The organism is Azospirillum sp. BE72 (assembly GCF_031455875.1).
Lineage (GTDB): Bacteria > Pseudomonadota > Alphaproteobacteria > Azospirillales > Azospirillaceae > Azospirillum.
On sequence record NZ_JAVDTO010000004.1, the window covers coordinates 282,205 to 338,124 of the forward strand.

Genomic DNA, 55,920 nt, shown 5'->3' on the forward strand with positions numbered 1-55,920 from the left:
CCTGCCGGTGCGCTTCCCGCTGCTGGTGGTCGATGAGGCCAAGGCGGAGGCCGCACCCCCGGCCCCGCCGCCGGTGCAGGACACCGTGCGCGCCGCCGACGCCCCACTTCTGGAAGTGCGCGACCTCACGACCCGCTTCGACGTGCGCAAGGGCATCTTCGGATCGCTGAAGGCCCGCGTCCATGCGGTGGAGAAGGTCAGCTTCGCCGTCCGTCCGGGCGAGACGCTGGCGCTGGTCGGCGAATCCGGCTGCGGCAAGTCGACCACCGGCCGCACCATCATGGGGCTGCAGTCCGCCACCTCCGGCAGCATCCGCTTCGACGGCCTCGACACCGCGACCTTGGATTCCAATGGTCAGGCGAAGCTGAAGGAGAAGATCCAGTACATCTTCCAGGATCCCTTCGCCTCGCTGAATCCGCGCATGACCGTCGGCTTCAGCGTCGCCGAGCCGATGCTGGTCCATGATTATGTGCCCACAGCCAAGCCGGGCGTGTCACGCCGCCGCGCCATCGAGGAGCGGGTGGCGGAGCTGCTGACCCAGGTGGGATTGAGGCCCGAGCACGCGCGCCGCTACCCGCATGAATTCTCCGGCGGCCAGCGCCAGCGCATCTGCATCGCCCGCGCCATCGCCTGCGATCCCAAGCTGATCATCGCCGACGAGGCGGTGGCGGCGCTCGACGTGTCGATCCAGGCGCAGATCGTCAATCTGCTGATGGAGCTGCAGGCCAAGCGCGGCCTGTCCTACCTGTTCATCAGCCACGACATGGCGGTGGTGGAGCGGGTCAGCCACCGTGTCGCCGTCATGTATCTCGGCCAGATCGTCGAGCTCGGCCCCCGCCGCGCGGTGTTCGAGAACCCGCAGCACCCCTACACCCGCCGCCTGATGGCGGCCGTGCCGATCGCCGATCCCAGCCGGCGCACCCGCGACCTGCGGCTTCTGACCGGCGAGATCCCCAGCCCGATCCGCAACATCGGCGACGAGCCGGTGGTGCAGCCGCTGGTACCGGTCGGCGACGACCATTTCGTCGCACGCCACGCCGTCGGCGGCGATTTCTGAATCAAGAAAAGGGAGACATCACGTGACGCGTTTCGCTCTTCCCCTGCTAGCCGGCCTGCTCGCCGGCACCGCGCTGGCCGGTCCGGCGTTCGCCGCCAAGAATCTGGTGGTCGGCATCCCCGACAACATCACCACGCTGGACCCGGCCGACATCAACGACACCCTGTCGCAGTCGGCCAGCCGCACGATGATGCAGGGCCTGTTCGGCTTCGACAAGGAGATGAAGCTGGTCCCGCTGCTGGCGGAAAGCTTCACGGTCAACGACACGGCCACCGAATACACCTATCGCCTGCGCAAGGGCGTCACCTTCCATGACGGCTCGCCCTTCAACGCCCAGGCGGTGAAGACCAACTTCGACCGCTTGTCCAACCCGGCCAACCGGCTGAAGCGCCAGAGCCTGCTGGCGATGCTGGGCGAGACGGTGGTGGTCGACGACTACACCATCACGCTGAAGCTGTCGCAGCCCTTCGGCGCGCTGAACAACAACCTCGCCCACCCCGGCGCCATGATCCACAGCCCGAAGGCGCTGGAGACCTTCGGCAAGGAGATCGGCCGCCACCCCGTCGGCACCGGCCCCTACAAGTTCGTCAGCTGGGAAGCGGACACCCTCAAGGTCGAGAAGAACGCCAACTACTGGAAGCCCGGCCTGCCGAAGGTCGACAGCGTGACGCTGAAGAGCGTGCCGGAGAACGGCAGCCGCATCGCCATGCTGCAGACCAACGAGGCGCAGTTCATCTATCCGCTGCCGCCTGAAATGGTGAAGATGGTGGAAGCCAACCAGGCGCTGGAGATCATCGACGCCCCGTCGATCATCGCCCGCTATGTGGCGATGAACACCATGAAGAAGCCGTTCAACGACCCGCGCGTCCGTCAGGCGCTGAACTACGCCGTCGACAAGAACGCCTACGCGAAGGTGGTCTATCGCGGCCATGCCGGCCCGCTGGATTCGCCGATCCCGTCCAAGCTGGGCTTCCACGTTTCGCAGCCGAACCAGTACACCTACGACCTCGCCAAGGCGAAGGCGCTGCTGGCCGAGGCCGGCTATCCGAACGGCTTCGAGGCCGAGATGATCGGCCGCAACAGCACCAACTTCATCCGCGGCATGCAGTTCGTGCAGCAGCAGCTGGCCCAGGTCGGCGTCAAGCTGACCGTCACCCCGCTCGAAGCCGGTGTCGAGGCCTCCCGCGTCTGGAGCGTCGAGAAGCCGGAGGATGCCACGGTGCAGATGCAGTACAGCGGCTGGTCGGCTTCGACCGGCGACGCTGACTGGGGCCTGCGTCCGCTGCTGTGGGGCAAGGGCTTCCCGCCGAAGTTCTTCAACGTGGCGTATTATAAGAACGACACGGTCGACGCTGCCATCGAAACCGGCATCGGCACCGCCGACACCGCCAAGCGCGCCGAAGCCTACCGCGTCGCCCAGGAACAGATCTGGAAGGACGCACCCTGGATCTTCCTCGGTGTCGAGAACCTGCTGGCCGGCAAGTCGAAGAAGCTGACCGGCTTCTACTATGTCGCAGACGGCGGCCTGCAGATGGAAGAGGCCGATCTGCAGTGATGTGAAGTGTGGGGGTGCGTTATTGCCCCCACCCTGACCCTCCCCCGCTGGGCGGGGGAGGGGACTAAGTGCTTATGCGGGAGAGTGGCGGCAGTCCCTCCCCCGCCCAGCGGGGGAGGTTAGGTGGGGGTATAAACTCCCCAAGCATCCCCCGCGTCTCCAGGCCCTCCACCAGGACCTCCGTCCCATGCTGAAATATCTCGTCGGCCGTGTCGCCGGCATCCTGCCGGTTCTGCTGGTGATTTCCGTCTTCGTCTTCGGCTTCGTCCATCTGCTGCCGGGCGATCCGGCGCGTCTGGTCGCCGGTCCGGATGCGACCCAGCGCGACGTCGAGTTGGTGCGCCAGGATCTCGGCCTCGACCAGCCGCTGTGGGTGCAGTATGGCCGCTTCCTCGGCAATGCGGTGCAGGGCGAGTTCGGGCGGTCGATGAAGTCCAAGCGGCCGGTGTCGCAGGAGATCGGCGAACGATTCATGCCCACGCTCTACCTCACCGTCGTGGCCATGGCGTGGGCGACGCTGGCAGGATTGCTGATCGGCGTGGCGTCGGCCACCAAGCGCGGGCGCTGGCAGGACCATGCCGGCATGATCGTCGCGGTGTCGGGCATCGCCTTCCCGTCCTTCTGGCTCGGCCTGCTGATGATCGACCTGTTCTCGGTCAAGCTCGGCTGGCTGCCGACCAGCGGCTATGGGACGTGGCAGCATTTCGTCATGCCGTCGCTGACGCTCGGCCTCGGCGTCGCCGCGGTGATGGCGCGCTTCACCCGCTCCGCCTTCATCGAGATCGCGCGCGAGGATTACGTCCGCACCGCGCGGGCCAAGGGTGTGCCGGCGCGGCTGGTGGTGTGGAAGCACACGCTGCGCAACGCGCTGATCCCGATCATCACCATGGTCGGCCTGCAGTTCGGCTTCCTGCTGGGCGGGTCCATCGTGGTGGAGACGGTGTTCTCCTGGCCGGGGCTGGGCCGGCTGCTGGTGGATAGCGTCAATTACCGCGACTACACCGTCATCCAGGCGGAGATCCTGCTGTTCTCGCTGGAGTTCATCATCATCAACCTTCTGGTCGATGTGCTGTACGCCTTCGCCAACCCCGAGATTCGCTACTCATGACCACGACAGACGCAACCGGCGTGGCCGCATCCGCCGCCCACGAAGCCGTCCGCTCGCCGCTGCGCGAGTTCTGGCGCAAGTTCCGGCGCAACCGCACCGCCATGGCCGCCGGCATCTGTCTGCTGGCGCTGGCCTTGGCCGCTGCCGCTGCTCCCTGGATCGCGCCCTTCGACCCGGCGGCCTTCGATTACGACCGCATCCTGGAAGGCCCGTCGGCCGACCATTGGGCCGGCACCGACGCCTATGGCCGCGACATCTTCAGCCGCATCCTGTGGGGTGCCCGCATCTCGCTGTCGGTCGGGCTGCTGTCGGTGTTGCTGGGCGGGGTGGCCGGCGTGGCGCTGGGGCTGATCGCCGGCTTCCGCGGCGGCTGGATCGACAGCCTGATCATGCGCATCTGCGACGTGCTGCTGGCCTTCCCCGGCATCCTGCTGGCCATCGGCATCGTCGCCATCCTGGGGCCGGGCATCGAAAACGTCATCTATGCGGTGGCGATCTTCAGCGTGCCGGTCTTCGCCCGTCTGGTGCGTGGCAGCACGCTGTCGCTGAAGCGCGCGGTCTATGTCGACGCCGCCCGCGCCATCGGTGTGCGCGACCGTCTGCTGATGGTCCGCCATATCCTGCCGGGCACGCTGCCCAGCGTGATCGTCTATGTCTCCATGCGCATCGGCACCTCGATCCTGACGGCGGCCAGCCTCAGCTTCATCGGCCTCGGCGCCCAGCCGCCCAGCCCGGAATGGGGCGCCATGCTCGCCGACGGCCGCAGCTACATCGGCGTCGCCAGCCACGTCACCTTCTATCCCGGCCTCGCCATCTTCCTGACGGTGCTGGCCTTTAACCTGCTCGGCGACGGACTGCGCGATGCCCTCGACCCGAAACTCCGTTGAGCACGGCAAGCGTGCGCGGGCCTTCGGGCTCGCCTGCGGCCGGCTGACGCCGGGGCCGCGCAACGCCATCACCGATGTGCCGGGCGTGCGCGTCGGCCATGTCACGCTGGATGACGGCGCCATCCAGACCGGCGTCACCGCGATCCTGCCCCATGCCGGCAACCTCTACCGCGACAAGCCCGTCGCCGCGGCGGAGGTGCTGAACGGCTTCGGCAAGAGCGTCGGCCTGATGCAGGTGGAGGAGCTGGGCGCGCTGGAAACCCCGATCCTGCTGACCAACACCCTGTCGGTCGGCACCGCATCCACCGCGCTGGTCCGCCACGCCATCGCCGCCAACCCCGACATCGGCCGCACCACCGCCACCGTCAATCCGGTGGTGATGGAGTGCAACGACGGCCCGCTGAACGACATCCAGGCGCTTGCGGTGACTGAGGCGCACGCCGCCGCAGCCCTGGCTGCCGCGTTGTCCGAACCGGATGGGGCAGAGGTCGCGGTCGGCTCCGTCGGCGCCGGGCGCGGCATGTCCTGCTTCGGCTTCAAGGGCGGCATCGGCACCGCCTCGCGTCGCCTCAAGCTGGACGGCAAGCGCCATTACCTGGGCGTGCTGGTGCTGGCGAATTTCGGCCGGCCGGGGGAGCTGCGCCTGCCAGACGGCCGCCGCGTCGCCCCGCCGGCGCAGGACGATGCACCGGAAAAGGGCTCCGTCATCGTCATCGCCGCCACCGACGTGCCGCTCGATCATCGCCAGCTGCGCCGGGTGATCCGCCGCGCCGGGGTCGGGCTGGCGCGGGTGGGATCCTTCTGGGGCCACGGCAGCGGCGACATCGCGCTGGGCTTCACCACCGCCAACCGCATCGACCATGACGAGCGGGCCGACCTCATCCCCCTGCGCATGCTGAACGAACGCCGCATCGACAGCCTGTTCGAGGCGATGGCCGACGCGACGCAGGAAGCCGTGCTCGACGCGCTGGTTGCCGCCACGCCGGTGGTCGGCCGCGACGGCGCCACCCGGCCATGCCTATCCGATACGCTCACCTCCGGGAGCACAGAGTGAAGATCTACATCTCCGCCGATATCGAAGGGGTGGCCGGCGTCGTCTCCCAGCAGCAGGTGACGCCGGGCAACGCTGAATACGAGCGCGCCCGCCGCTTGATGACCGCCGAGGTCAACGCCGCCATCGAAGGCGCGCTGGAAGGTGGTGCGAGCGAAATCCTGGTCAACGACAGCCACGGCCCGATGGTCAACCTGCTGCCGGACGAACTGCATCCGGCCGCCGAGCTGATCCTCGGCCGTCCAAAGCCGATCGGCATGTTCGCCGGGCTGGAGCCGGACGCGGCGGGCGTCATGTGCGTCGGCTTCCACACCTCGGCCCGGCAATACGGCATCCTCGCCCACACCACCAACAGCTTCGCCTTCGGCCGCGTCCGGGTGAACGGGCAGGAGCTGGGGGAGGCTGGCAATTACGGCGCCTATGCCGGAGAGATCGGCGTGCCGGTGATCCTGCTGAGCGGCGACGACCGCTTCGCCGCCGAGATGGAACCGCTGTTCCCGGAGTCCGAGCGCGTGGTGGTCAAGCAGGCGCTCGGCCAGCGCGCCGCCCGGTCCGTGGCGCCCACGGTCGCCCGCGACCGCATCCGCGATGCGGCAAGCCGCGCCGTCCGCCGGGCATCGAGCATCCCGCCCTTCCGCGTCCCGCCGCAAGCCGACGGCGCGCCCTACCGGCTGGAGATCGAGATGAACAGCCCGGCGCTGGCCGATCTGGCGTCGTTGATCCCGGTTTCCGAACGCCTCGACCCCGTCACCGTCCGCCTGCCGGCCGCCAGCATGGCCGCCGCGCTCGGCTGGATCAACACCCTGTCGGCCATGTCGGCCTCCCTGCGCTGAGACCCGCACCCATGACCTTCACCCAACCGCAGCCCTTCGCCCTGGCAATCCATGGCGGCGCCGGCACCATCAAGCGCAGCGCCCTGACGCCCGTGCTGACCGAGGGCTACCATGCCGGCCTGCGCCGGGCGCTCGCCGCCGGGCACGAGGTGCTGGCCGATGGCGGCACCGCGCTCGACGCCGTCACCGCCGCCGTCATGGCTCTGGAGGACGAGCCGCTGTTCAACGCCGGCCGCGGCGCCGTTTTCACCGCCGAGGGCGTGCAGGAGATGGACGCCGCCATCATGGACGGCCGCGACCGCTCCGCCGGTGCGGTCGCCGGTCTGTTCGGCCCGCGCAACCCCATCCTCGCCGCCCGCGCGGTGATGGAGCACAGCGAGCATGTCCTGCTGATCGGCGAAGGCGCGCTCGACCTCTGCCGCCGCCAGGGTCTGCCGATGGAGGAAGCCCCCTATTTCTTCACCCAGCCGCGCTGGGACGCCCTGCAGGCCGAGCTTGAGCGCCGCCGCTCCGGCACCCCCGACGACGGGGATGAGCAGCGCCGCCACGGCACCGTCGGCGCCGTCGCCCGCGACCGCGACGCCAACCTCGCCGCCGCCACCTCGACCGGCGGCATGACCGCCAAGGCCAAGGGCCGGGTCGGCGACAGCCCGGTGATCGGCGCCGGTACCTTCGCCGACAACATCACCTGCGCCGTCTCCGCCACCGGCCATGGCGAGCATTTCATCCGCCGCTGCGCCGCCCACGAGATTGACGCCCGCATGCGCTGGGCCGGCCAGACCCTGGAGCGCGCCGCCGGCGACGTGGTGGACGAGCTGGGCGTGATCGGCGGTTCCGGCGGCCTGATCGCCATCGACCGCGACGGCCGGGTGGCTCTGCCCTTCAACTGTTCCGGCATGTACCGCGGCGCCATCGGTCCGGAGGGGCTGGCGATGACCGCGATCCACCGCGAGGAGTTCCGGATCGGCTGACCCGCGACGGGAAAGTCCCCTCTCCCCATCCAAAATCCCCTCTCCCCCTGAGGAGAGGGTTAGGGTGAGGGGGACGCGCTGCGAGGACCTTCAAGCATCGCGCACTCCCGGCCCCGACCAAAGCCACGCCGTGCATTCCCCTTTCCCCCGCTGGACAGGCGGTAGCCCGCTTGCCACGTTGCTGCTTCTACAGTGCAACGCCCGGAACGGAGGATGACGGCATGCGTGCGATGGTTATTTCGCGGTTCGGCGGTCCCGACGTGTTCGAACTGCAGGACCGGCCGCGTCCGGTCGCGGGGCCGGGCGAGCTGCTGGTCCGGGTGGTGGCGTCGGGCACCAACCCGGTGGACGCCAAGATCCGTCAGGCCGGAAGGTGGGCTGGCATCCCCTTCCCGGCGGTGCTGGGTTACGACGTCTCCGGCGTGGTTGAGGAGGTCGGCCCCGGCGTGACCGGCTTCAAGGCCGGCGACGAGGTGTTCTACACCCCGGAGATCTTCGGCAATCCCAACGGCAGCTATGCCGAATACACCGTCGCCGCCGCGTCCATCGTCGCGCACAAGCCGCCCGGCCTCAGCCATGTTGAGGCGGCGGGCATCCCGCTGGCCGGCGGTACGGCGTGGGAGGCCATCGTCCGCCGTCTGGCGGTGCGGCCGGGCGAGACGGTGCTGATCCATGGTGGGGCCGGCGGCGTCGGCAGCTTCGCCATCCAGTTCGCCAAGGCGGCCGGCGCCCGCGTGCTCGCCACCGCCAGCAAGGCCAACCACGAGGCGATGCGCGACCTCGGCGCCGACGTGACGCTCGACTACCGCGACACCGACGTGGTGGACCAGATCCTGCGCGAGGCGGGCGGGGCGGGGGTGGACGCCGCCTTCGACACCGCCGGCGGCAATGTGCCGATGAGCACGCAGGTGACCCGCCCCTTCGGCCGTATCGCCACCATCCTGCCGCCGACCGGCGACCTGACTGCGCTCTATGTGAAGAACCAGACCCTCTACGGCACCTTCCTGACCCGCGAGGGCGCCCGCCTGCGCGAGATGGCACCGCTGTTCGAACGCGGGCAGGCCAAGGTGATCGTCGACGCCGTCCTGCCGCTGGAGCAGGTCGGCAAGGCGCATGAACGGCTCGATTCCGGCCACGGCCGCGGTAAGATCATCCTGCAAGTGGGTGCCTGACGGTCAGGCGAGGCTCTTGAGGGACGGTCCTTGGATTACATCTGGCTTATCGGGCTGCACGTCGCCGCGGTGACGGTGTGGATCGCGGGGATGTCCGTCGCCGCCATCCTGATCAGCGCCCTGGATTCCACGACCGCCGCCGAGGAGGGACCGGCCCGCATCTTGCGCGCGGCATCGCGGTGGGACCGCCGCGTGACCTCCCCGGCGATGGGGCTCGCCTGGATTCTCGGCCTGACGCTGGTGCTGTTGGGCGGCTGGGGCCTGGAGCCGTGGCTGGTGGCGAAGGTCGCCATCGTCGTCGTCCTATCCGCCCTGCACGGCACGCTCGCCGCCGGACTGCGCCGACTGGCGGAACCGGCTCCCGCATCGGGTGTCCGCCCGGTCTCGCCGCTGCTGCGCTTCTCCCCGCTGCTGGTGATCGCCGGGGTCATCGTCATCGTGACGCTGGTGGTGGTGAAGCCCTATTGAGCCGAAGCCCAAGGGACCGGCCTCCCCCGAGTTCGGTCAGTCATCGGCAGGCAGCAGATGGGGGTTCCAGACAACCTCCCACAGATGCCCGTCCGGATCCCGGAAATAGCCGGCATAGCCGCCATAGAAGGTGTCCTGCGCGGTCTTGACGATATCGGCGCCGGCGCGTTCTGCGGCCTCCATCACCTCGTCCACCTCGCTCTTGCGCGCGACATTGTGCCCGATGGTGACGGCGGTGGAACTGACGGGAGTTTTGGCCAGGCCGGTGTCGTGGCAGATGTCGTCCTGCGCCCAGATCGCCAGCTTCAGCCCGCCGGACAGATCGAAGAAGGCGACCGCGCCATGGTCGAACTCGCGCCCGATGATGCCGTCGCTGGGCAGCCCGAGGCCGTCACGATAGAAGGCAAGCGCCCGGTCGAGGTCGGCGACGCCCAGCGTCAGAACGGAAATTCTCGGTTTCATGTCCATACCCCTGCTATCGGCGCCTGCATCATGCACGCACCCTGATAGTCTTGGGCCGTCGCCGTTGGGCCGTTACCCTGGCAACGGAAGGACCCGCATGGCGGGGGCCGGGCCAACCGTCCCGAGCCTAACCTGTTTCAGACGGTCCAACGCTATCCTCCGGGCCAAGGGCGGTCAAGACCGGCGCCCTTCGACGCCATCGCCGGAGCTATCGCCAGCGTGACATGTATGGTGGTAAAAGCTGAGTGAGCAGCACGCGGCCCCAAGCCGGGGAGTCGGTTTCAGCGCGAAAGGACAAGCCATGGCCGTCGCCAAGACCACGATCTGCCTCTGGTTCGACAAGGACGCCGAGTCCGCCGCCCGCTTCTACGCCGCGACCTTCCCCGACAGCGCGGTGACCGCCGTCCACCGCGCCCCCGCCGACTACCCGTCCGGCAAGGCGGGCGACGTTCTGACGGTCGAGTTTACCGTCGCCGGCCTCCCCTGCCTCGGCCTGAACGGCGGCCCGGCCTTTACCCACAGCGAGGCCTTCTCGTTCCAGATCGCCACCGACGACCAGGAGGAGACCGACCGCTATTGGACCGCCATCGTCGGCAACGGCGGCCAGGAGAGCGCCTGCGGCTGGTGCAAGGACCGCTGGGGGATCTCCTGGCAGATCACGCCCCGCGTGCTGACCGATGCGCTGGCGGCGGGTGGAGAGGAGGCCAAGCGGGCGTTCGAGGCGATGATGGGGATGACGAAGATCGACGTGGCGGCGATTGAGGCGGCTCGGAGGGGGTGAGGGAAATTGGGGGAATGTGGTGGAGGTGTGTCGGCTGGTGACCTGAAGCGGATGTTGGATGCCTCGGTATTGCCAAGTGAGTTCTCATCAGTTCCACTGCGCCGCCTAGCAGAGACCGGCGCGGACCGGGATCGCCGCCAGCAGATCGCGGAACCACCGCTGTGCCGGATGGACGTCATTGCGGCGGTGCCAGGACATAACGAAGGGGATTGACGGCAGTTCCAGCGGGGCTGGCATGATGCACAGCCGCTCCGCATGGCCCGACGCGGCAACCACGCCTTCCATCAATGTTGCGACCATATCCGATTGGGCCACAAGGACCGGAGCGGCGTACAGGTGCGGCAGCGTCAACGCCAGCCGGCGCTTCAAGCCCCGCTTGGCCAACGCCGCATCGACCACCCCATAGTGGTCATTCTCCGGCGATACCAGAAGGTGCGAGTGCTCTAGAAAATTGTCGAGCCGGAGTGGCGGGCGCAGGGTCGGGTGGTCCTTGCGAACGACGCAGACGAAATGCTCCTCGAACAATGGTCGGCTGAGAATCCTGACGGCGGGAGTCGATGGCACGCCCACCGTCAGATCGACTTCCCCCGCGTCCAACATGCCGATGGCGTCGTCCCGCGCAACGAAATTTCGGATGCGCAACGTGATGCCGGGAGCCTGTTCGCGCAACACCTCAAGCAATGTCGGCAGCAGGGCGAAGGTTGGGTGTTCCGACAGGCCAAGGCTGAAGCTGGCTGTCGTGCTTGCCGGCTCGAAGGTCTGTGTGAACTCCAGCGCCCGTTGGATTTCTGCAAGGGCATGGGTGATCGGCTCTGCCAAGTCGAGCGCCAGCGGCGTCGGCTGCAGTCCGCTCGGTCCGCGGACGAACAGTTCGTCTTTCAGCAGCCCGCGCAAACGTGCCAGGGCGGCGCTCATTGCTGGCTGGGTGCGGCCGATGCGCGTCCCGGCCCGCGTTACGCTGCGTTCGGCCATCAGGGCGTCGAACGCGACGAGCAGATTCAGGTCGATGCCATGTAAATCCATGGCATGGATGATGTCACATATCTAAGATCGATTTCAAACATGAAGTGGCGTCGGGTAACGTCCTCTCATCGCATTGCAGAAAGGAGAAGTTACGATGTCACCGACGACCGACATGCTGGACGAAACCGGCCTCACACCGGCGGAACGGGGTGCAATCGAGACGCTCTACCGCGCCTTCAACGAAGGAAACCCCGACCTTCTCGATGAGGCCGTGACCGTGGATTGGCAGGACATCCCACTCAATCCTGGCCAGCAGCCGGGGCGCGAGGGGATGAAGCCGCTGATCCGCTCAATCCGTGCAGCATTCCCGGATACGAACATCGAGATCCTGGAGATCATCGGCGCACCCGGCCGCGCCGCCGTGCGCGCCGAGATCACCGGAACGCACAGCGGCGACTGGTTCGGGATCGCTCCGACCGGCAGGTCCTTTCGGATTGCGATCCATGAATTTCACCGGATCTCCAACGGCAAACTGACCCATACATGGCACCTCGAAGACTGGTTCGGCTGGATGAACCAGATCGGAGCCCGTCCTGTCCTGACGCAGGATAATGCTTGATGAAAGCCGTCCGACTGTCCGCTGCTGGTGCAAAACAGTCCCTCACCTGACCCCCACATCATCCCGGATGCACGCCACCGAATGCCCCGGCGCCACCTCGCGCAGCGCCCGGGCTTCCGGCTCCGCACAGGCGGGCAGGGCGAAGGGGCAGCGGGTGCGGAAGACGCAGCCCGACGGCGGGTTCATCGGGCTTGGCACGTCGCCGTCCAGCAGCATGCGGGACTTCGGCGCGTCGGGGTCCGGGTCGGGGGCGGCGGACAGCAGGGCCATGGTGTAGGGGTGGCGCGGGCGCTCGTAGAGGCTGTCGCTCGGCGCGATCTCCATCAGGCGGCCGAGATACATCACCGCCACCCGGTCGCTGATGTAGCGCACCACCGCCAGATCGTGGGCGATGAACAGCACCGCCAGCCCCAGCTCGCGCTGCAGGTCGCCCAGCAGATTCACCACCTGCGCCTGCACCGAGACGTCGAGCGCCGACACCGGCTCGTCCGCGACGATGAAGTCGGGTTCCACCGCCAGCGCGCGGGCGATGCCGATGCGCTGGCGCTGGCCGCCGGAGAACTCGTGCGGGAAACGATCCATGGCGTCGGCGCTCAGGCCGACCTTCTCCAGCAGCGCCGCCACGCGGTCGCGGCGGTCGGCACGGCTACCGATGTTGTGGATCGTCAGAGCCTCGCCGATCACCTCGCGCACGCGCTGGCGCGGGTCGAGGCTGGCATAGGGGTCCTGGAAGACGATCTGCATGCGGCGGCGCTGCGCCCGCATCTCGGCCGTGCCCAGGCCGGTGATCTCCTGCCCGTTGAAGCGGATGGAGCCGCCGGTCGGCTCGATCAGCCGCAGGATGCTGCGCCCGGCTGTGGTTTTGCCCGATCCGGACTCGCCGACCAGCCCCAGCACCTCGCCGCGGTTCAGGTCGAAGGACAGGTCGTCCACCGCCTTCACCCAGCCGACCGGCCGTTGCAGCAGCCCGCCACGCACAGGAAAGCGCTTTTCCAGATTGCGGACGCTCAGCAGGGGCTGTTCGGACACGGTATCGATGCTCATTGCACGTCTCTCCAGCGGCGGCAGCGGGCGGAATGGTCGGGGCCGACAGGCTCCAGAACGGGTTCGGCGGCGGTGCAAGCGGGTTCGGCCAGCGCGCAGCGCGGGGCGAAGGTGCAGCCGGCCGGGCGGTTCAGCGGGCTCGGCACGCTGCCGGGGATGGCGTAGAGCCGGCCGCCGTCGCCGCGGCGCTGTCCCAGGTGCGGCATGCAGGCCAGCAGCCCGCGGGTGTAGGGGTGCCTGGGCGATTTCAGCAGCGAGCGGACATCGCCTTCCTCGACGATGCGGCCGGCATACATCACCACCACCCGGTGCGCCACTTCGGCCACCACGCCCAGATTGTGGGTGATGAAGAGGATCGAGGTGCCGGTTTCCTCCTGAAGCCGCCGCATCAGGTCGAGGATCTGCGCCTGGATGGTCACGTCCAGCGCGGTGGTCGGCTCGTCGGCGATCAGCAGGGTGGGGCGGCAGGCCAGCGCCATGGCGATCATCACGCGCTGGCGCATGCCGCCCGACATCTGGTGCGGATACTCGTCCAGCCGCCGCTCTGCCGCCGGGATGCCGACCTTCTTCAGCATGGCCAGCGCCTCCGCCCGCGCCGCCCGGCGGTCGAGCCCCTGGTGGTAGCGCAGCGCCTCGCCGATCTGGTCGCCGACGGTGTAGACCGGGTTCAGCGAGGTCATCGGTTCCTGGAAGATCATGCCGATCTCGTTGCCGCGGACGCTGCGCATCGCGCGCTCGCTGAGGCGGGCGAGGTCGCGCACCTGCCCGTCGCGGCCGCGGAACAGGATCTCGCCGCCGGCGATGATGCCCGGCGGCGACGGGATCAGCCGCATCGCCGACAGGCTTGTCACCGACTTGCCGCTGCCGGATTCGCCGACGACGGCCAGCGTCTCGTTGCGGCGCACGGCGAAGGACACGCCGTCCACCGCCTTCGACACGCCGGGATCGGCGGTGAAGTGGGTTTGCAGGTTGCGGATGTCGAGCGTGAGGTCAGCGTCCATGGCCGGATCCAGGGTTGGGGTCAGCGAGTGCAGCCGCGCGCCGGCACCGGCCAGTCGCCGACGACCTCGCCGTTGCGGCTGATCGCCATGCGGTCGTGCAGGTTGGTCACCACGCAGACATGGTTGGGCAGGATGCGCACGCGGTCGCCGATCTCCGGCTTCGCCTCGCTGTTGGTAAGGTCGACCACCGCATGCTCCTCGTTGACGCGGACGATCACCGCGTCGGGGTAGTCGAGGATCAGGCCGTAACCTTCCCCCACCGACGGGGCGACGCGGTCGCTCGACAGGGTCTTGCTGCCGCAATCCAGCACGGCGCGGTCGGGGGTGGGGCGGCTGACCACGGTGGCCTGTACTTGCACGGCGCATTCGTCCAGCGTCGCCACCCCGGCGCCGACGGTGGCGCGGTCGTGGTAGATGTAGGTGCCGACGCGCAGCTCGGTCACGCCGGGAAGCTCGTGGGTGTCCCAGCAGCCGGGGGTGCCGCCGACCGACACCGTTTCCACCGCGATGCCGGCGTCGTCCAGCAGGGTGCGGGTCTCGGCGACGAAGGGCACGGTGCGGGGGCCGCGCGGGTAGGTCATCAGGCCGCGGAAGCGGATCAGGCCGTTGCCGGCGGCGCGGCGGGCGAGCGTCAGCACCTCGTCGGGCGTCTGCACGCCGCAACGGCCGTCGCCGCTGTCAAACTCCACCAGGATGCCGATCTCGACGCCGGCTTCGGCCGCGGCGGCCGCCACGGTGTCGAGCGCCACGGCGTTGTCGAGCGCGACCGTCAGCCTGGTCTTGCCGGCGAGGTCTGCCAGCGGCTTCACCTTGGCGGCGCCGACGATGGGGTAGGTCAGCAGGATGTCGGCGCAGCCGGCCTCGGCCATCACCAGCGCCTCGCTGATCTTCTGGCAGGTGATGCCGACGGCGCCCAGTTCGATCTGGCGCAGCGCGAATTGGGGAAGCTTGTGGGTCTTGATGTGCGGGCGCAGCGCCAACCCGTGCCGGTCGCAGTATTCCTGCATCTTGGTCAGGTTATGCTCGACCCGGTCGAGGTCGATGACGGGGACGGGGGTGTCGAGTTCGTCGACGCGCATGGGACCGCTCCGGAACACGAATTCGGGGAAAGGGCCGATCCCTGCCATGAAAGCGGCGGGATCGGCGTTGTACTCAATGTTACGCCGTCGGCAGGACCGCGATGCAGTCGATTTCGACCTGGATGTTGTTCAGTTGGCAGCCGATGGTGGTGCGGGCGGGCGGCTCGGTCGGGAAGAACTCCGAATAGAGCGCGTTGTATTCCTGGAAGCGGCCGAGGTCGCTGAGGTAGCTGTTGACCTTCACCACATGGGCAAGGTCGGTGCCGGCGGCCTTCAGGATGATCTCCAGGTTGCGCAGGGTCTGGCGCACCTCGCCGGCGAAATCCTCGGGCAGCGCGCCGGTCTCCGGATGGTGCGGCCCCTGGCCCGACACATAGACGAAGCCGTTCGCGACGATCGCGTGGCTGTACTGGCCGGCGGGCTTCGCACCCTTTTCGGCGAAGATCGGCTTGCGGTTGGTCATTCGGTCCTCACTGGTATGGAAACTTTGAAAATGTGTCAGGCGCGGGCCAGGGCCTTGCCCGGACGCGCGCCGGTGTGCCCGCCGTCGCGCAGGACGAACTGTCCGGCGACGAGCACGTCGGTGATGCCGTGGGGCGGGCGCGTCGGCTCCTGGAAGGTCGCGCGGTCCGCCACGTCGGCGGTGAACAGGGTCAGGTCGGCCACCATGCCCGGACGGATCAGCCCGCGGTCGGACAGGCCGAAACGCTGGGCCGGGACGGCGGTCATATGGCGCACGGTATCCTCCAGCCCCAGCCCGCCCTCGCCCTTGATCGCGCGGGCGAGATAGCGCGGGAAGCTGCCGAAGGCGCGGGGGTGCGGCTTGCCGGTCTCGCGCGGCAAGCCGTCCGATCCCAGCATGTGCAGGGGGTGCGACAGCGCGGTTTCCAGATCGGCCTCGGCCAGCTGGAACATGACGATGTTGGTGCGGCCTCGGTCGGCGCGGATCAGCCGGACCAGCGTGTCGAAGGGCTGCTCCTTCGCTACCTCGGCGATCTCGGCCAGCGACAGCCCTTCCAACGCGCGCAGGTCGACGGCCGAAACGCCGCCGATGCGGACATTCTCCCAGCCGATCAGGCGGATCTTGGATTCCCAGCCGGTGTCGCCGGGGGCTTCTCCGTCCTCGACCGCCCGGCGCAGCGCCGCCAGCCCGTCGGCATCGGCCATGCGCGCCAGCAGCGCCTCCACCCCGCCCGACAGCGCCGAGGGCGGCAGCAGTTGCAGGATGGTGCTGGACCCGGCCGGGTAGGGATACATGTCGAAGCTGACGTCGGTGCCGCCCTTGCGGGCGATCTCCAGCCGCTCCACCGCCCGCGGCAGGCTGCCCCAATAGGGCTTTCCGGCGGCCTGCAGGTGGGACAGCAGGCCGCTCGCCCCGCCGGCCTTCAGCAAATCGAGGAACTCGTCCACCGAGGCGATCAGCCCGCCCTCGTAGGAGCGGACATGGGCGGTCAGCAGGGCGCCATGCGCGGCCACCACCTCCACCAGCCGCACCAGTTCGGCGCGGTCGGCCCAAGCGCTGGGCGGATAGACGAGGCCGAGCGACAGGCCGTGCGCGCCCTGGCGAAGCTGCTCGGCCAGCAGGGCGGCCATCGCCTCGCGCTCGTCGGCGGTGGCGGCGCGGTTCTGCCAGCCCATGACGGCGAGCCGCAGCGCGGCGTGCCCGACCAGTGAGACGAGGTTGATGGCGGTGCCGCGCCCGTCGAGCGCCGCGCGGTAGCCGGCGAAGTCGGCGAAGGTCTCCTGTTCCGTCACTGTGCCCAGCAGGTTGCCGAAATGCTCGCGCAGGGGGGCGCCGCTTTCCGGGCTCTGCGGGTAGAGGCCGAAGGAGCAGTTGCCGACCACCACGGTGGTGACGCCTTGCGCCACCTTTTCCGGCCGGCCAGGCTGGCGCAGCTGGATCAGGTCGTCATGGCAATGGGCGTCGATGAAGCCGGGGGCGAGGAAGCGGCCCTGCGCCTCCAGCGGTTCGGCGTCCGGCGCGTCCAGCATCGGGCCGATTGCGGCGATGCGACCGCGTTCCACCAGCACGTCGGCCGGGAACCAGGGGGCGCCGGTGCCGTCGATGACGCGGGCGCCCTTGATGAGGAGGGATGCGCTCATCTCACTTCGCCTTCTGGAGCCGGGGGTCGAGCGCATCGCGCAGCCCGTCGCCGACGATCTGCAACGACAGCACGGTCAGGACGATGGCGCAGCCGGGGAACAGGATCAGCCAGTCGGCCTGCTGGAAATACTGCTGGGCACCGGCGATCATGTTGCCCCATGTCGGGGTGGTCGGCGGAACGCCGACGCCGAGGAAGGACAGCGCCGCCTCCGTCAGGATGGCGTAGGCGAAGATGAAGGTCGCCTGCACCAGGATTGGCGAGATAAGGTTGGGCAGGATATGCAGGAAGACGATGCGCGGGGTGGAGGCGCCGAGCGCCGTCGCCGCCTCGATGAAGGGCATCTCGCGCACCACAAGGCAGGCGGCACGCACCACGCGGGCGACCCGCGGCGTGTAGACGATGCCGAGCGCCAGCACGACGTTGTAGAGCGACGGCCCCAGCGCCGCCATGAAGGCGATGGCCAGCAGGATGTCCGGGAAGGCCATCAGCGCGTCGGTCAGCCGCATCAGCACGCCGTCCAGCGGCCGGATATAGCCGGCGGCCAGCCCCAGCAGCGTGCCCATCAGCGTCGCCACCACCACGACCAGAAGCCCAACCAGCAGCGACAGCCGGGCGCCCAGCATCACGCGGGACAGCACGTCGCGGCCATACTCGTCGGTGCCGAACCAGTGGACAGCCGATGGCGCCTTCAGACGGCCGAGGATGTCCATCTTCATCGGGTTGAACGGCGTGATCCACGGCGCCAGCAGCGCCACCGCCAGGATCGCTGCCATGATCAGGAAGGACAGCACCACCAGCCGGCGCCGGAACAGCTGGCGCATCAGCAGGGCGGCCGGCGAGCGGCTGCGGTGAGACTTGGTGTTGGAGGGAAGGGGGACGTTGCCGTGACCGGCGGGGACGCTTGCCATGGAAACCCTCCCTCTCAATAACGGACCCGCGGATCGACCACGGCATAGAGCAGGTCGACCGTCAGGTTGATCAGCACATAGATGGCGGACACCACCAGCAGGGCGCCCTGGATCACCGGATAATCGCGGCGCAGCACGGCAGAAACGATCAGGTTGCCGACGCCGGGCAGGCCGAACACGGTTTCCGTCACGATGGCGCCGGCGATCATCACTGCGGTGGTCAGGCCGATCACCGTCAGGATCGGGATCATCGCGTTGCGCAACGCATGCTTCAGCACCACGACCAGCGGCGGCAACCCCTTGGCCCGCGCCGTGCGGACGTAATCGTTGCTCATCACGTCCAGCATGCTGGTGCGGGTGAAGCGCAGGATCAGCGCCGAGTTCGGAATGCCGAGCGCGATGGCCGGCAGCACCAGATGGCGCATGCGTTCCATCAGGTCGGCTTCGGGCGGACCATAGCCGGCGACCGGGAACCAGGCATGGTCGACCGCCAGATACTTGATCAGCGTCAGCCCGATCCAGAAGCTGGGAATGCTCGCCGCCAGCATGGCCAGCCCGACCGCGGTCTGGTCGATCAGCCCGCCGCGCTTGGCCGCCGACAGGATGCCGATGGGCACACCGATCAGCATGGCGATCCCCACCGACATCATCGTCAAGAGCGCCGTCAGCTCCGACCGTTCGGCCAGCGCCTGTGCCACCGGGCGGTTGAGGAAGATGGACTCGCCAAGGTCGAAGCGGATGATCTGGCCGAGATAGAGCAGGAACTGCGTCAGCAGCGGTTCGTCGAGCCCCAGCCGGCCGCGCAGCGCCGCGATGTCCTCCGGCGTGGCGGAGGACCCCAACATGACGGCGGCGGGATCGCCCGGCACCACGCGGGCGATCACGAAGACCACCATGGCGACGAGCAGCATGACGACCATCATGCCGGCGAACCGGCGGACGATGTAAACGAGCATGGTTGCGGTCCCGGACTGAGGGGAGACATCCAATCGCCCTCTCCCGTCCCGGGAGAGGGAGGGGACCCGCCGAAGGCGGGGAGGGTGAGGGGGAATCCAAGAAGCCGAAAGCGCATGGTTCCTTGCGCCACCCCTCACCCTTCCCACCGCTTCGCGGCGGGCCCCTTCCCTCTCCCGGGGCGGGAGAGGGAGCTTTCAGCCGCCCTCAGCCCTTCAGTTCGGTGTTCCAGAAGAACGGCCAGGGCGTCGGCGTGTAGCCGGTCAGCTTGTCGCTGCTGGCGGCGAGGTTGTAGAACTCGCCGACCTTCACGCTGGGCACCTCGCTGTAGAACAGCGTCTGCAGCGTCACCCATTTCGCCTTGCGGGCCGCCGGGTCCATCTCGCGGTTGAAGGCGGCGAGCGCCTCGCGCTTTGCCGGGCTGTCCCACCAGCCGGGATAGCTGGGGTTCAGCACCGTGATCAGCGACGGTTCCGGCACGAAGGTGTGGTAGGTGAAGAAGGCGTCCCACCCCTTGTCGTCGCCGCGCCGCTGCAGCAGGGTTGCCCAGTCCAGCACCTGCAGGTCGACCTTGAAGCCGGCCATTTCCAACTGGGCCTGCGCCACCATGCTCATCTTGTACAGGAACTCGTACTGCACCGAGGTCATGATGCGGATCGGCTCGCCCTTGTAGCCGGCGGCCTTCAGCAGGTCCGCCGCCTTGCCGGCGGCATGGTCGCTGTAGGGCTTGGCGCTGGCCGCATCGAAATAGGGTGTGCCCTGGGCGTAGATCGATCCTTCCGCCTGGACGAAGGCGGGATCGCCCAAGCCCGCCAGCAGCATGTCGTTCGGCTCCAGAGCCGCCAGCACCGCCTGACGCACCTTCGGGTTCGCCATCACGCCGGTCTTGGTGTTCATGATCATCAGCGGGAAGCCGAAGGGCTTGACGATCACCGGCTTGACGCCGGCGGCGTCCTTGATGCGCGGCAGGGTTTCCGCCGGCAGGCTGTCGGCGAACTGGTACTGGCCGGCCAGCACGCCTGAAACGCGTGTGGCGGCGTTCGGCACGGGGACGAAACGGACCTCGCCGATGACGGCCTTTCGGCTGCCGGCATAGCCGCTGGGCGTGCCGGCGGGAGACGCGTAGCCGTCGTGGCGCACCAGCCGGATATACTGGTCGGGCTTGTGCTCCAGCAGCTTGTAGGGGCCGGTGCCGATCAGCGACTTCAAGGCGCCCGGCCCGTCGATCACCGATTTCGGCACGATGGCGGCGGCGCCGTTGTTCATCGCCAGCAACGCGGTCAGCGGCGCGAAGGGTTCCTTCAGCGCGATGACGACGGCGTCCGCACCCTTGGCGGTGATGCTCTCCACCAGCGGGGCGACGGTCTTGCCGCGCGGCGAGGCCTTGGTCCAATGGTCGAGCGAGGCGACCACGTCGTCGGCCGTGACGGTGCTGCCGTCGTGGAAGGTGACGCCGCTGCGCAGCGGGATGGTGTAGGTCCTGCCGTCCGCCGACACCTGCGGCAGGGCCGACGCCACCAGCGGGGCCAGCTTCCAGTCGCCGTCGAAGGTGAACAGCGTCTCGAACATGTGCTGGGTGATGATGCTGACGAGGTCGGACGTGGTGCCGACCGGGTCCAGCGTCGGCGGCTCGCCGATGGTGGCAACCGTGACGACCGAGGCGCCGCCCTGCTGGGCCTGCGCCGGTGTGGCCCAGCTTCCCAGGATTCCAGAGGAAAGCCCGCCGGCGACCAGCGTCGTGCCGAGGGCGGTGTTGAACAGACGTCGCGTGATCCCTGTCATTTCTGCCTCCCCGACCGTTCGTCCGAAATATCGGACATCGGTCTTGTATTCCAGACAAGCGAACGGTATATCGGACAAACAACGCTGGCAAGCTGAAAATCCGCGTGCTAATCGGTTGTCGGATGACAGGAGCGTGGATCAGATGAAGAGCAACGGCGTGGCGGAGAAGCAGGTGGAAGAGAAGTCGACGGGCCGTGCCCGCGGCATCGACCGCGTCATCGCGCTGATGGAGCATCTGCACAGCCGGCGCGCCCCGACGCGCATCGCCGACATCGCGCGCGACACCGGCACCCCGCGCTCCACCATGTACGAACTGGTCAACACGCTGGTCGAGGCGCGCTGGCTGGAACTGCGCGACGGCGAGGGCACGGTCTATTTCGGGCCGGCGATGCATTACTACGGCAGCGATTACCTCGACAGCGTCGACCTGATCCGCAAGGCGCGGGTGGAGGTCGCCCACATCGCCGAGACAGTGGGGGAGACGGCGCAGTTCTGTACGCTGGAAGGTGACAAGTATCTGGTCGTGCTGAATGAACCCGGCCGGCGCATGTTCCGCATCAGCTCCGAGATCGGCATCAAGGTGCCGATCCCCTGGACGGCGTCCGGCCGGCTGCTGGTCGACCACATGGCCGCCGACGAGATCCTGCGCTTCATTCCGTCCGAAGACTTCATCCTGCCCGATGGCCGCCGCATCGCCGAGGACGAGTTCATCGAGGACATCCGCCGCGCCCGCAACCAGGGCTATGTCCGCACCACCGCGCTGGTCGACCGATTCACCACCTGCCTTGCCGCCCCGGTCCGCGATCCGGCCGGCCGCTGCATCGCCACCATCTGCTTCGTCGTCCCGGCCGACACGACGGAAGAGGCGCAGCAGGCGATGATCGAAACGCTGAAGGCCAGTGCCGAGCGGCTGTCGCCGGGGCGCTGACCGCGGTTGCGCCAATTCGGCGCATCGGCGGTTGCCATTGACACGATCCAACCCACATGTCTTTAATCTGGACAGACAGCAGCCAGTAATAGCGCTGCGAAATCCCCCATAAAGCTCTGTAGAGCGCTGCGAAAGATGCGGAGACCACAAGAAAAACTCCGTATGACGTCTTTCACAGCGCTATGCTGCGATGCGAAATGACGAGTGCAGGGATGTGATGTCTCCGCTTTTGCGGTGGCGTGATTGTGCCAATATCTTCCTCAACAGGCCGCTGCATCGGCCGCCGGAGTTCCAAACCGACATTGAAGGAAGATCATCATGACCTCGTATGAAGCCCAATTCGCCGCCGCCAACGCCGAATATGCCGCCAAGTTCGCCATCGTCCGTTTCGTCATCGGCGCCCTGCTGTTCGCGGCCGTCGCCGGAATCGCCAATGTGAACACGCCCGCCGTCCTGGCCGCCGACGAAGTCCGCGCCGCTGTCGCCCTGGAAATGGTGCGGACCATGCCGGTGACGGTGGCCGACGCCGCCAATTGATATGGCCGGGGGAGCGGGTTTCCTTCAACCGCTCCTCCGTTTCGTGATCTTGCAGGCCAACTCCTGTTTTCCGGAAAGTCCCCGGCGATCCAGGAGGAACCGATGCCCCGCAAGCCTGAAGGCTCCGACGACAGTGACGACCGCAAGTCCGGTCAGGACCAGGTGCCGAAACCTCCCTCCCACGCGGAGGTCGAGGAGATCAGCCGCTCCCAGGACTATCTGACCGACGACTGGACCGGCGAGGGCGGCAAACCGGACGAGGATCGCCAGCCCGGCTGACGCCGCCGCCATTTCCCCACAGCACCCATTCTGCCGATCGGGCTGGAAGCCGGAGCGATCCGAGGGCTTGCCGGCCCGCTCGCATGTGCCCGAACCCGACACCCGAAGCCGACGAAAACCCATTCGGGACTCCGTCGGGTTACATCCGCCGCCCTCAGGCTTAAGCCATCAGAGAGGTGGACGAATCACGGAACTTGCGGTCCGTCCCTCCTGTCGAAGGAAGTCCCCTTCCCCAGACCGGAGAGACCGGGATGCGCCACTCCCTCCTTGCCCTGCTGTTCGCGACCGTCCTGGCTCCCGTCGGCGCAGGCGCCCAGGAAACCGGCGCTGACATCGGTGCTCTCATCAATTCCGGCTTCCAGGCCGACCGGCCGGTCTGCCGGCCCGGTGACGACGGCTGCGCCCGCTTCATCGGCGATTCGAAGGGGACCGTGCCGAAGCGGGGCGGGCCGAAGCAGCCGGTGGTCATCGGCTCCTCGGTCTACATGCTGACCCCCTGGCAGGCGGAGCGCGAGCGCCGCTGCCTGGCGCTGGCCGGCTGGGCCGAGGCGCGGGGCGAGGGCGCCGACGCCATGGCCGCCGTCATGTGGGTGGTCGCCAACCGGGCAGCATCGGCGTCGCAGCCGTCGCTGCCCTGCCGGGTCGTCGTCGCCGCCGGCCAGTTCGAACCCTTCTCCCCACCCCAGGAGGTGGAGCCGGAGAAGCGCCGCAAACTGGTCAAATCGGCGAAATCCCGCGCCAAGCAGGCGGAGCCGCAACAGGTGGCGGAGGATCCCCGCCTCGCCAACCGGGCGGAGGCCCGGCGCATCCTGGCGGAAATCCGCCGTCAGGCGCAGGTGATCCGGGCGGGCGGCATGCCGTCCTGGCCGAAGCCGCGCCTCGCCCCCGACCAGGAGGCGCTGCGCCTTGCCCGCGGCCTTGCCTGGAACCTGAACGACGACGAGATGCCCGATCCCACCGCGCGCGCCTCGCTGTTCTACAGCCCGCCCACCCAGGCGGCGCTCGGGCGCCAGAAGCCGGACTGGGCAAAGGCGCGGCTGCGCACCGCCTCCATCGGCGACCATTCCTTCTACCGCTATCCGCCCGCCCCGGCCGAGCGGACCAGCCCGGCCGAAACCCAGGTGGCCGAGGTCGGCGAATAAGCTGACCAGCTAGTCCCGCCGCTCGCCCAGCCGCATCTGCATCCGTGCCAGTTCCGGGGCGTTGCGCGCCTCCATCTTTTCCAGCACGCGGGCGCGGTGGGTCTCCACCGTGCGGATGCCGATGGAAAGCCGCTGGGCGATCGTCTTGTTGGGCAGGCCCTCGGCGACCATTTCCATCACTTCCAGTTCGCGCGGGCTGAGCAGGGCGAGCCGGCGGCGGATCTCCCCGGCCTCCACGTCGGCGCGGCGGGCGGCGAGGTCGCGCCCGAAGGCTTCCTGCACCCGTTCGATCAGCAGATCCTCGTCGAAGGGCTTCTGCAGGAAATCCACCGCCCCGGCGCGGAACGCGCGGACGGCGGCGGTCACGTCGCCATGGCCGGTGATGATGATGACGGGCAGGGTCAGGCCGCGGCGGACCATCTCCTGCTGCAAATCCAGCCCGTCCATGCCCGGCATGCGGATGTCGAGGATCGCGCATCCGGGCTGGTCGGGCGACGCGGCCTCCAGGAACTCCGCCGCCGAGGCGCAGCAGCGCACCGACAGCCCGGCCAGATCCAGGTGAAGCGCCAGGGCATCGCGCACCGCCTCGTCGTCGTCCACCACGAAGGCGACGGGTTTCTCGGTCGTCATGCAGGCTCTCCTTCCCTGTCCTTCGCATGCACGGGAATGGTGAACTGGAACACGGTTCCGCCTTCTGCGCCGTTCGCAGCGCCACTGCCACCGCGATTGCCACTGCGCGCCGTCAAAGTGCCGCCATGGGACTCGACGATGGTGCGCACGATGGACAGCCCCAACCCCATGCCGGTCGGCTTGGTGGTGACGAAGGGCGCGAACAGGTTGCGCTCCACCACCTCGGCAAGACCGGGTCCGGTGTCGCGCACGCCGATGGAGACGAAACCAGGCTGGGCCGCCGGACAGGCGAAGATCACGATGCGGCGCCGGCCAGTCTGTGCACGGCCCGGCTGTTCCTCCGGCCGGGTGCCGTCGGGCGTCATCGCCTCGGCCGCGTTGCGGACGAGGTTCAGGATCGCCTGCTGCAATTGGACCGCGTCGCCGGCGATGGCCGGCAGGGCGAGTGCGACCTCCGCGGCGATCTCCACCGCATGCCGGCTGGCGAGCGGGCCGGCCAGCGTCAGGCAGTCGGCGATCAGCGTGGCGACCGGCAGCGGCGTCCGGTCGCGGGCACCCTTGCGCACGAAGTCGCGCAGGCTGCGGATGACGCGGTCGGCCCGCTCCGCCTGGGTGACCGTCTTGTCGAGGATCTCGGTCAGGCGGGGGGACGCCTCCTCCAGGCGCGCGATCTTGCGGGCGGCGCGGGCGTAGCCCATCGTCGCCGCCAGCGGCTGGTTCAGCTCATGGGCCAGCGCCGCCGCCATTTCCCCCGCCTCGATCAGGCGGGAGGCGTGGGCAAGGTCGGACTGCCGCGCCCGCAGCCTGTCCTCCACCCGGCGGCGTTCGCTGACCACGGCGCCCAGCAGCAGGATGGTGATGGCGAGCGTCAGCATCAGAAGCTGGAAATGCGCCATGCGCGCGGTATCGACGCCGGCCACCTGGATGGCGGCGATCAGCCCGGTCTGGGTGGCGGCCGAGGCCAGCACCGCCCCGCCCAGCCCGTGCCGCACCGCGACCGCGATGGCCGGCAGGAACAGCAGGTAGAAATGCTCGTACTGCGACGATGCCAGCGGACCGAAATCCAGCCACAGGGTGAAGCCGATCAGCGCGCCCTGGGCCAGAATCTCGGCGGCACCGCCCCATGACCAGCGCAGCGACGGCATGCGCCGTGCCATCAGCACCATCGGGGTCAGGACCGCGATGCCGATGATCTCGCCGGTCCAGAAGCGCAGCAGCACCTCCGGAAAGCGTGCCCAGTCGAACAGCCCGGCCGCCGTGTGGACGGCGATGAAGCCCAGCCCGATGACCAGAACCGCCGCAGCACTGCCGCCGAGCAGCAGGACGATGTCACGCAGGCTGGACAGCCCCGGATCGATGATCTTGCGCAGCACCCCTCCCGCCGCCCCATAGCCCAGGGCGACGATGCCGTTCGCCAGAAGGGCCGTTCCCAGGGCGACCGGGAGATCGCGCACCACGATGTCGGCAGCGGTCAGCCCCAGCCAGACCAGCGGGACCGCGCGCAGGCCCAGCAGCACCGACAGCCCCATCATCAGGCCGGCCGGCGGATTCCACGGCGTGATGTTGATCGACGACACCGCATGGATGAAGCTGATCCAATCCAGGAACATATGGGCGGCCAGATAGGCCGGAATGAACATCCATCGGCGGCGGACAGTCTGTGGCATGGACCGATGGTAACGCCAACCGGCGCCCACTGCATCAGGTGAAATGATCCATCCCGTATTACTACGGAGATTCAGCAAGGTGTCACGCGACCCTTTCATGTCCGTATTTCCCGGCATGGACAGACTGCGGCCGACTTCCGATCATCAAGGGGTCCTTGCAAATGAATCGAAAGTCACGATGGCGAGCCTTCGGCGCATTCTGCTGGCAACCGATCTGGAACCGAAATCGGACCGCGCGTTGGAGCGCGCCGTCCATCTCGCCCGCCGGTTCGATGCGGAGTTGACGGCGCTGCATGTCGTCGACGGCACCGGCGGTCCCTATGGCTGCCTGCCGCTGCACCATGTGGAAGCGGAACTCCAGCGCCATATCCTGGCCGTACCCGGCGGGGCGGACATCCGGTCCCAGGCGGTCGCGGTGCGCGGCGACGCCGTCGAACACCGGGTCGCCGGCTATGCCGGGCTGTGGTTGCCCGACCTTCTGGTGGTGGGACTGCACCAGCGCGACCGGGTGGCGGACCTGTTCCTGGCCTCCACCGTCGAGCGCATCGCGATCGCCGACGGGACGCCGATCCTGATCGTGCGCGACAAGCCGCTCCAGCCCTATCTGCGGGCGCTGGTGCCGGTCGACTTCTCCGAGCGCTCGCGCCCTTCGGTGGACGGCGTGCGGATGCTGATGCGGGAGGGAAGCATCCATCTGCTGCATGTCGTCGATCTGCCGGGGATGGCGGGCCGGTCCAGTTCTCCCCTGGACACGGCGCAGGTTGCGCACGATTTCCGGAAGGTGCTGGGCACCCCGTCCGCAGGATCGGAGCAGGAACCGGCGGTCGAGACGATCCTGCTCACCGGCTCTCCGGGGCGGCGGATCGTCGATCTCGCGCGGGAGGGACGGTACGATCTGGTCGCCCTGGGCTCCGCCCGGCGCAGCGGCGTTTCCCGTGCCCTGCTGGGCAGCACGGCCTCGGAAGTGATCGAGGCGCTGCCCTGTGACGTGCTGATCGGCGGTACGGGTGGCGTTCGGTCCCCAGTGCCCGCCTCGACCTTTGGCCTCAATGGAGAGTCGGATGCCGGAGAACCAGATGGCCATCACTGAGCTTTTTTCCGCGGCGGACGTCATCCTCGACGCCGCTCCCGCCAACAAGCCGGCCCTGCTCGACCGGCTGGCGGCGGAGGCCGCGATCCGCAGCGGCCGGCCGGCGCCGGAAATCCTGGATGCCCTGCTGGCGCGTGAGAAGATCGGCTCCACCGCGCTCGGCAAGGGCGTGGCCCTTCCTCATACGGAGCTTGCCGAACTGGCGGCCCCGGTCGTCCTGTTCGCCCGGCTCCAGCGCGCGGTCGACTTCGACGCGCGCGACGACGAGCCGGTCGATCTCGTCTTCCTCGCCCTGTGGCCGGCATCGAACCGCAAGGGGCTGCTGGCCGCCATGGCCGAGATCTGCGGGGCCCTGCGCGATCCGCAATCGGTGCGCCGGCTGCGCGGTGCGAAGACGCCCGACGACGCGGCCCAGATCGTCCTCCAGGCCGTCGCCCGGGATGAGGAGGATCCGGACCTCGTCAAGGACCCTGACGACGCGCCGCCCGGCCTCTGATCCCGCCCGTCTCCGCCGATCCATTCGACCGTAGGACTTCATGCCCGACGCACTGCTGCTCCTGATCGCCGTTGCATTCCCGTTCGCCGGTGCGCTCGTCGCCGGGCTGCTGCCCACGCACGCACGCAACACGGCGGCGTGGCTGGCCGGCGGCGTGGCGCTGGTCGGGCTGGCGATGGTGTGGGCGGCCTATCCGACGGTGTCTGCGGGCGGCGTGGTCCGTTATTCGGCCGAATGGATGCCGATGCTGGGGCTGGACTTCTCCTTGCGCATGGACGGCTTCGCCTGGCTGTTTGCCGGGCTGGTGTCGGGCGTCGGTGCGCTGGTTGTGGTCTATGCACGCTATTACATGGCGGCCGAGGACCCGGTGCCGCGCTTCTTCGCCTTCCTCCTCGCCTTCATGGGGTCGATGACGGGGGTGGTGCTGTCGGGCAACCTGATCCAGCTCGCCTTTTTCTGGGAGCTGACCAGCCTCTTCTCCTTCCTGCTGATCGGCTATTGGCACCACACCGCCGCCGCGCGCGACGGTGCGCGCATGGCGTTGACCGTCACGGCGACCGGCGGCCTCTGCCTGTTCGCGGGCGTCCTGATCCTCGGCCACATCGTCGGCAGCTACGAATTGGACGCCGTGCTGGCGGCGGGCGACCGCATCCGCGCGCATCCGCTCTATCTGCCGGCATTGGTGCTGATCCTGCTCGGTGCCCTGACCAAGAGCGCGCAGTTCCCCTTCCATTTCTGGCTGCCGCACGCCATGGCGGCGCCGACCCCGGTGTCGGCCTATCTGCATTCGGCGACGCTGGTGAAGGCGGGCGTCTTCCTGATGGCGCGGCTGTGGCCGGTGCTGGCGGGGACGGAGGCGTGGTTCTGGATCGTCGGGTCCGCCGGCCTCGCCACCCTGCTGCTCGGCGCCTATGTCGCCATCTTCCAGCACGACCTGAAGGGGCTGCTGGCCTATTCGACCATCAGCCATCTCGGCCTCATCACCCTGCTGCTGGGGCTGAACAGCGAACTGGCGCTGGTGGCGGCGATCTTCCACGTCATCAACCACGCGACCTTCAAGGCCTCGCTGTTCATGGCCGCCGGCATCATCGACCACGAGACGGGGACGCGCGACATCCGGCGCCTGTCCGGCCTGAACCGCTTCATGCCCTTCACCGCCCGCCTCGCCCTGATCGCCGCCGGGGCCATGGCGGGCGTGCCGCTGCTGAACGGCTTCCTGTCCAAGGAGATGTTCTTCGCCGAGGCATTGTCGGCCAAGGAGCCGCTGCCGGTCTTCTTCGACGTGCTGCCGGTCGCCGCCATGGTGGCGAGCGCCTTCAGCGTCGCCTATTCGTTGCGCTTCATCCATGGCGCCTTTTTCGGGCCGGACCCGGTGGATTTGCCGATGAAGCCGCACGAGCCGCCGGCCTGGATGCGCTTCCCGGTGGAAATCCTGGTGCTGGCCTGCATCGTCATCGGCATCCTGCCGGCCGCCACCGTGGGACCCTACCTCGACATGGCCGCCCGCGCGGCGCTGGGAGCGGCGACGCCCGAATACAGCCTCGCGGTCTGGCACGGCTTCAACCGGCCGCTGCTGATGAGCATGATCGCCTTCGCCGCCGGGATCGGCCTCTACCGCCTGCTCCAAGGTCATCTCGCCAAAGGGATCGAGGGGCCGCCGCTGATCCGCGCGTTCGAAGGCCGGCGGATGTTCGAACGGACGATGGTCTTCCTGTCCTGGCGCCTCGCCCGCACGGCGGAGGGGTTGGTCGGCACCCGTCGCCTGCAGCCGCAGCTCCGCCTTGTGGTGTGCGTGGCGGTGCTGGCCGCCGGCTGGACGGTCTGGCTGCGTGGGTTGGGACCGGGCAACCTGGTGCCGTCGGGCATCGATCCGGTGCTGGCGCTGATCTGGGCGCTGGGCGCCGCCTTCGCGCTGGGCGCCGCCTGGCAGGCGAAGTTCCACCGGCTGGCGGCGCTGATCCTGCTGGGAGGTGCCGGGCTGGTCGTCTGCGTCACCTTCGTCTGGTTCTCCGCCCCCGATCTCGCGCTCACCCAGCTGCTGGTGGAGGTCGTCACCACCATCCTGCTTCTGCTGGGCCTGCGCTGGCTGCCCAAGCGGCTGGACGTTCCCGGCGCCCGCGGGTCGGAGGCGGTCACTCTGGGCCGCCGCCTGCGCGACCTCGGCATCGCCATCGCCGCCGGGGCCGGCATGGCCGGTCTCTCCTTCGGCGTGATGACCCGCTTCCCGCCGGAACTGCTGGCCCAGCATTTCCTGGAGCTTGCCTACAGCGAGGGCGGCGGCACCAACGTCGTCAACGTCATCCTGGTGGATTTCCGTGGCTTCGACACCATGGGGGAGATCACCGTGCTCGGCGCCGTGGCGCTGACCGCCTATGCCCTGCTGCGCCGCTTCCGCCCGGCGCCGGACAGCGTCGACGTTCCCGAACAGCAGCGCGACCAGAGCGCCTTCGACGCCTCCCAGCCCGACCGCCAGGAGGGCGATACGGCGGCGGAATGGCTGTTCATCCCATCGCTGATCGCGCGGCTTCTGTTCCCGCTGATCCTGATGGTGGCGCTGTTCCTGCTCCTGCGCGGCCACGATCTGCCGGGCGGCGGCTTCGCGGCCGGGCTGACCGTGGCGATCGCCATGATCCTGCAATACATGTTCGGCGGTACCCAGTGGGTGGAGGCGCGGCTGCGCGTCCTGCCGATGCGCTGGATGGGGGTGGGGATCCTGCTGGCCGCCGGCACCGGTCTTGGCGCCTGGATCTTCGGCCGGCCCTTCCTGACCAGCTATTTCGCCTACGCCGAGCTGCCGGTGCTGGGCAAGATCCCGGTGGCGAGCGCCCTGCTGTTCGACATCGGCGTCTTCGCCCTGGTGGTGGGCGCCACCATCCTGATCCTGATCGCGCTGGCCCGCCAGTCGCTGCGCGGCCATCGCGCCGCGGTGCCGCGCCCGGCGGAGATGCCGGCCGTGCCTGAACCGGTGCAATCCGGGCCGGTACCGTCCGCCGTGGGAGACGACTGACATGGAACTGATCCTTTCGCTCGGCATCGGCGTGCTGACCGGCTCCGGCGTGTGGCTGCTGCTGCGGCCCCGCACCTTCCAGGTGATCATCGGCCTGTCGCTGCTGTCCTATGCCGTCAACCTGTTCATCTTCTCCACCGGCGGCCTGCGCACCGGTGCCGAACCGATCCTGGAGGGCGGCCGGGCCGGCAACCTCGCCATGCATGCCGATCCGGTGCCGCAGGCGCTGGTGCTGACCGCCATCGTCATCGGCTTCGCCACCACCGCCCTGTTCCTCGTCCTGCTGCTCGCCGCCCGCGGCCTGACCGGGACCGACCATGTCGACGGAAAGGAGAAGAGCCGGTGACCGGCTGGATGGATCACCTGACCATCGCGCCCATCGTCCTGCCCATGCTGGCGGGAGCGGTGATGATGCTGATCGACGAGCGGCGGCGCACGCTGAAGGCCGTGATCGGCATGGCGTCGGCGCTCGCCCTGCTCGGGCTGGCCATCCTGGCGATGACCGTCGCGGACCAGGGCGCGGCCGGCGTCCGCGTCTACCGGCTGGGCGACTGGCCGGCCAATTTCGGCATCGTGCTGGTTCTGGACCGCTTCGCCGCGCTGATGCTGGTGCTGACCGGCATCCTGGGGGTGGCCGCCCTGCTGTTCTCGCTGCCGCGCTGGCAGAAGGCGGGCGCGCATTTCCATTCGCTGTTCCAGTTCCAGCTGATGGGGCTGAACGGCGCCTTCCTGACCGGCGACCTGTTCAACCTGTTCGTCTTCTTCGAGATCATGCTGGCCGCCTCCTATGGGCTGGCCCTGCACGGCTCGGGCCTTGCGCGGGTGCGGGCGGGGCTGCACTACATCGCGATCAACCTGTCGGCCTCGCTGCTGTTCCTGATCGGCGTCAGCATGATCTACGGCATCTCCGGCACCCTCAACATGGCCGACCTGGCCGGACGTGTCGCCGGGCTGGCGGCGGAGGATCGCGGACTGCTGGAGGCCGGGGCGGCCATTCTGGGCGTCGCCTTCCTGATCAAGGCGGGGATGTGGCCGCTGGGCTTCTGGCTGCCCAACACCTATTCCACCCTGGGTGCTGCCTCTGCCGCCATCGTCTCCATCCTCAGCAAGGTCGGCGTTTATGCCGTGCTGCGGCTGTGGCTGCTGGTGTTCGGCGACGGGGCCGGCGCCTCTTCCGGCTTCGGCGGCAATGTCCTGCTGGTCGGCGGGTTGCTGACCATCGGCTTCGGGTCGATCGCCGTGCTGGCGACGCAGAACATGGCGCGGCTGGCCGGGGCGAGCGTGCTGGTGTCGTCCGGCACCCTGCTGGCCGCCATCGGCGCCGGGCAGCTGTCGGTGACCGGCGGCGCCCTGTTCTATCTCAGCAGTTCGGTTCTTGCGGTCGCCGGCTTCTTTCTGGTGGTGGAACTGGTGGAGCGCGGCCGCGGCGTCGGCGCCGACGTGCTGGCGGTGACCCGCGAGGCGTATGGCGAGGGCGATGACGAGGAGTCCGACGATGGCGGTGCCGGCGTCGCCATTCCGGCGACGATGGCGATCCTCGGCATCGGCTTCATGTCCAGCGCGCTGCTGCTCGCCGGCCTGCCGCCGCTGTCCGGCTTTCTCGCCAAGTTCGCGATCCTGTCGCCGCTGCTGGCCGCCGGTCCGGACGTGCCGGTCACCACCTGGGTGCTGATGGCGGCGCTGGTCCTGTCCGGCTTGGCGACGGTGGTGGCGATGACGCGTGCCGGCATCGACGCCTTCTGGGCCTCCCCCTCCGAGGAGGCGCCGCGCGTGCGGGTGGCGGAGATCGCGCCGGTCCTGTTTCTGCTCGCCCTCAACGTGGCGCTGACCGTCCAGGCCGGGCCGGCGATGCGCTACATGGAGGACACCGCAAGGTCGCTGCATGCGCCGCGCGACTACAACGGCGCCGTGATGTCCGTTGCCCGCACACCCGGAACGACGGGAGGCTCCCAATGAGACCGGCGATGAGCAGTTGGCTTCCCTATCCCATGATGACCGCGACCCTGCTGGGGGTCTGGCTGCTGCTGAACGAAAGCGTGGCTCCGGGCACGATCGTCCTCGGCGGCGTGCTGTCGCTGGCGACAGCCGCGACGCTGAACACGCTCGGCCTTCCGGGCGGACGGCTCCGCCGGCCGCGCGCCGCTCTGTCGCTCCTGCTGGTGGTGCTGGAGGACATCGTCCGTTCCAACATCGCCGTCGCGATGATCATCCTGCGGCCGGGCAAAGGCGGCCGGGTTTCGGGCTTCGTGCGCATCCCGCTCGATCTCCGGGCACCCTACGGGCTGGCGACGCTCGCCTGCATCGTCACCGCCACCCCCGGCACGGTCTGGGTTGCCTATGACCGGACGCGGAACACCATCCTCCTCCACATCCTCGATCTCGTGGACGAGCAGGTGTGGATCGAGACCATCAAGGGGCGGTACGAGACACGGTTGATGGAGCTGTTCGAATGATCGTCAAACTTCTGATGGGAACGATCTTTCTGACCCAGATCCTGCTGGTGACCGCCATGGCCTTCGCGGCCTTCCGGGTGCTGCGCGGACCACGGGCGCAGGACCGTGTGCTGGGAATGGACACCCTCTATGTCACGGCGACCATGCTGCTCCTGACCTTCGGCATCCGCACCGGCAGCATCCTGTATTTCGAGGCGGCGCTGATCATCGCCCTGCTGGGATTCGTGTCGACGGCGGCGCTTGCGAAGTTCCTGATGCGCGGGGAGGTGATCGAATGACCCATCTGGCCGAAATTCCTGCCTGGGCGGCGGTCCTCACCTGTCTTCTGCTGCTGACCGGCGCCGTCCTGACGCTGATCGGGACGGTCGGCCTGCTGCGCTTCGACAGCTTCTACCAGCGCGTCCACGCTCCGACATTGGGTTCGACGCTGGGGATCGGCTGCATCCTGCTGGCCTCGATGCTGTTCTTCTCAGTGCTCGAATCGCGGGCGATCATCCACGAACTGCTGATCACCGCCCTGATGGTGGTCACCACGCCGATCACCCTGATGCTGCTGGCCCGCGCCGCCCTCTACCGCGACCGCACGGAGGGAAGCGACGAGGTGCCGCCACCGCCTTCGGATTGAGTGCCCCGCTCAAATCCGCTGCAGACGTCCCATCAGTTGCGGATTGTCCCAGGTCGGCTGCCTGTCCTCGATCGCCACGCGGTGGGGCAAGGGCGTGTCGCGTTCCAGCACGACCTCGACCCAGCGCGGCACCAGCTCGTTGTTGAGGTCGTCGAGGATGGCGAGCGCCAGCGCCTCCAGCCCATCCACGAAGCCGGCGAACTCTGCCAGATAGTCGGCGACGGAGGCCGGATCAGGCACCAGCCGGTCGGGCACCAGCCGCAGGGTCAGGCGCGTGCCGGCCATCGGCTCGCCGCGCAGCTCCACCAGATAATCGTGGCGGGCGTCGGGGGAGGGGCGGGTGGTCAGGCGCTCTCGCCTCATGCGGAAACTCCGAGCCCGGCCTGCCCGGCGCGGGTCAACTTCACCCAACTGCGCGCGCCGGACTGGAAGGACAGCCCGCCGCTGTAGCCCACCGCCCGCACGCTGTCGGCGAAGACCTGGATCAGTTCCACCCGCAGTTCCGGCGGCAGGGCGGCGTGGCTGCGCAGGATCAGGTCGAAATGGTTCGGCCGCACCAGCCCGTCCAACTGCATCGGCCCGAAGCGGCTGAGGTCCAGATCGATCAGGAAGCGGCTTCCGGGCTTGCCGCGCGGCCTGCCGTCGCCCTCCTCGTCCTCCTTCAGGGGATGGACATGCAGCTTGATTGGCTTCGGGCCGGTCGAATCCATCAGCGGGATGGTGTAGCTGCGCCAGTCGCCCGGCAGCGGTTCCGCAGCCTCGCGGCGCAGTCCCTCGAAATCCTTCTCCAGCCGATCCAACAGGTCGCGCCGCCCGGCCTTGTCGAGCGCGGATGAGGCATCGTCGCCGAGCCAGCCCCGCGCATCGCCACCGCGCATCGCCGCCAGGAAGAAGCCCAGCGCCGCGGTCAGCTTGCGGTTCGGTTGCGGCATGGTCGCCAGCATCGACTTCGCCAGTGCCGGGTCCGACGCTGCCAGCGTCGCCATCAGCTGCCGCATCGCCGGCCAGTCGCGCTCGCCGAGCGGCCCCGGCGGGCCGGGCAGGGTGGGGGCCGCCGCCTGGGTCGCCTGGGCGAGGTCGGTGAGCGCCGCGGTGACCTTGGCGCCCGGCGGCAGGCTGGCCGGGACGTTGAGGGCCAGCATGCCCTGCTTGGTCGCCAGGATCGGCTGACCCTGCGGCGTGCTGCCGGCGACCGTGCCGCGCAGGACCGGGGTGTCCGGTGGGACGGCGGGCTCCCCCGCGTCCGGGGGCGCCGGCTGGCTTTCGGCCCGGCCGTCGGTCCGGCCTCCCGCCTGTCCGTTCCGACCGCCGGCCTCCGGGTCGCCGGGCGGGCGGGGCTGTTGCGGCGGCGGGGTGATGGTCAGGATCCTCAACGCCACCGTGGCGCCACGCGGCAGGTCGGGCGGCTCGGCAGCGGTGCCGGACGGCTGGTCAGGCGTCGCCGGGGCTCCGGCGCCGGGATGCGCCGCATCGCCGCCCAGCTGGACCGGAGTGCCGAAGGTTGCGCTTCCCCCGGCCATCGGCGGTGCCGGCATGGATGGGGTGGCGGGTGCCGGTGTGGCGGGTGCCGCAGTCTCGGGCTTGGCCGGCCCGACCGGGTTGGCGCCGGCTGGGGAGGGGGCTGCCGGTTGCGGTGCGCCGCCGCCGGCCGGTGTCGCCGGCGTGGGCTTGGCGCCCGATCCGCCGGCGATCACCAGCGCCGGCACCACCGTGCCGGGCAGCAGAGGCGGCAGGGCGGGCGCCGTGGCCGGGGTGGGGGTCGGCAGGAGGACGGCGGGGGTCGCGGCATTTCCGGGCGCCGGGCTGCCCGCGGGCGTGGCTGCGGCCGTCCCGCCTGCCGCGGTCCCGCCTGCCGCCGTTCCGGCCGCCCCTGTTCCGGCCCCCGCTGTTCCGGCTGGGGTGCCCAGCGCCTGCAGCAGGATCAGCGCTGTGGGCTTGGCCGGGACCGTCGCCGTTGGTGTCGTGGTGGTGGGCGTGATCTGGACGGTGACCGGTTTGTCGGGCGGCAGCTCTGCCTTGCTGTCGAGCAGCAGCTCGCCCACCGACGTGCGCACGCGGGTCAGCCCTTCCGGCGTCTGGCCGGCGACGGTGCCGGTCAGCACCACCGGGCGGGTCACTTCCGGCAGCCGCTCGGGCAGTCGGACGACCGTGGCCTCGGCCGTGACGGGTGCGGGCGTGGCGGGGGCCGCCACGGCGGTGGCGGCAGCGGGCGTGACCGATGGTGGGAGCGCCCCGCCCATCGGTTCCGTTACTTGGAGCCGGCCAGCAGCCGCTGCACGATCGCCTCGACGTCGCGCGCCGCGTCGCAGGCGGGCGAGCGGGTCAGCAGCGGGGTCTGGTTGCGGATGGCGTCGCGCACCTTCAGGTCGCGGCGGATGATGCCCGCCAGCGCCGGCTTGTATTTCAGGAAGTTCTGGCAGGCCTTCAAGATGGTGCCGTAGGTGCGTTCGCCGTCCTTCACGCTCTGCGCCATGTTCACCACGATCCGCAGGTCGGCCGACGGGTTGGTGGCGTGGGTCAGCTTGATGAAGGCATAGGCGTCGGTCAGCGAAGTCGGCTCGTCCGTCGTCACCACCAGCGTGGTGCCGGCCGGTCCCGACAGGGTGCGCACCGTGCGGTCGACGCCGGCGCCCATGTCCATCACCACCCGGTCATAGCTCCTGGCCAGTTCCAGCAGGTCGTTGCGCAAGCCCGACAGGCGCTGACTCGGCAATTGCGCCAGCGTGCCCGATCCCGACCGTCCGGCGATGATGTCGAACCCGGTGTCGGGGAAGCGCTGCGCCGCCTTGGCCAGCGTCACCTCGCCGTTGATGACGGCGCCCAAATCGTTCTTGGGCGAAAAGCCCAGCTGGATGTCGACGTTGGCGAGGCCGAGGTCGCCGTCGAACAGCAGGGTGTTCATTCCCGCCTTGGTGAGGGCGTGGCTGAGCGTGATGGAGAACCACGTCTTGCCGACGCCGCCCTTCCCGCTGGCCACGGCGATGACGTTGGCGCCGCGCAGCGGGCGAACGTTCTTGAGGGCGGCCGGGAACACCGGATCGGTCATGGCAGGGTCCTCGACGAGGGGGAACTGGAGGCTTTTGCCTTGGTTGCGGATTTTGCGGTTGCGGGTTTCGTTGGCTTTGCGGCGGCAGACCTGCGTGGTGGCGGCGCCGGCTCGATCTCCGGCCCGTCGTCCTCCGGCTCATAGCCCCGCCCGAAGGTCGGCTTGCGCATGGGCGTATGGTCCGGCTCATGATCAGGCTGCCCGTCGTCTTCCTCGTCCCAGGCCGCGGTGCGGGCGGTGCGGCGCGGTGCCGACTCCTTGGCGGCGGGGGCCTTCTCCTCGGCCGGGATCATCATGCGGGCGAGCGCCAACGGGTTCAGGGCTGTCAGCCCCTCCGCCACCTTGGACGATACGCTGGCGTCGCAGAAGGACAGTCGGGCGCGGGCGGCGATCGCCAGCAGGCTGCCCAGCCGGCGGGTCATGTCCAGCCGGGTGACCAGCATCCGCCGCACGCCCACCGCCTTGAAGGCCAGCGCCATGTCAGCGGCCTCCAGCGCGTCCAGCCCGGCGGGCAGCACCAGCACCGGCTCCACCTCCCCGGCGCCGAGCAGGGCGCGGAGATCCTGCATGTCCTCGGCGTCGAAGGGGTTGCGGCCGGCGGTGTCGACCAGAACGAGGTCGGTCTTGCGGTGGACTTCGAAGGCGCCGGCCAGCGCGTCGGGGTCCTCCACCGTCGCCAACTTCAGCTTCATCAGCCGGGTGAAGGCGGCCAACTGGTCGACGCCGCCCGCGCGCACCGTGTCGGTGGTGATGACGCCGACCGACCGCTTCTTGAAGACCGCGCGCGCCGCCAGCTTGGCCGCGACCAGCGTCTTGCCCGATCCCGGCGGCCCGACCAGCGCCAGCGGCTTCACCGGACTGCGCCCGTCCGGCAGCGGATTGAAGGTGAAATAGGAATCGAGCGCCGAGCCCAGCGCCAGCCGCGGATCCTCGGTGTCGAGGCCCGATGCGGCATCGATCAGCTGTTCGGCCAGGGTGGCGGGGACGCCGTGGCGCTGCAGGGCGTCGGCCACCACCTCGCCCACGTCGATCTCGGGTTCGACCGGCTTTGGCGGGGCCTTCGCCCGGCCGCCGCGCGCATTGCCGGAAACGGGGGCGGCCGGCAGGTCGTCCTCTTCCACCGCCGCCGTGACGCGCACGCCGCCGCCTTCCTCCTCGCGCGTTGCGACGATGATGGCGTCGTCGCCCAGCGACTGGCGCACCATCCGCATGGCGTCGGACATGGTCTTGGCGTGGAAGGACTTCAGCCGCATCGGCGGTGCCTTCCGTCAGGCAAGGGGGAGAGAACGGCGCGCACCATCAGATCTGCCCCAGGGTCTTGATGCGGGCCTTCGGGTGGATCTCGTTCTGGGACATGACCACGGTAGCCGGCCGGAACCGCTCCACGATGGAGCGGACGAACGGCCGGATCAGCGGGCTGGTCAACAGAACGGGGCTCTCGCCCATCATGGCATGTCGCTCGAAGGTTTGGCGGACGGAAGTGATGAACTGCTGCAGGCGGGACGGGGCCATCGTCAGCTGCCGGTCGTCGCCGTCGCCCACCAGAGACTCGGCGAACGCCTGCTCCCATTCGGGCGACAGGGTGACGAGCGGGATGAAGCCCATCTCGTTCGTGTTCGCGTCGCAGATCTGCCGGGCAAGGCGGGACCGCACATGCTCGGTGATCTGGGTGATGCTGCGGGTCTGGCTGGTCGCTTCGGATACCCCTTCCAATATGGTGGGAAGATCCCGGATCGAAACGCGTTCGGCAAGGAGATTCTGCAACACCCGTTGCAATCCGCCCACAGTGATCTGATTCGGCACCACGTCGGCGATCAGCTTCTGGTGTTCCTTGTCGGTCTCGTCCAGCAGCTTCTGCGTCTCGGTGAAGGACAGCAGCTCCTGCATGTTGTCCTTGATCAGCTCGGTCAGATGGGTGGTGACCACGGTCGACGGGTCGACCACGGTGTAGCCCTTGAACAGCGCCTCCTCGCGATATCCCGGCTCGATCCAGATGGCGGGCAGGCCGAAGGTCGGCTCCACCGTCTGCTCGCCGGGCAGGCTCATGGCGTCGCCGCGCGGGTCCATGACCAGCAGCATGTTGGGCCGGATGTCGCCGCGCCCTGCCTCGATCTCCTTCACGCGGATGATGTAGGTGTTGGGCGGAAGCTGCAAATTGTCCTGGATGCGCACGGCCGGCATGACGAAGCCGACCTCGCCGGCGATCTGCCGGCGCAGGCCCTTGATCTGGTCGGTCAGCCGGTGGCTTCCCGCCTGCGGCTGGTTGATCAGCGACAAGAGGCCATAGCCAAGCTCCAGCCGGATCAGGTCGATGGCGAGCGCGGTGGAGATCGGTTCGTCCGGTACCGGCCCCGCTCCGGGCATGCCGCCCGGCCCTGCGCCGGTTGCTGCCTCCTCCGCCGCGGCTGCCTCCTCCGCCTCCTTCTTCGCGCGCAGGCGCGGCATGTACCAGGCGGCGGCGCCCACGGCGGCGATGACCGGGGCTAGCGTCAGGATCGGCATGCCCGGCAGCAGGGCCAGAACGCCGATGGCGCCGGCCGACAGCGCCAGCGCCTGGCTGTGGCCGGTCAGCTGGCCGACCACCGCCTTGTCGGTGGAGCCGCCCATGCCGGCCTTCGACACCAGGAAGCCGGCGGAGATCGAGATCACCAGCGCCGGGATCTGCGAGACGAGGCCGTCGCCGATGGTCAGCTTGGTGAAGGTGTCCAGCGCCTGCATCACCGGCATGTCGTGGCGCAGAACCGCGATGGTCACGCCGCCGATGATGTTGATGAACATGATCATCAGGCCGGCGACCGCGTCGCCCTTCACGAATTTCGACGCACCGTCCATCGAGCCGAAGAAGGCGCTTTCGTCCTCCAGCTCCTTGCGCCGCGCGCGCGCCGTGCCCTCGTCGATCATGCCGGCCGACAAGTCGGCGTCGATGGCCATCTGCTTGCCGGGCATGGCGTCGAGTGTGAAGCGCGCCGCCACTTCGGCGATGCGGCCCGAACCGGCGGTGATGACCTTGAAGTTCACGATGGTCAGGATGGCGTAGATGATCACGCCGATGACGAAATCGCCGCCCATGACCAGGCTGGCAAAGGCCTCGATGACATGGCCGGCGGCCGACGTGCCCTCGTGACCCTGCGTCAGGATCAGGCGCGTGGAGGCCATGTTCAAGGACAGGCGCAGCAGCGTGGTGATCAGCAGGATCGTCGGGTAGGAGGACAGCTCCAGCGGCTTTTCGATGAACAGCACCACCATCAGGATCAGGATGGAGATGGTGATGTTCAGCCCCAGCATCATGTCGAGCATGACGCTGGGCAGCGGCATGATCAGCCCGACCACGACGATCAGGATGCCGATGGCCATCGCCACGTCGCCGCGCTTCAGCGACGACTTGGCGACCGCCCACATCTCGCCGAAGGCGGCCATGTTGCCGGGACCGCCGCCCCTGCCGCCGCCTCCGCTATTCTGTTCCGTCAGCGCCATGGATGCTCCCGCCGCTCAGGGCCCGGTGCCGGACCGGCCGTCAGGCCGTCGCCCGTTCGTCGTTGCCCGGCGAGGGCACGCTGCGGCCCTCGTCGCCGTACTGCTTCAGCTTGTTGCGCAGCGTGCGAATCGAGATGCCCAGGATGTTGGCGGCATGGGTGCGGTTGCCCAGGCAGTGGGTCAGAGTCTCCAGGATCAGGTCGCGCTCCACGTCGGCCACCGTGCGGCCGATCAGCGCCGCCAGACCGGCACCGGTCCCGCCGGCATTGGCCGCGGCGGCGGCACCGCTGTTGGCGGCCATGCCGTAGGGACCTGCCTTGCCGCCCTTGGGCGGGCCGTAGCTGGTCGGCAGGGCGCCCGGCGGCGGAACCACCAGGGGCGGGGCGGCGGGCGGCTGGGGCGCATGCGGCTGCGCGGCGGGCACGGTGCCGCCGGGGCCGGCGAATGGGTTGGCGACCGGTGAGTCGGCGGGGATGGAAGCCTGGGCGCTGCCTTCCGGCGCCAGCAGCTTGCTGGTCAGCATGATGGCTTCCGGCCCGACCTCTTCACCCCGCGACAGCAGGACGGCGCGATGCATGGTGTTTTCCAGCTCGCGCACGTTGCCGCGCCAGTGATGGGTCTTCAGCATCAGCAGCGCATCCTCGGTCAGGCGCTTGTCGCCCAGCCCGTTGGCCTCCGCGTATTTCTTCAGGAAATGCTCGGCGATCATCGGGATGTCGGCCGGGCGTTCGCGCAAGCTGGGGATCGCCACGCTGAACACGTTCAGGCGGAAATACAGATCCTCGCGGAAATTGCCGGAGCGGACCTCCGCCTCCAGGTTGCGGTTGGAGGTGGCGATCAGGCGGACATTGACCTTCACCGGCTGGCTGGAGCCGATGCGGTCGATCTCCTTCTCCTGGATGGCGCGCAGAAGCTTGGCCTGCAGGCGGGGATGCATCTCCGACAGCTCGTCCAGCAGGAGGGTGCCGTTGTTGGCCTCCTCGAACTTGCCGAGACGCCGGGCCACGGCGCCGGTGAAGGCGCCCTTCTCGTGGCCGAACAGCTCCGATTCCAGCAGGTTTTCCGGGATGGCGGCGCAGTTCACCGCGACGAAGGGCTCGTTGGCCCGCCGGCTCTTGCGGTGGATGAAGCGGGCCATCAGCTCCTTGCCGGTGCCGCTCTCGCCGGTGATCATCACCGAGGCGTCGCTGGGGGCCACCTGCTCGGCCAGCCGCAGGGTCGCCAGCATGGCCGGATCGCTGCAGACGATGGAATGGCTTTCCTCCGCCACCGCCTCCAGCACCGCGGCGATCAGTTCGGCGTTGGGCGGCAGCGGCAGATATTCCTTGGCGCCGGCGCGGATGGCGCGCACGGCGGCGGCCGCATCGGTGCCGATGCCGCAGGCGACCACCGGGATGGTGATCCGCTCCGACTTCAGGCTGTCGATGAAGGTCGCGATGTCCAGCTTGACGTCGATCATCACCAGATCGGCACCGGCGGCGGCACGCAAGGCGTTCAGCGCCCCTTCGATGCTGTCGGTGTGCGACACCTTGGCCCCGCGCTTCATGGCGATCTTGCCGGCGGCGGTGATGTAGCCTTCCAACGTTCCAACGATCAGCAGACGCATAGCCTTACGCTCCCACTCTCGGGGCTTCCCGGTCGAAATACTGGATCCGCTTTCCAGGCGGCAGGACGGCATTCAGAAGCATCTCCAGACGCCGCGGATTCTCCTGGCGCGCGATGGATACGGCGCCGATGGTAAAGAGGGTCTTGACCAGCGCGTCCTCCTCCGCCGACCGCTCCACCTTGGCGGCGAGCGGGGAGAGGACGACGTTGCCGAGCACGGCCCCGTAGAAGGTCGTCAGCAATGCCAGCGCCATCGCCGGGCCGATGGCCGACGGGTCGCTCAGGCTGCCCAGCATCTGCACGAGGCCGACCAGCGTGCCGATCAGCCCCATGGCCGGCGCCACTTCCGACGCGCGGCGCAGCACGCCGGCGCTCTTGCCCAGGGCGCCCGCGGTCGCCTCGACCTCGCCGGTCAGCATCTGCTCGATGGTGTCGGGCGGATGGCCTTCGGTGATCAGGGTGACGCTGCGGTGCAGGAAGGGCTCGCCGCGCAGTTCCGGCAGGACGTTGCGCAGGGTCTCCGGCCCGGCCCGGCGGGCGGCCTCGGCCAGCAGGATCACCTGCCGCGCCACGCCCTTGGGGTCCAGCGTCTGGTGGACCAGAACCGCAGCCGCGCTCCGCCACGCCACCGCCACGTCGCCCAGCGAGAAGGAGGCGGTGGTGACCGCCAGCGTCCCGCCCAGCACGATCAGCAGCGACGGCGGGTCGAGGAAGGCGCGCGCAGAACCGCCGGTAGTGATCGCCAGCAGGATCACAGCCCCCGCCGCGGCAAGCCCGACCAGGGTCGCCACGTCCAGCCCGCCGCGCAGCCGCACGCCCCGCCCCGGAGCGGCTGCGGCGGCGGCGGGTGCCGCCGGCTGCGGCTGGGCCGCCTTGGTGCGGGATGCGGCGCTGTCGGACGAAATCGCCATCAGCCCCGGTCCGACTTGATGATTTCCGTCATGGTCACGCCCAGCCGGTCTTCCACCACCACCACCTCGCCGCGGGCGACCAGGCGGTTGTTGACGTAGATGTCGATGGCCTCGCCGACCTTGCGGTCCAGCTCCACCACGGCGCCGCGGCCCAGCTTCAGCAGCTGCGCCACCTGCATGGTCGACTTGCCCAGCACCGCGGAGATCTGGACCGGGATGTCGTACACCGCCTCCAGATCCTTGGCGATTCCGGGGCTGGCGTAGTCGTCGCCATCGCCACCGTGCAGGTCGTTCAGCGAGAAATTGTCGCTCGGCATGTCGGTCTCGGACCTCCTTCAATCCGGTCACCCCTTAGACGGGGGCCGGAGCCTCCAGCAAGTGCGCGGCACGGCGTTCGATCTCGGCAAGCAACTGGGCGGTGTCCCGCTCCATGCCGCCTTCGGCCCATTCGATGCGGCAGCCGCCGGGCGCGATCGACGGGTCGCCGATCACCATCAGCTTGGCGCCGAAGCCGCGCGACCCGACCGTCTGGTCCAGATGGTCGCGCACCAGTCCCATCGTGTCCTCCGCCACCCGGATGACCAGCCGCGGCTCGTCGATCAGGTCGGTCAGGCAGGTGCGGACCATCGCCTCCACCTCGGCCATCCCGCCGCGCCGCGCCCATTCCGGCAACAGTTTGCGGACGATGGCCAGCGCCAGATGGACCGGCTGTTCGGAGCGCATGGCGTTGCCCGCCTCGTGCTCCGCCAGCAGGCGGGACACCCCGTCGGCGATCTGGGAGAGCGCGGCGGCGATGCGGTTGTTCACCGTCGCCTCGACCTCCGCCTTGCCGCGCTCGTACCCGGTGTTCTGACCGGCGGCCATTCCGTCGGTGAAACCCTTGCCGTATCCGGCGGCCGTGCCTTCCGACTTGCCGGCGGCAAGACCCTCCTCGTAGCCCTGGGCGCGGGCAGCGGCCAACTCCTCCTCGCCGAAGGTCGGCGCGGGCGGCAACTCCGGTTCCGGCTCCGGCTCCGGCGGCAGGACGAATTCGTCCTCCGGCAGCAGGTCGTCGTCCTCCACATGGGTCATGCGGGGCACGGCGTCCACGTCGAAGGACTCGTCGAAGAGGAATTTGCGCACGCTCATCGACGCGGCCCTCCCTCACAAGACGGAATGGAATTGGAGGCCGGCATGGCTCAGCTCTCCTGGTACAGCCAGTTGCGCAGGATGGAGACCGCTTCTTCCGGGTGCTTGTCGACGATCTCGCCGACCTTGCGCAGGGACGACGCGCGGACGCGGCCTTCCACCCGGTTGATGTCGATCATCTGCTCCAGCTCCTCGTCGGCCTGCGCCGCTTCCAGCGCCAGATCCTGGGCCAGCGCGCCGGTGGGGGCGGCGAGTGCGGCCGGCATGCCGGCCTGATCGGTCAGCAGGCGGTCCATTTCGTCCTCCTCCTGCATCTCCGCCTTCTCGAAGGCGCGGGAGATCAGGGGGCGGATGACCAGCAGGATGATCAGGACGGCGACGATGCCCAGGACCACCATCTCCGCGATGCGGAACAGGTCGTCCTTGGTCATGCCCATGAACAGTTCTTCCGGCTTCTGGATGTCGTCCTCGGGCGACCAGAAGCGCAGGTTGACCACCTCCAGCGTGTCACCGCGCACGGCGTCCAGCCCCACGGCGGACCGCACCAGCGCCTTGATGCTCTCGATCTCCTGCTCGCTGCGCGGCTGGTAGGCCGGCGGCGCTTCCTTGGAGGTCTGGTAGGTGCCGTCCACCAGCACGGCGACCGACAGGCGGCGGACGGTGCCTGCCTCGCGCACATGCGACTTGGTGGTCTTGGTGATCTCGTAGTTGATCGTCTCTTCGTTGCGGTTTGACTTGTTCGACGACAGCGGGCTGGCGCTGCTGCTGGCCTGCGCGGTCGGCAGGTTCTGGTCCACCGTGACCGGGGCCAGCGGATCGCGGTCGCTGCTCTCGTTCGATTCGGTCACCGTCTGGGTGGAGCGGACGACCTGGCTTTCCGGATCGAAGATTTCCGACTGCGTCGTGATGCGGTCGAAGTCGAGGTCGGCCGACACCTCCGCCCGGACCTTGCCGTAGCCGAGCGTGCGGCCCAGCAGATCCTCGATGGTGCGGGCGAGCCGGCCCTCATAGGCCTGCTTCTTCTCCTCCGCCGACGCCATCATCGCCTCGGCGGTGTCGCTGCCGGTGCCGCGGGCCAGGAGCTTGCCCTTGTCGTCGACGATGGAGATGCGGTTGGGGTCCAGGTTGGGGACCGAGGCGGCGATCAGCTGCTGGATCGCCTGGATGTTCTCGCGGCTCAGCTGGGCGCCGGGGCGCAGCTTCAGGAAGACGCTGGCGGTGGCCGGGTTCTGCTGGCGGGCGAACAGCTCGCGCTTGGGCAGCACCAGATGGACGCGGGCCTGCTGGACGCCGTTCAGCGTCTGCACCGTGCGTGCCATTTCGCCTTCCAGCGCGCGCAGGTGGTTGATGTTCTGCATGAAGCTGGTGGCGCCGAACCCTTCGCCCTTGTCGAACAGCTCGTAGCCGACCGAGCCGCCGGACGGCAGCCCCTGTGCCGCCATGCGCATGCGCATCGGCCCGACCTGATCGGCCGGAACCATGATCTTGGTGCCTGTCTTGTCGACGGTGAAGGGGACCTTCGCCTCCTCCAGCTTCTTGGCGATCGCCGCGGCTTCCGTCTGCTGGAGTTCGGCGTAGAGCAGCTCCATCTCCGGCGTGGACAGGCGGGTCGTCAGGTAGACGAAGAATCCGATCAGCAGCAGCCCGACGCCGCCGATCGCCGCGAGGCGGGCGGGCCCGAGATTGCGCAAGGTCTGCAGCAGGTTGTTCACGCGCGGTCCCCGATCGGAAGTCTCCCCGGCTTGCTCTTCGCATCGCCCGCTTCGCTGATGCGAAACGGTTTTTGCAAGTTCCGCGCCGGGCTTGCCTACGTTGGGGCATGCTGCGGCGTCTTGATGAAGAGAGGGTTAATCGGCGGCAGTTTTTGCCGGGCGCCCGGCAAAATGTGCCTAGTACCCCGCAAATGTTGCAGCCCTGCGACGGTACCCAGTGGCAACCGTGGGTCACAATGCCGCATCGGATCTGCACCGCATCGGATTTCCAGCCTGAGCGGTGCCGGACGGCCCCCGCGACCATGGGTAGGGCGATACCAGTCCTTGCACGAAAAGAGTGTATGCGGGAGCGGTCTCGTACGAATCCCGCGAAAGTTTTACTGTCCAAAAGAGGTATCCGGCCGAGCGGCGGTTGACATCGGCAGGTGCCGGTCATAGCTGAGTTGCATTCCGAGCCCGCAACCGGCCGATTCGTCTTGCCCGCCGATGTCTTTCCAGCTTCGACGCCGCCTGCGACGCGTTCCGGTTCGACGGGCCAACCGGTGTCCCGGAGAGCGTCGACACGGTTCGGCGGCCGGGACCTGTACAGGATCGAAGGGGGAGAGCCATGAAACGGCGTGGCCGCGAAAAGAAGGAAGGCCTGAACGAGGTCGATGTGTTCGTCGGCCAGCGCCTGCGGGAACTGCGTATGCTGGCAGGCCTCAGCCAGAGCGACGTCGCCTCCGCCCTCGGGCTGACCTTCCAGCAGTTGCAGAAGTACGAGCGCGGCTTCAACCGCGTGTCCTCCAGCCGCCTGTTCAAGCTGGGCCAGTTCTTCCGCGTCCCCGTCTCCGTCTTCTTCGAAGGGCTGGAGAACCGCCAGCCGGCGACCGAGGGCGCCGAAATGCCGGCGGCCGGCGGCGGCGAGGAGCAGGAGAACACCCTGCAGTCGCGCGAGGCGCTGATGCTGGCCCGCTATTTCCAGAGCATCCGCGACCCGCAGATCCGCGCCGCCATCCGCGAATTGGCGGAGCGCTGTGCGGAGCAGCAGACGGACGGCGGTGGTGCGGGCGCGGCGCCGGCGGTCAAGCGCGGCCGTGCCCGCCGGGCGGAGCAGGGCGGCCACGCCTGAACCCGCTTCCCGGCCTCCGGATCACACGGGATCTCCGGGGCAGACGGTTTCAGGCCGGCCGCAGGCGCCGGTAATGTTCGAGGAAGTCGGCCAGCGCCTCTTCCGGGCCTAGCGGCACGATGGCGGCCTCGTCCGGGGCCGGCAGGTCCCGCCAGTTGACGCGGTGCGGCGCGCAGAGGTCGCGCAGCTCCGTCGCGAGCGCCCGCTGGTCGGCCAGCTTGACCGCCTTCGGCTCCGGGTGGCGGAAGCCGAAGCGCAGGGCGAGCGCGCTCTTGATCGGTTCCACCGCCTGCCGGATGGCGTCGCGGCCGATGCGCACCTTCCACGGCGTCGGCCAGTCGCCGGTGAAGGCCTCCTCGCAATCATGCATCAGCGCGTCGTAGGCATAGCCCTCCGGCGCCAGCCGGCTGGCCAGGACGCAGTGCTGGGCGACGCTGAAGAAGGCTTGCGTGTTGCCGACGAAGCGGCACTGGTAGGCCAGCGGACGGGCGATGTCCTCGATGTCGAACGGGCCGAAGTCAGGCCGCTCCAGGTCCACCGTGCGGCCCGAATAGGTGATCATGACCGCGGTCGGCTCGGGCACGTCGAGCAGATCGAACTGGTCCGGATGGGTGATGCGGGGCGACCCGCTGCGCCGTTTCGGCGTGGCTTTCTTCATCCCCGGATCTCTAGCAGATCGGCCGTTCCCCGCTCAACCGCGCGTCCGTACGCCCCTCAATCGTTACTGCCCGCCGGTTCCCGCACCAGGGTGCTGGTGGCGCCGACGGTGGTCTCCAGCAGCGGGAGCAGGGCGGCGACCTTGTCGATGTCGCCGGGGTTGTCGTTGATGGCGCGGGCGATGGCGGCCATGCGCGGCGCGCCGAAATTGGCCGCCAGCCCGGACAGGGTGTGGGCGGCCTGCCTCAACTCCTTCGGGCGTCCGGCCTGCAGGGCGGAGCGGATGGCCGTCAGTTCGCGCAACGCCGTCTCCGGCAGGAGCTGGAGCATGCCGTCCAGCGCCTCGCCGCCCAGCGCCAGCCGCAGTTCCGCCAGTTTCACCCGGTCGAGCAGCGGCAGGGCCATGAAGTGGCCGCCCTCCAACGCCGGGCGGCTGGGGATCGGCACCACGCGCCCGTCCTCCGGCCGGGTTGCCAGATCCACCAGCACGGCGTTCAGCTGCTCCCAGTCGATGGGTTTGGTCAGATAGGCGTCGAGCCCGGCGGCCATGTGGCCGTCGCGGTGTTCCGGCAAGGCATCGGCGGACAGGCCGACGATGGGGATGCGCGCCACCGGGCCGTCCATCCGCCGGATCGCCCGCGCGGTCGACCGCCCGTCCAGCACCGGCATCTCCATGTCCAGGATCAGCACGTCGTAATCGGCCGCCTTGACCGCGTCCAGAACCGCCCGCCCGTCGTTGACCGCGTCGATGCGGTGGCCGATGCGGGTCATCATGGCGGTGATCAGCATGCGGTTGATGTCGTTGTCCTCGGCCAGCAGGAGCCGCAGGGCGACGGGGCTCTGCTGCGGCTCCTCCGAGGATGCGGACAGCAGGCTGCGGGTCCCCAGATCGCCGACCGGCTGGGCTTCCGCCGTGCACGTCCTGATCGAGAAGCGGAAGGTGGAACCGCGGCCGGGCGCGCTGGCGACGGTGATCTCGCCGCCCATCGCCTCCACCAGCCGCTTGCAGATCGCCAGCCCCAGCCCGGTGCCGCCATATTTGCGGCTGGTCGAGGCGTCGGCCTGGACGAAGGCGTCGAACAGCCGCCCGCGCTGCTCCGCCGTCATGCCGATGCCGCTGTCCTGCACCTCGAACCGCAGCGTGACCGGCAGGGAGACCGGGGCCGTTGCGCCTTCATCCGCAGGCCCGGCGGGGGGATCGGGCGACCACACCGCGATCTCGATGGCGCCGCGTTCGGTGAATTTGATGGCGTTGGACACCAGGTTGAACAGCACCTGCCGCAGCCGCGTCGGGTCGCCGCGGATATGGCGCGGCGTATCGTCGGCGATGGAGGCGGACAGGGTCAGCCCCTTCGCCGCCGCGCGCACCAGGAAAAGCTGGACCACGTCGTCGACCAGCCGGGGCAGGGAGAAGTCGATCTCCTCCAGCATCAGCTGCCCGGCCTCGATCTTGGAGAAGTCGAGCACGTCGTTCAGGATGGTCATCAGCGTGTCCGCCGACGACCGCAGGGTCCGCACGAAGGATTTCTGCTGGTCCGACAGGCCGCTTCCCATCAGAAGGTCGCCCATGCCGATCACCGCGGTCATCGGCGTGCGCAGCTCGTGGCTCATCATCGCCAGGAAGCGCGACTTGGCGCGGCTGGCATTTTCCGCCGCCATCTGGGCGGCTTCGGCCTCCTCCCGCGCGCTGTCCAGCTTCTCGGCCAGCGCGAAGGTCTCCGCCGCCAGCCGGGTCAGCTGCTCCTCGGCGGCGCGCAGCTCCTGTTCCGACCGGCGGCTGCGGGTGACGTCGGCACAGGACGCGGCGATCCAACGTGTCGACCCATCCGGCCCCGGCACCGGCCGCAGGGTCAGCGCGTTCCAGAAGGCGCTGCCGTCCTTGCGGTGGTTCAGCACCTCCACCGACAGCGGGCGCGCCTCCGCCAGGGCGGTGCTGATCGTCGCGGCGGTCTCCGGATCGGTGTCCGGCCCCTGCAGGAACGAGGCGTCACGGCCGATCACCTCGTCCGCCCGGTAGCCGACGATCTCCAGGAAGGCGCGATTGCAATAGACGATCGGCTGGCCGGGGCGCGTCGCGTCATGCACCACCATCCCGGCGCCGCTGGCCTCCACCACGGCGGCGAGCATCGCCGCGTCGGGCGAGGCGCCGATGGGCAGGGCGGGATCGGCGGGCGGTGCGGTCACGGGGCGGGAAGTCCTTCTCCGGTTCGGGCTGCAAGGATAAGGCGTCGCGCCGGCGATTGCCATTCCCACCCCGGCGCGATTTGTGCGGCCCTGCCTTCGTTAACGCAATTCCGTTAACGACTGTGCAATGGTGCATTACAAAAACTGTGACCGATGGCAGCCGGCACGAGCGCCGGACGCAAGCGGGCCAAGCGGAGAGCGTCATGGTGGTGGAGGCAGGCGGCGGCACTCGTCAGATCCGGACGATCCACGATCTGGGTGTGTTGCTGGTCGAGGACGATGATTTTACCCGAAAGCTGATCTCGCGCCTGCTGCACGACATCAAGGTGCGCGCGGTGTTCGAGGCGGCAGACGGCATCCAGGCGCTCGACATCCTGCGCAAGAACGGCGGGGACGTGGATGCGGCGATCTGCGACCTGGAGATGCCGCGCATGGGCGGGCTGGACCTGCTGCACGCGCTGCGCACGGCCACCGGCAACCCGCTGGCCGACCTGCCGGTCCTGGTCCTCACGGGCCATCGCGAAGCGGATGTGGTCAAGCGCGCCATCGCCTACGGCATCTCCGGCTATCTGGTGAAGCCGGTGTCGAAGGCCGACCTGACCAAGCGGCTGAGCTTCGCCATCCAGAAGAAGCAATAGGCCGTTTGTCCGGCCGGATCTCCCCTTGCGTGGGCCAACCTGCGCTGGCGCTTTGGCCGCCCTTCCTGTAGAAGGGAGATTGATGCCGCCGCGACGCGAAAGGTCCATGGGTTCCTGCCATCCTTCGCCCGGCCCGCTCCGATCCCGTTTCCGGCATCGGGGAGAGCTGTGAGCAAAGACCGACCTCCCGGGTCGTCCCCCAGGTCGAACGACGCCCGTCCCCCCGGTGCGGATCGGGCTTGTGCGCGCGTTTCCGACCTGCTGGACGACTTTCTGACCCGCGGTGACGAGGCGGCCTCCGGTCGCGTCTCACACTCCTCTTCCGGCCCCGTTTCGCCTGACCGCATATCATTGGGCGAGGTGATGGATGCGCTGGGCGATCGTGCCTTCGGCGCGCTGCTGCTGATCCTGTCCATCCCCAATGTCCTGCCGGTGCCCGGCCTGTCGACCGCCACCGGCGTGCCGATGATCCTGATCGGCGCCCAGATGGCAGTGGGCCGGCACGGGCCCTGGCTGCCGCGCCGCATGCTGGCGGTCACCTTCGACCGCAAGGCCTTCCTGGGCGTGATCCGCCGGGCCAAGCCCTGGGCCGACCGGCTGGAGCGTCGCCTGCACGCCCGCCTGCCGGCGCTGGCCGGCCCCACCGCCGAGCGCTTCCTGGGGCTGGCGGTGATGGTGCTGGCCGGCATCCTGTCCCTTCCCATCGTCTTCGGAAACCAGCCCCCCGCCCTCGCCATCGCGCTGATCGCGCTGGGGCTGATGGAATCCGACGGTGCTTTCGTGTCGGCCGGCCTTGTCGCCGGCCTTCTTTCCATCGCCATCATCGTCGCCATCCTGCTCGGTCTCGGGCAGGCGGCGGTCGCCGTGGCGCAACAATTGATCGGTTGAGGGAGCGCCCTTTGGGCATACCGCCATGATTTGGGAATTGTTGGTCATCGTCCTGCTGATCCTCATCAACGCCTTCTTCGCGATGTCGGAGATGGCGCTGGTGTCGGCGCGCCGCGGCCGGCTTCAGCAGATGGCCGAGGAAAAAGGCGGCGCCGGCGCCCGCGCGGCGCTGGATTTGTCGGAGGATCCGAGCCGCTTCCTGTCGACCGTGCAGGTCGGCATCAGCCTGACCGGCATCATCGCCGGTGCCTACGGCGGCTCCACCCTGGCTGAGCGGCTGGGCGGCGTCCTCGACGAGCGGGTCGAGTGGATCGCGCCCTATGGACACACCGTCGCCTTCGCTCTGGTTGTCGCCGCCATCACCTATTTCTCGCTGATCATCGGCGAACTGGTGCCCAAGCGCGTGGCGCTGATCTCGGCGGAGCGGATCGCCGCCCTGGTGGCCGCGCCGATGCGGACGATCGCGCGCCTGTCCGCCCCGGTGGTCTGGCTGCTGGGCGTGTCGAGCGACGCGGTGTTGAAGCTTCTGCGCCTGCCGACCTCGCGCGAGCAGACGGTGACGGAGGAGGAGGTCAAGACCCTGATCGCCGAAGGCACCCAGAGCGGCGTCTTCGAGCCGGCCGAACGCCAGATGATCGAGGGGGTGATGCACCTTTCCGACCGGACGGTGCGCTCGATCATGACCCCGCGCCCCGACCTGATCTGGCTGGACATCGACGACACGCCCGAATTGGTCGGCCGCGAGATTTGCGATAGCGGCTATTCTCGCTTCCCGGTCTGCCGCGGCGACGTGGACGAGCTGCAGGGCGTGGTGGCCGCCAAGGCCCTGCTCGACCAGTCTCTGAACGGCATCGCCTTCGATCTGAAGGCGGCGATGGTCCAGCCGCTGGTCGTCCATGACGGCACGCCGGTCTTCCGCCTTCTCGACCTGTTCAAGCAGGCCAGCGTCCACATGGCGATCGTGGTGGACGAATATGGCAGCGTCGAGGGCCTGGTGACCATGACCGACATCCTGGAGGCCATCGCCGGCGAACTGCCCGACAGCACCCACGAGGGCGAAGCCGCCGCCATCCAGCGCGAGGACGGCAGCTGGCTGGTCGACGGCATGACCCCGGTGGAAGAGGTCGAGGCGCTGGTCGGCGTCAAGAACATGAAGGGGGAGGGCGATTTCCACACCATCGCCGGCTTCCTCCTCGATCATTTCGGCCACATTCCGACCGCGGCCGAGCATCTGTTCTGGAACGGCATCCGCTTCGAGGTCGTCGACATGGACGGCCGCCGTATCGACAAGGTGCTGATCCAGCTGAACCCGGAGATTTCGGAGGGGTGAGGGGGTACCAGGTGTCGCATTCTCGCGACGTTAGACCCCCACCCTAACCCTCCCCCGCTGGGCGGGAGAGGATAGGTGGGGGGCTAACGCCGCAGGAATGGATGGTCCCGCCCTCCACCCCCCCTTTAATGCACAGCCGTCCCCCCGCCGCAGACCCGCGCACCCTTATCTCCGTTCGTCATCCGCACCGCCTGCACCAGGTCGCGCACCTCTTCGGTCAGGTCGTCCGCGCTCCAGCCATGCCCGTCGGCGCCCGCCACCACCAGCAGGCGCAGGGTGGTCCGCAGCAGGTCGCCGGCCTCCCAGCCGTTGGAGCGTTCCGCCTCGCGCGCCATGTGCAGCAGGCCGGTGGCGCAGTTCAGGACCTCGGGGTCGACCTTCATCGGGCGCTCCTCCTTGCTCGCGGGGGGAGATTGGATGGTATGACTAACAATAATTAGGGCGCGGCCTTGGTCTGTCAAACACGTCCTTCGGAAGTAGTGGAAAGTACCTAAGTACCGCCTGTCGCCGCTCACTCGTCCAGCGGAGGCAATCTGGAAACGAAACGACCTTTGATACCCTGGGGCCATTGCTTGAACGGAACGATCCCGTCCGTGGTCGCGGCGTAGGCGCGCAAATAGGCGGTGAGCGTTTCCGCCGTCGCCTCGTCCGGGGCGAAGTCGCCCAGCACATAGCTCATCCGCCGGGCCGAGCGCACCGCGACGGCGCAAGGGCGCTTGCAGCTCATCAGGCAGCGCATCGGCCGCAGCCGCACCTGTGCGGACAGATCGGGGGCGTCGGCCAGCACCCGCTCCATCAGCGCCACCAGCTCCGCCCCCGGACGGACGGCCTCGGGCGGGTCTTCCGGACGGCGGCAGGTTTCGCAGACGACAAGCTCGACGGTCATGCTTGGGCTTTCTGGGTTTTTCCGGTTCTTGCGGACCGACAGCTAGAGGCCGGTTCGGATGCTGTCAACGCGCTTGCGGCTTGCCAACCACCGCCAAACTCCCGACGATGCGGTCGGGCGGACTTCAAGGACGGAAACGGCGGACGGGCATGAGCGCGAGGCAACGGATCGTCCGTGAACGCCGGCAGTACAACCAGCTCGCCGCCGATCAGACCATGGAGGACTATGCGCTCCGCTACACGGCGGAGCGGGCGCGGCGCTGGACCGCATGGCGCGTCGCCAACACCGCGCTCGGCGCCATCTCCTTCCTGGCCTGCGAGGCGATCGGCGCGGCGGTGACGCTGACCTACGGCTTCGAGAACGCCATGGCCGCCATCCTGGCGGTGGCGGTGCTCAGCATCCTGGTCGGGCTGCCGATCACCTACCATGCGGCCAAGGCCGGGGTGGACATCGACCTGCTGGCCCGCGGGGCGGGCTTCGGCTACCTCGGATCCACCATCACCTCGCTGGTCTACGCCTCCTTCACCTTCATCCTGTTCTCCATCGAGGCCAGCATCATGTCGGCCGGGCTGACCATGGTGCTGGGCATTCCGGCGTCGGTCGCCCATGTCATCAGTTCGCTGGCGGTGATCCCCATCGCCGTCTACGGCATCCGCTTCATCAGCCGCATGCAATGGGCGACGCAGCCGGTGTGGATCCTGCTGCAATGCGTGCCGTTGGCCTATTTCTTCCTGCTCGACCGTGAAACCCTGGCGCAGTGGACCTCGCTGCCCGGCGTCTATGCGCCGGATGGCGGGCTGTCGCTGCTGCCCTTCGGCATGGCGGCCTCGGTCCTGCTGTCGCTGCTGCCGCAGATCGGCGAACAGGTGGACTATCTGCGCTTCCTGCCCTCCCAGGCCCGCATCGGGCGCTTGCGCTGGTGGGCGGCGATGCTGGCCGGCGGGCCGGGCTGGGTGCTGATCGGCAGCCTGAAACTGGCGGCGGGCTCGCTGCTGGCCTTCCTGGCGCTGAAGCACGGCATGCCGGCGGCGGACGCGGTGCAGCCCAACAGCATGTACCACATGGCCTTCCTCGATGTGTTCGGGTCGCCCGCCGTGGCGCTGGCGCTGACCGGCATCTTCGTCGTGGTCTGCCAGATGAAGATCAACGTCACCAACGCCTATGCCGGCTCCATCGCCTGGTCGAACTTCTTTTCCCGCCTGACCCGCAGCCATCCCGGCCGCGTCGTCTGGCTGGTGTTCAACGTGCTGTTGGCGCTGCTGCTGATGGAGATCGGCATCCTCGGCGTGATCGAGAGCATCCTCGGCCTCTACGCCAACGTCGCGGTGGGCTGGCTGGGGGCGGTCGCCGCCGATCTCGCCATAAACAAGCCTCTCCGGTTCAGCCCGCCGGGGATCGAGTTCAAGCGCGCCCACCTCTACGACATCAACCCGGTCGGCACCGGGGCGATGGGCCTGTCGGTGCTGTGCTCCACCACCGCCTTCTTCGGGCTGCTGGGGCCGGTGGCCCAGGCGCTGGCCCCCTTCATCGGGCTGGTGGTCGCCTTCGCCGCCGCCCCGCTGATCGCCTGGAGGACCAGGGGCCGCTACTACATCGCCCGCAAGTCCGACACGCTGCCCGGCGACGCCGCGACCATCCGCTGTTCGATCTGCGAGAATCACTTCGAACGGCCGGACATGGCCTTCTGCCCGGCCTACGACGCGCCGATCTGCTCGCTCTGCTGCACGCTGGAGGCGCGCTGCCACGATCTGTGCAAGAAGGACAGCCGCTTCGCCGACCAGATCGCCCACAGCCTGCAACGGGTGCTGCCCAAGCGGATGGCGGCGGGGGTCCACACCCGCACCGGCCACTTCATCGGGGTGATGACGCTGTTCTCGCTGGTGCTGGGCGGGGTGCTGATCGTCATCGACTTCCAGTACGCCAACGCCGACGCGGCGGAACGGGCGGCGATCCACGCCGCGCTGTTCACCGTCTTCGTCTGCCTGTTCATCCTGTCCGGCGTCGCCGCCTGGCTGCTGGTCCTTGCCCATGAAAGCCGCCGCAAGGCGGAGGAGGAGACCGCCCGCCAGACCGCCATGCTGATGGACGAGATCGCCGCCCACGAGCGCACCGACGCCGCCTTGCAGAAGGCCAAGGAGGTGGCGGAGGCCGCCAACGCCGCCAAGAGCCGCTACATCATCGGCGTCAGCCATGAGATCCGCGCGCCCCTCAATGCGATCTCCGGCTATGCCCAGCTTCTGGAAAGCAACAGCACCCAGCGCCCGCAGGACGCCGTCCGCGTCATCCGCCGCAGCGCCGAGCATCTGTCGAACCTGATCGACGGGCTGCTGGACATCTCCAAGATCGAATCGGGACTGCGCCGGCTCAGCCGCGACAAGGTGCAGCTGATCGACTTCCTCGACCAGCTGGCCGACATGTTCCGCATCCAGGCCACCGCCAAGGGGCTGGAGTTCCGCTATGCCCGCGTGCCGCACCTGCCGGCCTGGGTCCACACCGACAGCAAGATTCTGCGCCAGATCCTGATCAACCTGCTGTCCAACGCGGTGAAATACACCGAGACCGGCCATGTCGCGCTGAATGTCCGCTACCGCAGCCAGATCGCCGAGTTCGAGATCGTCGACACCGGCATCGGCATCCGGGACGAGGATCTCGACCGCGTCTTCGAGCCGTTCGAGCGCGGGCGCGGGGCGGCGGTG

General features: G+C 68.8%; 54 protein-coding genes (2 of these 54 cut by a window edge). 28 read left to right on the top strand and 26 right to left on the bottom strand.

Going from position 1 to position 55,920, the window contains the following annotated elements; all coding sequences use genetic code 11:
* The 9 genes from J2Y49_RS15680 to J2Y49_RS15720 form a co-directional block, all read left to right on the top strand.
* Positions 1–1,057, top strand: partial view of a dipeptide ABC transporter ATP-binding protein gene (locus J2Y49_RS15680; protein ID WP_310115794.1) — the 3' portion only. It extends 857 nt beyond the left edge of the window; the window shows 1,057 of its 1,914 coding nt (coding positions 858–1,914); its start codon lies off the left edge, out of view; its stop codon occupies positions 1,055–1,057.
* Between the two features lie 22 nt (positions 1,058–1,079).
* Positions 1,080–2,612 carry a glutathione ABC transporter substrate-binding protein gene (locus J2Y49_RS15685; protein WP_310115795.1) on the top strand — a complete coding sequence of 511 codons (1,533 nt, stop codon included), beginning with the start codon at positions 1,080–1,082 and terminating at the stop codon, positions 2,610–2,612.
* A gap of 187 nt (positions 2,613–2,799) precedes the next feature.
* The gene (gsiC, locus tag J2Y49_RS15690; RefSeq protein ID WP_310115796.1) at positions 2,800–3,720 is read left to right on the top strand and encodes a glutathione ABC transporter permease GsiC; all 921 of its coding nucleotides are present in this window, start codon (positions 2,800–2,802) and stop codon (positions 3,718–3,720) included.
* Positions 3,717–4,607, top strand: coding sequence for an ABC transporter permease subunit (locus J2Y49_RS15695; RefSeq protein WP_310115797.1), 891 nt, complete (start codon positions 3,717–3,719; stop codon positions 4,605–4,607). Before gsiC ends, J2Y49_RS15695 begins: the two co-directional genes overlap by 4 nt.
* Positions 4,582–5,661: a P1 family peptidase gene (locus J2Y49_RS15700; protein WP_310115798.1), complete on the top strand. Its 1,080-nt coding sequence runs from the start codon at positions 4,582–4,584 to the stop codon at positions 5,659–5,661. Before J2Y49_RS15695 ends, J2Y49_RS15700 begins: the two co-directional genes overlap by 26 nt.
* Positions 5,658–6,491, top strand: coding sequence for a M55 family metallopeptidase (locus J2Y49_RS15705; protein WP_310115799.1), 834 nt, complete (start codon positions 5,658–5,660; stop codon positions 6,489–6,491). The genes J2Y49_RS15700 and J2Y49_RS15705 overlap by 4 nt, the downstream gene beginning before the upstream one ends.
* An 11-nt stretch (positions 6,492–6,502) precedes the next feature.
* Complete coding sequence (locus J2Y49_RS15710; protein WP_310115800.1) at positions 6,503–7,462, top strand: isoaspartyl peptidase/L-asparaginase; 960 nt, start codon at positions 6,503–6,505, stop codon at positions 7,460–7,462.
* 221 nt (positions 7,463–7,683) lie between these two features.
* Positions 7,684–8,634, top strand: coding sequence for a zinc-dependent alcohol dehydrogenase family protein (locus J2Y49_RS15715; protein WP_310115801.1), 951 nt, complete (start codon positions 7,684–7,686; stop codon positions 8,632–8,634).
* A 30-nt stretch (positions 8,635–8,664) separates the two neighbouring features.
* Positions 8,665–9,102, top strand: coding sequence for a CopD family protein (locus tag J2Y49_RS15720; RefSeq protein WP_310115802.1), 438 nt, complete (start codon positions 8,665–8,667; stop codon positions 9,100–9,102).
* A gap of 36 nt (positions 9,103–9,138) precedes the next feature.
* Here the strand turns inward: J2Y49_RS15720 and J2Y49_RS15725 are convergent, their stop codons facing one another.
* Positions 9,139–9,564, bottom strand: coding sequence for a VOC family protein (locus J2Y49_RS15725; RefSeq protein WP_310115803.1), 426 nt, complete (start codon positions 9,562–9,564; stop codon positions 9,139–9,141).
* A gap of 301 nt (positions 9,565–9,865) precedes the next feature.
* Here J2Y49_RS15725 and J2Y49_RS15730 point away from each other — a divergent pair, with 301 nt between their 5' ends.
* Entirely contained in the window at positions 9,866–10,345 is a 480-nt protein-coding gene (locus J2Y49_RS15730) for a VOC family protein (RefSeq protein WP_310115804.1), read from the top strand.
* A 105-nt stretch (positions 10,346–10,450) separates the two neighbouring features.
* On the opposite strand, the gene J2Y49_RS15735 is transcribed toward J2Y49_RS15730, so the two are convergent.
* Positions 10,451–11,368, bottom strand: coding sequence for a LysR family transcriptional regulator (locus tag J2Y49_RS15735; protein ID WP_310115805.1), 918 nt, complete (start codon positions 11,366–11,368; stop codon positions 10,451–10,453).
* Positions 11,369–11,462: 94 nt separating this feature from the next.
* On the opposite strand from J2Y49_RS15735, the gene J2Y49_RS15740 reads away from it, so the two are divergent.
* The gene (locus J2Y49_RS15740) at positions 11,463–11,927 is read left to right on the top strand and encodes an ester cyclase (RefSeq protein WP_310115806.1); all 465 of its coding nucleotides are present in this window, start codon (positions 11,463–11,465) and stop codon (positions 11,925–11,927) included.
* A 42-nt stretch (positions 11,928–11,969) separates the two neighbouring features.
* Here J2Y49_RS15740 and J2Y49_RS15745 read toward each other — a convergent pair whose 3' ends face one another.
* The 8 genes from J2Y49_RS15745 to J2Y49_RS15780 form a co-directional block, all read right to left on the bottom strand.
* Positions 11,970–12,971, bottom strand: coding sequence for an oligopeptide/dipeptide ABC transporter ATP-binding protein (locus tag J2Y49_RS15745; protein WP_310115807.1), 1,002 nt, complete (start codon positions 12,969–12,971; stop codon positions 11,970–11,972).
* Positions 12,968–13,972 carry an ABC transporter ATP-binding protein gene (locus J2Y49_RS15750; protein ID WP_310115808.1) on the bottom strand — a complete coding sequence of 335 codons (1,005 nt, stop codon included), beginning with the start codon at positions 13,970–13,972 and terminating at the stop codon, positions 12,968–12,970. The genes J2Y49_RS15745 and J2Y49_RS15750 overlap by 4 nt, the downstream gene beginning before the upstream one ends.
* 20 nt (positions 13,973–13,992) lie before the next feature.
* On the bottom strand, positions 13,993–15,051 hold the full coding sequence (locus J2Y49_RS15755; RefSeq protein ID WP_310115809.1) for an alanine racemase: 1,059 nt from the start codon (positions 15,049–15,051) through the stop codon (positions 13,993–13,995).
* A gap of 79 nt (positions 15,052–15,130) precedes the next feature.
* Positions 15,131–15,514, bottom strand: a complete 384-nt coding sequence (locus tag J2Y49_RS15760) for a RidA family protein (protein WP_149224340.1) — start codon at positions 15,512–15,514, stop codon at positions 15,131–15,133.
* A gap of 35 nt (positions 15,515–15,549) precedes the next feature.
* Positions 15,550–17,154: a D-aminoacylase gene (locus tag J2Y49_RS15765; RefSeq protein WP_310115810.1), complete on the bottom strand. Its 1,605-nt coding sequence runs from the start codon at positions 17,152–17,154 to the stop codon at positions 15,550–15,552.
* A 1-nt stretch (position 17,155) separates the two neighbouring features.
* Positions 17,156–18,064 carry an ABC transporter permease gene (locus J2Y49_RS15770; protein ID WP_310115811.1) on the bottom strand — a complete coding sequence of 303 codons (909 nt, stop codon included), beginning with the start codon at positions 18,062–18,064 and terminating at the stop codon, positions 17,156–17,158.
* Between the two features lie 14 nt (positions 18,065–18,078).
* Positions 18,079–19,020: an ABC transporter permease gene (locus J2Y49_RS15775; protein WP_310115812.1), complete on the bottom strand. Its 942-nt coding sequence runs from the start codon at positions 19,018–19,020 to the stop codon at positions 18,079–18,081.
* Between the two features lie 205 nt (positions 19,021–19,225).
* The gene (locus J2Y49_RS15780) at positions 19,226–20,800 is read right to left on the bottom strand and encodes an ABC transporter substrate-binding protein (RefSeq protein WP_310115813.1); all 1,575 of its coding nucleotides are present in this window, start codon (positions 20,798–20,800) and stop codon (positions 19,226–19,228) included.
* A gap of 142 nt (positions 20,801–20,942) precedes the next feature.
* Here J2Y49_RS15780 and J2Y49_RS15785 point away from each other — a divergent pair, with 142 nt between their 5' ends.
* From J2Y49_RS15785 to J2Y49_RS15800, 4 genes are all read left to right on the top strand, one after another.
* Complete coding sequence (locus tag J2Y49_RS15785; protein ID WP_310115814.1) at positions 20,943–21,728, top strand: IclR family transcriptional regulator; 786 nt, start codon at positions 20,943–20,945, stop codon at positions 21,726–21,728.
* Between the two features lie 318 nt (positions 21,729–22,046).
* On the top strand, positions 22,047–22,265 hold the full coding sequence (locus J2Y49_RS15790; protein ID WP_310115815.1) for a hypothetical protein: 219 nt from the start codon (positions 22,047–22,049) through the stop codon (positions 22,263–22,265).
* Positions 22,266–22,367: 102 nt separating this feature from the next.
* Positions 22,368–22,544, top strand: coding sequence for a hypothetical protein (locus J2Y49_RS15795; RefSeq protein ID WP_310115816.1), 177 nt, complete (start codon positions 22,368–22,370; stop codon positions 22,542–22,544).
* 251 nt (positions 22,545–22,795) lie between these two features.
* Positions 22,796–23,686, top strand: a complete 891-nt coding sequence (locus J2Y49_RS15800) for a cell wall hydrolase (RefSeq protein WP_310115817.1) — start codon at positions 22,796–22,798, stop codon at positions 23,684–23,686.
* Between the two features lie 9 nt (positions 23,687–23,695).
* Here the strand turns inward: J2Y49_RS15800 and J2Y49_RS15805 are convergent, their stop codons facing one another.
* Together J2Y49_RS15805 and J2Y49_RS15810 are read right to left on the bottom strand one after the other, a co-directional pair.
* On the bottom strand, positions 23,696–24,316 hold the full coding sequence (locus tag J2Y49_RS15805) for a response regulator (protein WP_310115818.1): 621 nt from the start codon (positions 24,314–24,316) through the stop codon (positions 23,696–23,698).
* On the bottom strand, positions 24,313–25,983 hold the full coding sequence (locus tag J2Y49_RS15810) for an ATP-binding protein (RefSeq protein WP_310115819.1): 1,671 nt from the start codon (positions 25,981–25,983) through the stop codon (positions 24,313–24,315). Before J2Y49_RS15810 ends, J2Y49_RS15805 begins: the two co-directional genes overlap by 4 nt.
* A gap of 178 nt (positions 25,984–26,161) precedes the next feature.
* Here J2Y49_RS15810 and J2Y49_RS15815 point away from each other — a divergent pair, with 178 nt between their 5' ends.
* From J2Y49_RS15815 to mnhG, 8 genes are read left to right on the top strand one after another with little or no spacing between them, the layout of a single operon-like run.
* The gene (locus J2Y49_RS15815; RefSeq protein WP_310115820.1) at positions 26,162–27,073 is read left to right on the top strand and encodes a universal stress protein; all 912 of its coding nucleotides are present in this window, start codon (positions 26,162–26,164) and stop codon (positions 27,071–27,073) included.
* Complete coding sequence (locus J2Y49_RS15820) at positions 27,060–27,569, top strand: PTS sugar transporter subunit IIA (protein ID WP_310115821.1); 510 nt, start codon at positions 27,060–27,062, stop codon at positions 27,567–27,569. The genes J2Y49_RS15815 and J2Y49_RS15820 overlap by 14 nt, the downstream gene beginning before the upstream one ends.
* 40 nt (positions 27,570–27,609) lie before the next feature.
* Positions 27,610–30,576, top strand: a complete 2,967-nt coding sequence (locus tag J2Y49_RS15825) for a monovalent cation/H+ antiporter subunit A (RefSeq protein WP_310115822.1) — start codon at positions 27,610–27,612, stop codon at positions 30,574–30,576.
* Position 30,577: 1 nt separating this feature from the next.
* On the top strand, positions 30,578–30,922 hold the full coding sequence (locus J2Y49_RS15830) for a Na+/H+ antiporter subunit C (RefSeq protein ID WP_194914214.1): 345 nt from the start codon (positions 30,578–30,580) through the stop codon (positions 30,920–30,922).
* Complete coding sequence (locus tag J2Y49_RS15835) at positions 30,919–32,532, top strand: monovalent cation/H+ antiporter subunit D (protein WP_310115823.1); 1,614 nt, start codon at positions 30,919–30,921, stop codon at positions 32,530–32,532. Before J2Y49_RS15830 ends, J2Y49_RS15835 begins: the two co-directional genes overlap by 4 nt.
* A gap of 8 nt (positions 32,533–32,540) precedes the next feature.
* Positions 32,541–33,029 carry a Na+/H+ antiporter subunit E gene (locus J2Y49_RS15840; RefSeq protein WP_310115824.1) on the top strand — a complete coding sequence of 163 codons (489 nt, stop codon included), beginning with the start codon at positions 32,541–32,543 and terminating at the stop codon, positions 33,027–33,029.
* Positions 33,026–33,307, top strand: coding sequence for a K+/H+ antiporter subunit F (locus J2Y49_RS15845; RefSeq protein ID WP_149224327.1), 282 nt, complete (start codon positions 33,026–33,028; stop codon positions 33,305–33,307). The genes J2Y49_RS15840 and J2Y49_RS15845 overlap by 4 nt, the downstream gene beginning before the upstream one ends.
* The gene (mnhG, locus tag J2Y49_RS15850) at positions 33,304–33,654 is read left to right on the top strand and encodes a monovalent cation/H(+) antiporter subunit G (RefSeq protein ID WP_310115825.1); all 351 of its coding nucleotides are present in this window, start codon (positions 33,304–33,306) and stop codon (positions 33,652–33,654) included. Before J2Y49_RS15845 ends, mnhG begins: the two co-directional genes overlap by 4 nt.
* A gap of 9 nt (positions 33,655–33,663) precedes the next feature.
* Here mnhG and J2Y49_RS15855 read toward each other — a convergent pair whose 3' ends face one another.
* The 10 genes from J2Y49_RS15855 to fliF are packed head-to-tail and all read right to left on the bottom strand — an operon-like array spanning position 33,664 to position 45,530.
* Positions 33,664–34,017 carry a hypothetical protein gene (locus tag J2Y49_RS15855; protein ID WP_310115826.1) on the bottom strand — a complete coding sequence of 118 codons (354 nt, stop codon included), beginning with the start codon at positions 34,015–34,017 and terminating at the stop codon, positions 33,664–33,666.
* Positions 34,014–35,894: a hypothetical protein gene (locus J2Y49_RS15860; protein ID WP_310115827.1), complete on the bottom strand. Its 1,881-nt coding sequence runs from the start codon at positions 35,892–35,894 to the stop codon at positions 34,014–34,016. Before J2Y49_RS15860 ends, J2Y49_RS15855 begins: the two co-directional genes overlap by 4 nt.
* Positions 35,895–35,902: 8 nt before the next feature.
* On the bottom strand, positions 35,903–36,700 hold the full coding sequence (locus J2Y49_RS15865; RefSeq protein WP_108546967.1) for a MinD/ParA family protein: 798 nt from the start codon (positions 36,698–36,700) through the stop codon (positions 35,903–35,905).
* Positions 36,697–37,953, bottom strand: a complete 1,257-nt coding sequence (locus J2Y49_RS15870; RefSeq protein WP_310115828.1) for a GTPase — start codon at positions 37,951–37,953, stop codon at positions 36,697–36,699. The genes J2Y49_RS15865 and J2Y49_RS15870 overlap by 4 nt, the downstream gene beginning before the upstream one ends.
* Positions 37,954–37,999: 46 nt before the next feature.
* Positions 38,000–40,174 (bottom strand): flagellar biosynthesis protein FlhA, encoded by a 2,175-nt coding sequence (gene flhA / locus J2Y49_RS15875; RefSeq protein WP_310115829.1) that lies wholly within the window; start codon positions 40,172–40,174, stop codon positions 38,000–38,002.
* Between the two features lie 40 nt (positions 40,175–40,214).
* Positions 40,215–41,780, bottom strand: a complete 1,566-nt coding sequence (locus J2Y49_RS15880; RefSeq protein WP_310115830.1) for a sigma-54 dependent transcriptional regulator — start codon at positions 41,778–41,780, stop codon at positions 40,215–40,217.
* A 4-nt stretch (positions 41,781–41,784) separates the two neighbouring features.
* On the bottom strand, positions 41,785–42,690 hold the full coding sequence (locus J2Y49_RS15885; protein WP_310115831.1) for a MotA/TolQ/ExbB proton channel family protein: 906 nt from the start codon (positions 42,688–42,690) through the stop codon (positions 41,785–41,787).
* The gene (fliN, locus tag J2Y49_RS15890) at positions 42,690–43,007 is read right to left on the bottom strand and encodes a flagellar motor switch protein FliN (protein WP_111069733.1); all 318 of its coding nucleotides are present in this window, start codon (positions 43,005–43,007) and stop codon (positions 42,690–42,692) included. Before fliN ends, J2Y49_RS15885 begins: the two co-directional genes overlap by 1 nt.
* A 34-nt stretch (positions 43,008–43,041) precedes the next feature.
* A complete protein-coding gene (locus tag J2Y49_RS15895; protein WP_310115832.1) occupies positions 43,042–43,818 on the bottom strand; it encodes a FliH/SctL family protein in 777 nt (258 codons plus the stop codon).
* A 50-nt stretch (positions 43,819–43,868) separates the two neighbouring features.
* Positions 43,869–45,530: a flagellar basal-body MS-ring/collar protein FliF gene (gene fliF, locus J2Y49_RS15900; protein WP_310115833.1), complete on the bottom strand. Its 1,662-nt coding sequence runs from the start codon at positions 45,528–45,530 to the stop codon at positions 43,869–43,871.
* Positions 45,531–46,137: 607 nt separating this feature from the next.
* Here fliF and J2Y49_RS15905 point away from each other — a divergent pair.
* Positions 46,138–46,641: a helix-turn-helix transcriptional regulator gene (locus J2Y49_RS15905; RefSeq protein WP_310115834.1), complete on the top strand. Its 504-nt coding sequence runs from the start codon at positions 46,138–46,140 to the stop codon at positions 46,639–46,641.
* Positions 46,642–46,690: 49 nt separating this feature from the next.
* On the opposite strand, the gene J2Y49_RS15910 is transcribed toward J2Y49_RS15905, so the two are convergent.
* Together J2Y49_RS15910 and J2Y49_RS15915 are read right to left on the bottom strand one after the other, a co-directional pair.
* Complete coding sequence (locus J2Y49_RS15910) at positions 46,691–47,299, bottom strand: transcriptional regulator (protein WP_310115835.1); 609 nt, start codon at positions 47,297–47,299, stop codon at positions 46,691–46,693.
* A 56-nt stretch (positions 47,300–47,355) separates the two neighbouring features.
* Positions 47,356–49,482 (bottom strand): ATP-binding protein, encoded by a 2,127-nt coding sequence (locus tag J2Y49_RS15915; RefSeq protein ID WP_310115836.1) that lies wholly within the window; start codon positions 49,480–49,482, stop codon positions 47,356–47,358.
* Between the two features lie 203 nt (positions 49,483–49,685).
* On the opposite strand from J2Y49_RS15915, the gene J2Y49_RS15920 reads away from it, so the two are divergent.
* The 3 genes from J2Y49_RS15920 (at position 49,686) to J2Y49_RS15930 (ending at position 52,338) form a co-directional block, all read left to right on the top strand.
* Positions 49,686–50,120: a response regulator gene (locus tag J2Y49_RS15920; protein ID WP_310115837.1), complete on the top strand. Its 435-nt coding sequence runs from the start codon at positions 49,686–49,688 to the stop codon at positions 50,118–50,120.
* Between the two features lie 273 nt (positions 50,121–50,393).
* Positions 50,394–51,008, top strand: a complete 615-nt coding sequence (locus tag J2Y49_RS15925; RefSeq protein WP_310115923.1) for an exopolysaccharide biosynthesis protein — start codon at positions 50,394–50,396, stop codon at positions 51,006–51,008.
* A 25-nt stretch (positions 51,009–51,033) separates the two neighbouring features.
* A complete protein-coding gene (locus J2Y49_RS15930) occupies positions 51,034–52,338 on the top strand; it encodes a hemolysin family protein (RefSeq protein WP_310115838.1) in 1,305 nt (434 codons plus the stop codon).
* Positions 52,339–52,463: 125 nt separating this feature from the next.
* Here J2Y49_RS15930 and J2Y49_RS15935 read toward each other — a convergent pair whose 3' ends face one another.
* Positions 52,464–52,721 (bottom strand): hypothetical protein, encoded by a 258-nt coding sequence (locus J2Y49_RS15935; protein WP_310115839.1) that lies wholly within the window; start codon positions 52,719–52,721, stop codon positions 52,464–52,466.
* A gap of 128 nt (positions 52,722–52,849) precedes the next feature.
* Entirely contained in the window at positions 52,850–53,224 is a 375-nt protein-coding gene (locus tag J2Y49_RS15940) for a DUF1636 domain-containing protein (RefSeq protein ID WP_310115840.1), read from the bottom strand.
* A gap of 149 nt (positions 53,225–53,373) precedes the next feature.
* Here J2Y49_RS15940 and J2Y49_RS15945 point away from each other — a divergent pair, with 149 nt between their 5' ends.
* Positions 53,374–55,920, top strand: the 5' portion of a protein-coding gene (locus J2Y49_RS15945) for an ATP-binding protein (protein WP_310115841.1). The gene runs 915 nt beyond the window's last position; 2,547 of the gene's 3,462 nt are visible here — the first part of the coding sequence; its start codon is at positions 53,374–53,376; its stop codon lies beyond the right edge, outside the window.

Bases quoted from the DNA above. Each gene is read 5' to 3' on its own strand.
- J2Y49_RS15920 (WP_310115837.1), top strand. From the start codon at position 49,686: ATGGTGGTGGAGGCAGGCGGCGGCACTCGTCAGATCCGGACGATCCAC.
- J2Y49_RS15905 (WP_310115834.1), top strand. From the start codon at position 46,138: ATGAAACGGCGTGGCCGCGAAAAGAAGGAAGGCCTGAACGAGGTCGAT.
- J2Y49_RS15870 (WP_310115828.1), bottom strand. From the start codon at position 37,953: ATGCGGCTGAAGTCCTTCCACGCCAAGACCATGTCCGACGCCATGCGG.
- J2Y49_RS15800 (WP_310115817.1), top strand. From the start codon at position 22,796: ATGCGCCACTCCCTCCTTGCCCTGCTGTTCGCGACCGTCCTGGCTCCC.
- J2Y49_RS15765 (WP_310115810.1), bottom strand. From the start codon at position 17,154: ATGAGCGCATCCCTCCTCATCAAGGGCGCCCGCGTCATCGACGGCACC.
- J2Y49_RS15940 (WP_310115840.1), bottom strand. From the start codon at position 53,224: ATGACCGTCGAGCTTGTCGTCTGCGAAACCTGCCGCCGTCCGGAAGAC.
- J2Y49_RS15715 (WP_310115801.1), top strand. From the start codon at position 7,684: ATGCGTGCGATGGTTATTTCGCGGTTCGGCGGTCCCGACGTGTTCGAA.
- J2Y49_RS15935 (WP_310115839.1), bottom strand. From the start codon at position 52,721: ATGAAGGTCGACCCCGAGGTCCTGAACTGCGCCACCGGCCTGCTGCAC.
- J2Y49_RS15810 (WP_310115819.1), bottom strand. From the start codon at position 25,983: ATGCCACAGACTGTCCGCCGCCGATGGATGTTCATTCCGGCCTATCTG.
- J2Y49_RS15815 (WP_310115820.1), top strand. From the start codon at position 26,162: ATGGCGAGCCTTCGGCGCATTCTGCTGGCAACCGATCTGGAACCGAAA.
- J2Y49_RS15930 (WP_310115838.1), top strand. From the start codon at position 51,034: ATGATTTGGGAATTGTTGGTCATCGTCCTGCTGATCCTCATCAACGCC.
- J2Y49_RS15845 (WP_149224327.1), top strand. From the start codon at position 33,026: ATGATCGTCAAACTTCTGATGGGAACGATCTTTCTGACCCAGATCCTG.
- J2Y49_RS15750 (WP_310115808.1), bottom strand. From the start codon at position 13,972: ATGGACGCTGACCTCACGCTCGACATCCGCAACCTGCAAACCCACTTC.
- J2Y49_RS15735 (WP_310115805.1), bottom strand. From the start codon at position 11,368: ATGGATTTACATGGCATCGACCTGAATCTGCTCGTCGCGTTCGACGCC.
- J2Y49_RS15745 (WP_310115807.1), bottom strand. From the start codon at position 12,971: ATGAGCATCGATACCGTGTCCGAACAGCCCCTGCTGAGCGTCCGCAAT.
- J2Y49_RS15710 (WP_310115800.1), top strand. From the start codon at position 6,503: ATGACCTTCACCCAACCGCAGCCCTTCGCCCTGGCAATCCATGGCGGC.
- J2Y49_RS15760 (WP_149224340.1), bottom strand. From the start codon at position 15,514: ATGACCAACCGCAAGCCGATCTTCGCCGAAAAGGGTGCGAAGCCCGCC.
- J2Y49_RS15795 (WP_310115816.1), top strand. From the start codon at position 22,368: ATGCCCCGCAAGCCTGAAGGCTCCGACGACAGTGACGACCGCAAGTCC.
- J2Y49_RS15865 (WP_108546967.1), bottom strand. From the start codon at position 36,700: ATGACCGATCCGGTGTTCCCGGCCGCCCTCAAGAACGTTCGCCCGCTG.
- J2Y49_RS15790 (WP_310115815.1), top strand. From the start codon at position 22,047: ATGACCTCGTATGAAGCCCAATTCGCCGCCGCCAACGCCGAATATGCC.
- J2Y49_RS15780 (WP_310115813.1), bottom strand. From the start codon at position 20,800: ATGACAGGGATCACGCGACGTCTGTTCAACACCGCCCTCGGCACGACG.
- J2Y49_RS15775 (WP_310115812.1), bottom strand. From the start codon at position 19,020: ATGCTCGTTTACATCGTCCGCCGGTTCGCCGGCATGATGGTCGTCATG.
- J2Y49_RS15755 (WP_310115809.1), bottom strand. From the start codon at position 15,051: ATGCGCGTCGACGAACTCGACACCCCCGTCCCCGTCATCGACCTCGAC.
- J2Y49_RS15880 (WP_310115830.1), bottom strand. From the start codon at position 41,780: ATGCGTCTGCTGATCGTTGGAACGTTGGAAGGCTACATCACCGCCGCC.
- J2Y49_RS15805 (WP_310115818.1), bottom strand. From the start codon at position 24,316: ATGACGACCGAGAAACCCGTCGCCTTCGTGGTGGACGACGACGAGGCG.
- mnhG (WP_310115825.1), top strand. From the start codon at position 33,304: ATGACCCATCTGGCCGAAATTCCTGCCTGGGCGGCGGTCCTCACCTGT.
- J2Y49_RS15840 (WP_310115824.1), top strand. From the start codon at position 32,541: ATGAGCAGTTGGCTTCCCTATCCCATGATGACCGCGACCCTGCTGGGG.
- J2Y49_RS15825 (WP_310115822.1), top strand. From the start codon at position 27,610: ATGCCCGACGCACTGCTGCTCCTGATCGCCGTTGCATTCCCGTTCGCC.
- J2Y49_RS15695 (WP_310115797.1), top strand. From the start codon at position 3,717: ATGACCACGACAGACGCAACCGGCGTGGCCGCATCCGCCGCCCACGAA.
- J2Y49_RS15910 (WP_310115835.1), bottom strand. From the start codon at position 47,299: ATGAAGAAAGCCACGCCGAAACGGCGCAGCGGGTCGCCCCGCATCACC.
- fliN (WP_111069733.1), bottom strand. From the start codon at position 43,007: ATGCCGAGCGACAATTTCTCGCTGAACGACCTGCACGGTGGCGATGGC.
- J2Y49_RS15855 (WP_310115826.1), bottom strand. From the start codon at position 34,017: ATGAGGCGAGAGCGCCTGACCACCCGCCCCTCCCCCGACGCCCGCCAC.
- gsiC (WP_310115796.1), top strand. From the start codon at position 2,800: ATGCTGAAATATCTCGTCGGCCGTGTCGCCGGCATCCTGCCGGTTCTG.
- J2Y49_RS15785 (WP_310115814.1), top strand. From the start codon at position 20,943: ATGAAGAGCAACGGCGTGGCGGAGAAGCAGGTGGAAGAGAAGTCGACG.
- J2Y49_RS15820 (WP_310115821.1), top strand. From the start codon at position 27,060: ATGGCCATCACTGAGCTTTTTTCCGCGGCGGACGTCATCCTCGACGCC.
- J2Y49_RS15725 (WP_310115803.1), bottom strand. From the start codon at position 9,564: ATGAAACCGAGAATTTCCGTTCTGACGCTGGGCGTCGCCGACCTCGAC.
- J2Y49_RS15860 (WP_310115827.1), bottom strand. From the start codon at position 35,894: ATGGGCGGGGCGCTCCCACCATCGGTCACGCCCGCTGCCGCCACCGCC.
- J2Y49_RS15730 (WP_310115804.1), top strand. From the start codon at position 9,866: ATGGCCGTCGCCAAGACCACGATCTGCCTCTGGTTCGACAAGGACGCC.
- flhA (WP_310115829.1), bottom strand. From the start codon at position 40,174: ATGGCGCTGACGGAACAGAATAGCGGAGGCGGCGGCAGGGGCGGCGGT.
- J2Y49_RS15770 (WP_310115811.1), bottom strand. From the start codon at position 18,064: ATGGCAAGCGTCCCCGCCGGTCACGGCAACGTCCCCCTTCCCTCCAAC.
- J2Y49_RS15700 (WP_310115798.1), top strand. From the start codon at position 4,582: ATGCCCTCGACCCGAAACTCCGTTGAGCACGGCAAGCGTGCGCGGGCC.
- J2Y49_RS15885 (WP_310115831.1), bottom strand. From the start codon at position 42,690: ATGGCGATTTCGTCCGACAGCGCCGCATCCCGCACCAAGGCGGCCCAG.
- J2Y49_RS15740 (WP_310115806.1), top strand. From the start codon at position 11,463: ATGTCACCGACGACCGACATGCTGGACGAAACCGGCCTCACACCGGCG.
- J2Y49_RS15830 (WP_194914214.1), top strand. From the start codon at position 30,578: ATGGAACTGATCCTTTCGCTCGGCATCGGCGTGCTGACCGGCTCCGGC.
- J2Y49_RS15895 (WP_310115832.1), bottom strand. From the start codon at position 43,818: ATGAGCGTGCGCAAATTCCTCTTCGACGAGTCCTTCGACGTGGACGCC.